The 56,823-nt window shown below is 63.3% G+C and carries 56 protein-coding genes (2 of these 56 running past the window's edge); 32 read left to right on the forward strand and 24 right to left on the reverse strand.

Annotation, left to right across the window (positions count from 1 at the left end; all coding sequences use genetic code 11):
- On the reverse strand, positions 1-12 hold the beginning of the coding sequence (locus tag WCY17_RS00230) for an FGGY-family carbohydrate kinase (protein WP_372700151.1). The gene continues 1,383 nt to the left of window position 1, outside the view; only the first 12 of its 1,395 coding nucleotides appear in the window; its start codon is at positions 10-12; the stop codon falls past the left edge of the window.
- Between the two features lie 41 nt (positions 13-53).
- Positions 54-485 (reverse strand): hypothetical protein, encoded by a 432-nt coding sequence (locus WCY17_RS00235; protein WP_372700152.1) that lies wholly within the window; start codon positions 483-485, stop codon positions 54-56.
- A 186-nt stretch (positions 486-671) separates the two neighbouring features.
- Here WCY17_RS00235 and WCY17_RS00240 point away from each other — a divergent pair, with 186 nt between their 5' ends.
- Entirely contained in the window at positions 672-1,541 is an 870-nt protein-coding gene (locus WCY17_RS00240; RefSeq protein ID WP_372700153.1) for a DMT family transporter, read from the forward strand.
- On the opposite strand, the gene WCY17_RS00245 is transcribed toward WCY17_RS00240, so the two are convergent.
- The gene (locus WCY17_RS00245; RefSeq protein ID WP_372700154.1) at positions 1,538-2,977 is read right to left on the reverse strand and encodes a dihydrolipoyl dehydrogenase; all 1,440 of its coding nucleotides are present in this window, start codon (positions 2,975-2,977) and stop codon (positions 1,538-1,540) included. The genes WCY17_RS00240 and WCY17_RS00245 overlap by 4 nt on opposite strands.
- A gap of 247 nt (positions 2,978-3,224) precedes the next feature.
- On the opposite strand from WCY17_RS00245, the gene WCY17_RS00250 reads away from it, so the two are divergent.
- Complete coding sequence (locus WCY17_RS00250) at positions 3,225-4,679, forward strand: glutamate-cysteine ligase family protein (RefSeq protein ID WP_372700303.1); 1,455 nt, start codon at positions 3,225-3,227, stop codon at positions 4,677-4,679.
- A 5-nt stretch (positions 4,680-4,684) separates the two neighbouring features.
- Here WCY17_RS00250 and WCY17_RS00255 read toward each other — a convergent pair whose 3' ends face one another.
- Positions 4,685-5,902 (reverse strand): ABC transporter substrate binding protein, encoded by a 1,218-nt coding sequence (locus WCY17_RS00255; protein WP_372700155.1) that lies wholly within the window; start codon positions 5,900-5,902, stop codon positions 4,685-4,687.
- Positions 5,899-7,932: a SpoIIE family protein phosphatase gene (locus tag WCY17_RS00260; RefSeq protein WP_372700156.1), complete on the reverse strand. Its 2,034-nt coding sequence runs from the start codon at positions 7,930-7,932 to the stop codon at positions 5,899-5,901. Before WCY17_RS00260 ends, WCY17_RS00255 begins: the two co-directional genes overlap by 4 nt.
- Before the next feature lie 164 nt (positions 7,933-8,096).
- On the opposite strand from WCY17_RS00260, the gene WCY17_RS00265 reads away from it, so the two are divergent.
- Positions 8,097-10,619: an MFS transporter gene (locus WCY17_RS00265; RefSeq protein ID WP_372700157.1), complete on the forward strand. Its 2,523-nt coding sequence runs from the start codon at positions 8,097-8,099 to the stop codon at positions 10,617-10,619.
- Here WCY17_RS00265 and alr read toward each other — a convergent pair.
- From alr to WCY17_RS00280, 3 genes are read right to left on the reverse strand one after another with little or no spacing between them, the layout of a single operon-like run.
- Complete coding sequence (alr, locus tag WCY17_RS00270) at positions 10,585-11,742, reverse strand: alanine racemase (RefSeq protein ID WP_372700158.1); 1,158 nt, start codon at positions 11,740-11,742, stop codon at positions 10,585-10,587. The genes WCY17_RS00265 and alr overlap by 35 nt on opposite strands.
- A gap of 3 nt (positions 11,743-11,745) precedes the next feature.
- Positions 11,746-12,204 carry an ATP-binding protein gene (locus WCY17_RS00275; protein ID WP_372700159.1) on the reverse strand — a complete coding sequence of 153 codons (459 nt, stop codon included), beginning with the start codon at positions 12,202-12,204 and terminating at the stop codon, positions 11,746-11,748.
- 5 nt (positions 12,205-12,209) lie between these two features.
- Positions 12,210-13,982 (reverse strand): solute carrier family 23 protein, encoded by a 1,773-nt coding sequence (locus tag WCY17_RS00280; protein ID WP_372700160.1) that lies wholly within the window; start codon positions 13,980-13,982, stop codon positions 12,210-12,212.
- 110 nt (positions 13,983-14,092) lie between these two features.
- Here WCY17_RS00280 and WCY17_RS00285 point away from each other — a divergent pair, with 110 nt between their 5' ends.
- Positions 14,093-14,446 carry an STAS domain-containing protein gene (locus tag WCY17_RS00285; RefSeq protein ID WP_372700161.1) on the forward strand — a complete coding sequence of 118 codons (354 nt, stop codon included), beginning with the start codon at positions 14,093-14,095 and terminating at the stop codon, positions 14,444-14,446.
- Between the two features lie 88 nt (positions 14,447-14,534).
- Here the strand turns inward: WCY17_RS00285 and WCY17_RS00290 are convergent, their stop codons facing one another.
- The 8 genes from WCY17_RS00290 to WCY17_RS00325 form a co-directional block, all read right to left on the reverse strand.
- Positions 14,535-16,985 carry an FAD-dependent oxidoreductase gene (locus WCY17_RS00290; protein ID WP_372700162.1) on the reverse strand — a complete coding sequence of 817 codons (2,451 nt, stop codon included), beginning with the start codon at positions 16,983-16,985 and terminating at the stop codon, positions 14,535-14,537.
- Entirely contained in the window at positions 16,936-17,622 is a 687-nt protein-coding gene (locus WCY17_RS00295) for an ABC transporter permease (RefSeq protein ID WP_372700163.1), read from the reverse strand. Before WCY17_RS00295 ends, WCY17_RS00290 begins: the two co-directional genes overlap by 50 nt.
- Entirely contained in the window at positions 17,619-18,335 is a 717-nt protein-coding gene (locus tag WCY17_RS00300; RefSeq protein ID WP_372700164.1) for an ABC transporter permease, read from the reverse strand. The genes WCY17_RS00295 and WCY17_RS00300 overlap by 4 nt, the downstream gene beginning before the upstream one ends.
- Positions 18,336-18,374: 39 nt before the next feature.
- Positions 18,375-19,190 (reverse strand): transporter substrate-binding domain-containing protein, encoded by an 816-nt coding sequence (locus WCY17_RS00305; protein WP_372700165.1) that lies wholly within the window; start codon positions 19,188-19,190, stop codon positions 18,375-18,377.
- Between the two features lie 137 nt (positions 19,191-19,327).
- Positions 19,328-20,692 carry a TrkH family potassium uptake protein gene (locus tag WCY17_RS00310; protein ID WP_372700166.1) on the reverse strand — a complete coding sequence of 455 codons (1,365 nt, stop codon included), beginning with the start codon at positions 20,690-20,692 and terminating at the stop codon, positions 19,328-19,330.
- Between the two features lie 63 nt (positions 20,693-20,755).
- Complete coding sequence (locus tag WCY17_RS00315; protein WP_372700167.1) at positions 20,756-21,412, reverse strand: TrkA family potassium uptake protein; 657 nt, start codon at positions 21,410-21,412, stop codon at positions 20,756-20,758.
- A gap of 12 nt (positions 21,413-21,424) precedes the next feature.
- On the reverse strand, positions 21,425-21,886 hold the full coding sequence (locus WCY17_RS00320; protein ID WP_372700168.1) for a GatB/YqeY domain-containing protein: 462 nt from the start codon (positions 21,884-21,886) through the stop codon (positions 21,425-21,427).
- Positions 21,887-21,917: 31 nt separating this feature from the next.
- Entirely contained in the window at positions 21,918-22,688 is a 771-nt protein-coding gene (locus WCY17_RS00325) for an NRDE family protein (protein WP_372700169.1), read from the reverse strand.
- Positions 22,689-22,958: 270 nt separating this feature from the next.
- Here WCY17_RS00325 and fabA point away from each other — a divergent pair, with 270 nt between their 5' ends.
- Together fabA and fabB are read left to right on the forward strand one after the other, a co-directional pair.
- Entirely contained in the window at positions 22,959-23,471 is a 513-nt protein-coding gene (fabA, locus tag WCY17_RS00330; RefSeq protein WP_372700170.1) for a 3-hydroxyacyl-[acyl-carrier-protein] dehydratase FabA, read from the forward strand.
- Positions 23,472-23,482: 11 nt separating this feature from the next.
- The gene (fabB, locus tag WCY17_RS00335; protein WP_372700171.1) at positions 23,483-24,700 is read left to right on the forward strand and encodes a beta-ketoacyl-ACP synthase I; all 1,218 of its coding nucleotides are present in this window, start codon (positions 23,483-23,485) and stop codon (positions 24,698-24,700) included.
- 172 nt (positions 24,701-24,872) lie between these two features.
- Here the strand turns inward: fabB and WCY17_RS00340 are convergent, their stop codons facing one another.
- The 6 genes from WCY17_RS00340 to WCY17_RS00365 all read right to left on the reverse strand — a co-directional run bounded on the left by WCY17_RS00340 (position 24,873) and on the right by WCY17_RS00365 (position 31,773).
- Complete coding sequence (locus WCY17_RS00340) at positions 24,873-26,105, reverse strand: CynX/NimT family MFS transporter (RefSeq protein ID WP_372700172.1); 1,233 nt, start codon at positions 26,103-26,105, stop codon at positions 24,873-24,875.
- 8 nt (positions 26,106-26,113) lie between these two features.
- A complete protein-coding gene (locus WCY17_RS00345; protein WP_372700173.1) occupies positions 26,114-27,358 on the reverse strand; it encodes an MFS transporter in 1,245 nt (414 codons plus the stop codon).
- Between the two features lie 163 nt (positions 27,359-27,521).
- Complete coding sequence (locus WCY17_RS00350; RefSeq protein WP_372700174.1) at positions 27,522-29,222, reverse strand: cbb3-type cytochrome c oxidase subunit I; 1,701 nt, start codon at positions 29,220-29,222, stop codon at positions 27,522-27,524.
- A gap of 12 nt (positions 29,223-29,234) precedes the next feature.
- Positions 29,235-30,200, reverse strand: coding sequence for a c-type cytochrome (locus tag WCY17_RS00355; RefSeq protein WP_372700175.1), 966 nt, complete (start codon positions 30,198-30,200; stop codon positions 29,235-29,237).
- Complete coding sequence (locus tag WCY17_RS00360) at positions 30,197-30,442, reverse strand: hypothetical protein (RefSeq protein ID WP_372700176.1); 246 nt, start codon at positions 30,440-30,442, stop codon at positions 30,197-30,199. Before WCY17_RS00360 ends, WCY17_RS00355 begins: the two co-directional genes overlap by 4 nt.
- A gap of 422 nt (positions 30,443-30,864) precedes the next feature.
- A complete protein-coding gene (locus WCY17_RS00365) occupies positions 30,865-31,773 on the reverse strand; it encodes a YicC/YloC family endoribonuclease (protein ID WP_372700177.1) in 909 nt (302 codons plus the stop codon).
- A gap of 66 nt (positions 31,774-31,839) precedes the next feature.
- On the opposite strand from WCY17_RS00365, the gene rph reads away from it, so the two are divergent.
- The 17 genes from rph (at position 31,840) to WCY17_RS00450 (ending at position 48,778) form a co-directional block, all read left to right on the forward strand.
- Positions 31,840-32,625 (forward strand): ribonuclease PH, encoded by a 786-nt coding sequence (rph, locus tag WCY17_RS00370; RefSeq protein ID WP_372700178.1) that lies wholly within the window; start codon positions 31,840-31,842, stop codon positions 32,623-32,625.
- Complete coding sequence (gene rdgB, locus WCY17_RS00375; RefSeq protein ID WP_372700179.1) at positions 32,601-33,254, forward strand: RdgB/HAM1 family non-canonical purine NTP pyrophosphatase; 654 nt, start codon at positions 32,601-32,603, stop codon at positions 33,252-33,254. The genes rph and rdgB overlap by 25 nt, the downstream gene beginning before the upstream one ends.
- Positions 33,255-33,312: 58 nt before the next feature.
- Positions 33,313-34,512 carry a radical SAM family heme chaperone HemW gene (hemW, locus tag WCY17_RS00380; RefSeq protein WP_372700304.1) on the forward strand — a complete coding sequence of 400 codons (1,200 nt, stop codon included), beginning with the start codon at positions 33,313-33,315 and terminating at the stop codon, positions 34,510-34,512.
- Positions 34,513-34,608: 96 nt separating this feature from the next.
- Positions 34,609-36,021: a type I glutamate--ammonia ligase gene (gene glnA, locus WCY17_RS00385; RefSeq protein WP_372700180.1), complete on the forward strand. Its 1,413-nt coding sequence runs from the start codon at positions 34,609-34,611 to the stop codon at positions 36,019-36,021.
- Between the two features lie 10 nt (positions 36,022-36,031).
- Positions 36,032-36,808, forward strand: coding sequence for a ferredoxin--NADP reductase (locus WCY17_RS00390; RefSeq protein ID WP_372700181.1), 777 nt, complete (start codon positions 36,032-36,034; stop codon positions 36,806-36,808).
- 68 nt (positions 36,809-36,876) lie between these two features.
- On the forward strand, positions 36,877-37,266 hold the full coding sequence (locus tag WCY17_RS00395; protein ID WP_372700182.1) for a Rid family detoxifying hydrolase: 390 nt from the start codon (positions 36,877-36,879) through the stop codon (positions 37,264-37,266).
- 83 nt (positions 37,267-37,349) lie between these two features.
- Positions 37,350-39,344 (forward strand): ATP-dependent DNA helicase RecG, encoded by a 1,995-nt coding sequence (recG, locus tag WCY17_RS00400; RefSeq protein ID WP_372700305.1) that lies wholly within the window; start codon positions 37,350-37,352, stop codon positions 39,342-39,344.
- Positions 39,345-39,400: 56 nt separating this feature from the next.
- A complete protein-coding gene (locus WCY17_RS00405; RefSeq protein ID WP_372700183.1) occupies positions 39,401-40,357 on the forward strand; it encodes a LysR substrate-binding domain-containing protein in 957 nt (318 codons plus the stop codon).
- Between the two features lie 90 nt (positions 40,358-40,447).
- Positions 40,448-40,963 (forward strand): Dps family protein, encoded by a 516-nt coding sequence (locus WCY17_RS00410; RefSeq protein WP_372700184.1) that lies wholly within the window; start codon positions 40,448-40,450, stop codon positions 40,961-40,963.
- Positions 40,964-41,075: 112 nt separating this feature from the next.
- The gene (locus tag WCY17_RS00415; RefSeq protein WP_372700185.1) at positions 41,076-42,197 is read left to right on the forward strand and encodes a branched-chain amino acid ABC transporter substrate-binding protein; all 1,122 of its coding nucleotides are present in this window, start codon (positions 41,076-41,078) and stop codon (positions 42,195-42,197) included.
- A 185-nt stretch (positions 42,198-42,382) separates the two neighbouring features.
- A complete protein-coding gene (gene proC, locus WCY17_RS00420; protein ID WP_372700186.1) occupies positions 42,383-43,216 on the forward strand; it encodes a pyrroline-5-carboxylate reductase in 834 nt (277 codons plus the stop codon).
- Positions 43,213-43,752 (forward strand): VUT family protein, encoded by a 540-nt coding sequence (locus tag WCY17_RS00425; RefSeq protein ID WP_372700187.1) that lies wholly within the window; start codon positions 43,213-43,215, stop codon positions 43,750-43,752. The genes proC and WCY17_RS00425 overlap by 4 nt, the downstream gene beginning before the upstream one ends.
- A gap of 199 nt (positions 43,753-43,951) precedes the next feature.
- A complete protein-coding gene (locus WCY17_RS00430) occupies positions 43,952-45,070 on the forward strand; it encodes a high-affinity branched-chain amino acid ABC transporter substrate-binding protein (protein ID WP_372700188.1) in 1,119 nt (372 codons plus the stop codon).
- 90 nt (positions 45,071-45,160) lie between these two features.
- A complete protein-coding gene (gene livH / locus WCY17_RS00435; RefSeq protein ID WP_372700189.1) occupies positions 45,161-46,090 on the forward strand; it encodes a high-affinity branched-chain amino acid ABC transporter permease LivH in 930 nt (309 codons plus the stop codon).
- Positions 46,090-47,313 (forward strand): high-affinity branched-chain amino acid ABC transporter permease LivM, encoded by a 1,224-nt coding sequence (gene livM, locus WCY17_RS00440; protein ID WP_372700190.1) that lies wholly within the window; start codon positions 46,090-46,092, stop codon positions 47,311-47,313. The genes livH and livM overlap by 1 nt, the downstream gene beginning before the upstream one ends.
- Positions 47,310-48,074, forward strand: a complete 765-nt coding sequence (gene livG, locus WCY17_RS00445) for a high-affinity branched-chain amino acid ABC transporter ATP-binding protein LivG (RefSeq protein ID WP_372700191.1) — start codon at positions 47,310-47,312, stop codon at positions 48,072-48,074. The genes livM and livG overlap by 4 nt, the downstream gene beginning before the upstream one ends.
- Positions 48,075-48,076: 2 nt before the next feature.
- Positions 48,077-48,778 (forward strand): ABC transporter ATP-binding protein, encoded by a 702-nt coding sequence (locus WCY17_RS00450; RefSeq protein WP_372700192.1) that lies wholly within the window; start codon positions 48,077-48,079, stop codon positions 48,776-48,778.
- Between the two features lie 13 nt (positions 48,779-48,791).
- On the opposite strand, the gene WCY17_RS00455 is transcribed toward WCY17_RS00450, so the two are convergent.
- A complete protein-coding gene (locus WCY17_RS00455) occupies positions 48,792-49,403 on the reverse strand; it encodes a glutathione S-transferase family protein (RefSeq protein WP_372700193.1) in 612 nt (203 codons plus the stop codon).
- 151 nt (positions 49,404-49,554) lie between these two features.
- Here WCY17_RS00455 and WCY17_RS00460 point away from each other — a divergent pair, with 151 nt between their 5' ends.
- The 5 genes from WCY17_RS00460 to WCY17_RS00480 all read left to right on the forward strand — a co-directional run bounded on the left by WCY17_RS00460 (position 49,555) and on the right by WCY17_RS00480 (position 53,850).
- The gene (locus tag WCY17_RS00460; protein WP_372700194.1) at positions 49,555-50,595 is read left to right on the forward strand and encodes a type I glyceraldehyde-3-phosphate dehydrogenase; all 1,041 of its coding nucleotides are present in this window, start codon (positions 49,555-49,557) and stop codon (positions 50,593-50,595) included.
- A gap of 69 nt (positions 50,596-50,664) precedes the next feature.
- Positions 50,665-52,068, forward strand: a complete 1,404-nt coding sequence (fumC, locus tag WCY17_RS00465) for a class II fumarate hydratase (protein ID WP_372700195.1) — start codon at positions 50,665-50,667, stop codon at positions 52,066-52,068.
- Between the two features lie 120 nt (positions 52,069-52,188).
- Entirely contained in the window at positions 52,189-52,554 is a 366-nt protein-coding gene (locus WCY17_RS00470) for a DUF488 domain-containing protein (RefSeq protein ID WP_372700196.1), read from the forward strand.
- A gap of 106 nt (positions 52,555-52,660) precedes the next feature.
- Entirely contained in the window at positions 52,661-52,990 is a 330-nt protein-coding gene (locus tag WCY17_RS00475) for an NfeD family protein (protein ID WP_372700197.1), read from the forward strand.
- A complete protein-coding gene (locus WCY17_RS00480) occupies positions 52,990-53,850 on the forward strand; it encodes a slipin family protein (RefSeq protein ID WP_372700306.1) in 861 nt (286 codons plus the stop codon). Before WCY17_RS00475 ends, WCY17_RS00480 begins: the two co-directional genes overlap by 1 nt.
- Here the strand turns inward: WCY17_RS00480 and WCY17_RS00485 are convergent.
- Positions 53,732-54,232: a TlpA disulfide reductase family protein gene (locus WCY17_RS00485; RefSeq protein ID WP_372700198.1), complete on the reverse strand. Its 501-nt coding sequence runs from the start codon at positions 54,230-54,232 to the stop codon at positions 53,732-53,734. The two genes, WCY17_RS00480 and WCY17_RS00485, sit on opposite strands and share 119 nt — an antisense overlap.
- Positions 54,233-54,532: 300 nt before the next feature.
- Here WCY17_RS00485 and WCY17_RS00490 point away from each other — a divergent pair, with 300 nt between their 5' ends.
- The 4 genes from WCY17_RS00490 to WCY17_RS00505 form a co-directional block, all read left to right on the forward strand.
- Entirely contained in the window at positions 54,533-54,865 is a 333-nt protein-coding gene (locus WCY17_RS00490; protein WP_372700199.1) for a c-type cytochrome, read from the forward strand.
- A 128-nt stretch (positions 54,866-54,993) separates the two neighbouring features.
- On the forward strand, positions 54,994-55,563 hold the full coding sequence (locus tag WCY17_RS00495; protein ID WP_372700200.1) for a TMEM165/GDT1 family protein: 570 nt from the start codon (positions 54,994-54,996) through the stop codon (positions 55,561-55,563).
- A gap of 143 nt (positions 55,564-55,706) precedes the next feature.
- Positions 55,707-56,453 (forward strand): SDR family NAD(P)-dependent oxidoreductase, encoded by a 747-nt coding sequence (locus WCY17_RS00500; RefSeq protein ID WP_372700307.1) that lies wholly within the window; start codon positions 55,707-55,709, stop codon positions 56,451-56,453.
- Positions 56,454-56,476: 23 nt separating this feature from the next.
- On the forward strand, positions 56,477-56,823 hold the start of the coding sequence (locus WCY17_RS00505) for an RsiV family protein (RefSeq protein ID WP_372700201.1). 448 nt of this gene lie beyond the right edge of the window; only the first 347 of its 795 coding nucleotides appear in the window; it begins with the start codon at positions 56,477-56,479; its stop codon lies beyond the right edge, outside the window.

Raw genomic sequence — 56,823 nt, forward strand, 5'->3', positions numbered from 1 at the left:
GATGGCCAGCACGGCGGCGCTTGAATTGGAAATGGACCGTGCGGGTTCGGTTTTCAATGCGGCGCGCCACCACGGCCGCCAGACCGCTCCAGGCAACGCCGGAATGCAGGCAGGTGGCGTTGTTGCGAGGCATCGCGCAGACGTTCGAACACCATGAGGATGTCACTTCGCCGGGTGGCCGCCATGAGCCGCTGATAGAGGCCGGCATTGGCGATTTCGGCGGCCACTGCCGCCTCGCAGGCTGCGCGTATGCTGTCATGGCGCGGTGCCCGGCCAATCCAGGTGTTTTCCGGGAGGTCGATGGCATAGGTACGAAACAGCACGCTCAGGGCCTCGATATGGCGCGCTTCCGCAGCCCGGATATTCATGAAGGGGTTGATTTCGCCAAAATCCTGAATGACTTGATCGTAGCTTGCCCAGGATTGGTATTCGTCATCCAGCGCATCGTGCAAGGCAGAAACTTCGGCGGCGGAAAGTGCAGTCATGGTCATCTCCTGATCATGCGGCCGGTCAAGTCGGCCTCTTCTCCCTATTGTCGCCCGGATTGACGCCGTTGTTGCCGCTTCTTTTCCACGTGTTGCAGTGTGGTTTGCCCTGCGCCTGCCGGTTCGGTTCTGCGGGATTCGGCATGCTAACATCCAGAACCGTATGCTTTCACTCTGGGGCTCGCCTTGACCCGTCGCCAATTGATTGGCCTGATCCTGCTGACGCTGATTTGGGGGCTGAACTGGCCCGTCATGAAGGTGGGGCTGCGCGAGATGAGTCCACTGTGGTTTCGTGGCATCACCATGGCCGGCGGCGCGCTGGCCCTGGCGGCGTATTATTCCCGCCATGCAATTCCGCTGCTGCCGCGGGGGGCGGGCCAGTGGCGCAGCGTGATGGTGCTTGGCCTGCCGAATGTGGCGGGCTGGCATGGCCTGTCCATTATCGGGGTGTCGTTCCTGCCCGCCGGGCGGGCAGCGATTCTGGGCTTTACCATGCCGGTGTTCACCGTGTTGCTGACGGTGGTGTTCTATGGCGAGCGCTTCACGCGTCGTCTGGCTGTGGCGGTTTCGGCGGTTCTGCTGGCGATTGTGCTGTTGCTCTGGAACGAACTCAGCACTCTCGCAGGCAGCCCGGTGGGCATCGCCTGGATGCAGGGCGCCGCTTTTTTCTGGGCGCTCGGTACAGTATGGATGCAACGCGCGCGGCTGACCATCGGGCCCGAGACACTGGTCATCTGGATGCTGGGCACATCGTCGGTGGTTCTGATGCTGATGGCTGCAGCGATCGAGCCGCTGCCGCAATGGCACCTGAGTGCATTCATGTGGGCGGTGATGATCTGGTCGGTTTTCCTGAACTACGGCGCCTCGCAGGTGATCTGGTTTGCCCTGGCCCGCAACCTGCCGGCGTCCACCAGCGCCATGAGCGTGATGGCGGTGCCCATTGTCAGCGTACTCAGCAGCACGCTGATTGGCGAGTGGCCCAACTGGCAGGATGCGCTGGCCATGGTCTGCGTGGTGGTTGCAATCAGCGCGGTATTACTGCGACGCAACAACTAAGATGCTGCGCCCGCCGGGTCGATGGCCTGCAGCCCCCATGGCCATGCCTGGGCCTGCGGCATCTGGCGCACGATGTCCTGCAGCGCCGTCTGCAGCATTTCTTCGATCACCGGATGATAAAAAGGCATTTCCAGCAAGGATTGGGCTGTTTCGCCGCGCTGTATCGCCCAGGCCAACAGATGCGCCATGTGTTCGCCACCCGACGCAACCATGCTGGCCCCCAGCAGGCGGCCGCTGTCACGCTCGGCATACAGGCGCACCAGGCTGCTTTCCGCCGACAGGATACGGGCGCGCCCGTTGCTTTGGCCGGTGACCGTACCGATCAGGATGGCCTCGGGATCGAGCTGGTCGAAACGGGCGCCGACGCTGGCCAGATCGGGATCTGTAAAGGCAATGGCCAGGCTCACCTTGCGCTGGAAACGGGCCGGGCGCGCCGGGCGGGACGCATTGAATCCGGCAATGGCACCTTCGTCGGACGCTTCGTGCATGAGAGGGCGGTCGGCATTTGCATCGCCGGCAATGAAGACGGGCAGGTCACCGATCTGCAGGCTTTCCGGGTCGAACACCGGCAGGCCGCGCGCATCGGTGGGGAACCCGGCTTCGACGAGGTTCAGGCCATCGACGTTGGGACGGCGCCCCAGGGCTGCAAGCAGCAGGTCCACCTGCACGGACTGCCCGTGGGCCTGCATGAGCACGCCATTGGTCATCGCTTCGAGCCGTGTTTCAGTTTCGAGCCAGAGGGTCATTTCGTGGCGGGCCAGTTCGAGCGCGCGCGCGGCGACTTCAGGGTCGGCCGTGCCGGCCAGCGCTGGGGCGATATCGGCCCCAATGACGCGTACCCCCAGACGGGAAAGCGCCAGACCGAGCTCCAGCCCGATGGCCCCGAGGCCCAGGACACCCACTGAGGCCGGCAGGGTGTCGAGCTCGAACACCTCGTCGGTGGTCACGGTATGGCGACGCACCGGTTCGAGCCAGCCGGGCAGCACGGGGCGTGATCCGGTGGCGATCACCACACTATTGGCGCGGATGTGCTGCGTGCCGGCGGGCCCTTCGATTTCGACCCGATCGGGGGCCAGGAAGCGGGCCCGCGCCTGGATCAGCCGATCGCCTGCAGCGCTGCGCGCTTTGTCTGTTGCGCTGCCGGCGAACTGATCCCGCAAGCGACGCAGATTCTGCCAGGTGCGGGCGCGATCGAGCGCCAGGGCTTCGACCCCGGTGGTGCCGATCTCGCGCAGGGCAAGGCGTGAACGCCAGAGCGCGCCGGCGTGCAGGGCAACCTTGGAGGGCATGCAGCCGACCCGGGCACAGGTGGTGCCCAGCGGGCCGGGATCGACGAGCAGGAAATCACGCTGCGCGCGCCGCACTTCGCGCAAGGCATACAGGCCGGCGCTGCCTGCGCCCAGGATGAGTACATCAGTACGAATGTCTGTTTTCACCGGTTTCTGTCCTGTCAGTTGCGGGGCATCGCAGCGGGTTGCCGGCCGCGGCACCGATTTGAATGAGGCATTGGCGATTATGATAGCAAGTTCACACGTCGCAAGTTCACGCATCCGGGCCCCTGTGTGGCTGCATGTGCGTGCCGGCGCAAGAGGACCCATCACCATGGCAGGACATCACCCAGCCGCTTCGTCCGCGTGCAGGCTGGAACAGCCGGGATCACGGCTGTTCGGCCTCGAACTGGAAATGATTCCCGTACATCAGGCCTCTGGCACCAGCATGCCGGTGCGTCATTATTTCCGTGCCCTGCATGCGATCAAGCGCCGCCATGGGTGTGCCCCACGCTCCGAGCGGCTTGCCGGGCGGTGCGTGGGGCTGCACACGGCGGTGGCCGAGTGCGGTCTGGACAACGGCTTCAACCTGCTGGAAACCGCGTTGGCACCCGTACGGTCCGACCAGGGGGGGCTGCATGAACTGGCACGCAGGGCCCATGCCGAGCTGGCCGATGCCTTGCAGGCACTGCAGGCGGATCAGGCCTGCATCCTGAGTGCGTCACAGCACCCCGATTGTGCACGCGATGCGCAGTGGTATGCCCAGGTCTGCGTGCCGCGGGCGATCTATCGCGAACTGCGCGACTATCGCGGCTGGCATCACGCCGAAGGAATCGATGCCAAGGCGCAGAACGGGGCCAATACGTCAGTACCGGTGGCCCGTGCCGTGGATGCCCTGAACGTGAACATCGCCTTTGCCGCCGTTGGCCTGGCTTTGTTTGCCAACAGTCCGCTCGAGTCGGGCCGGATCACCGGGCTCAAGGAAACGCGCACGCTGCTGTGGCCACGTGCGCTCGCCGCGGCGCGCTTTCCGGGCGATCGCAAGCTGTGCACCCGGCCCGCCCGGCCATTTCGTGATCTGGCCGATTTCTTTGGCTGGATGTTCGGGCCCGGGACGGTTTCGCGCGGCCTGCCGGTGCATCCCTCCACGGATTACAAGGGCGTGCAGACCCTGTTGCTCGACGGGAACCCCTGTCTGATGACCGTACTGTGGGCGGGTCGCTGGCGCGGTCGCAGTCTGGATGGCCAAACGGCACTTGATCTCGAGATCGGCGCGCATCATTTCGAGTATTCGCAAATCGGTCAATTCCTGGATGCCCGGCTGCGCTACCGCTTCCAGACCTTGCCGTCCCTGCCTGACTTGCGGGCTGCATGGCGGGCGCCCGGCGGGCTCGAGGCATTGTTCACGGCCTGTGGTGCGCACATGTACATCGAGGGGCGCATACCGGGAGCCGGTTTTGCCGATGCGTGTCTGCTGGAAGAGGCGGGGGCCGGGGTCGCCCGCAGCATGCTCATGGCTCCCATGGCCGTGCAGGCCGGCCTGCTCGCCAATCTGGATCAGGCGGTGGCCCTGATGCACGACTGGGGCTGGCAGCGTCTGGGGGCGCTGCGCCAGGCTGCGTTGATGTCCGGTCTCGAGGACGGGCAGGTACGGGCCCTGTGCGCAGACGTTCTGGCCGTCGCGCGCGCAGGGCTGGACCCGGCGGATCGAAGCTGGCTGGCCTATGCGGACTTCGTCCTGCACACGCAGCACAACGCGGCCGATCGGCTGCTCGAGACCTGGCGCGCTGCATCGGGTGACCGGTCACGGAAACTGGCGGCGGTGGTGGCGCGCCACGCAGCGCTGGATCCGGTGCAGTATGGTGCCTGATCGGATCACCGGTTGCCCTGCTGCCAGGCAGGGGATTCATAGACTTCGTCGGCGGCCAGCAGGATGTCGACCGGCGGGTTGAAGCCAATCTTGCGCGCCGTACCCAGATTGAGCGCGATCTTCGGGGGGTCCACCCATAATTGGATCAAGCGTCGGGGTGAGGCGCCGTTCAGGATACGCGCCACGGTTTCGGCGTGGAATTGCCCCACGTACGACATATCGGCCTTGGCGAGGCTCAGCAGCAGACCGGCCGCCACCTCTTCGGAACCGGCCATGGAAAATGTGGGGATGCGGGCCTTGTTCAGAATGTCAGCGATGGCATGGATGGATTCTTTTGTCACGCCCCGATGGGTGGTCACGTACACGGCATCCACGCCCTGGTTCGCAAGATCTGCGTAGCAGCCTGTGGCGTTGGTGATGGCTGTGGCGGTCGGCACGCTGCTCGATACGGCATGACACGGGATGATCCTGAAGCCCAGTTCCTTGCTGACCTGTTCGACGGCATCCAGAGCGGCATAGGTTCGGCCCGCCGGGCTGTCTTCGTATACGATGCCCAGGGTCTGAAATGGCACGATGTCATGGAACAGCCGCAACTGACGCTGATAGCGTTGTGGCTCGACACGCGCATGCAGGTTGTCGCGCCCGCTGTCCTCTACGCTGTCGATGATGCCCGCTGCGATCGGATTGCTGGTGGAGCCCACCACAGTGGGCACCGGCGGGCCGATGGCGCGCATGTCCTGGCCGGCCCAGGTGCCCATGGCGAGGATCAGGTCGATGTCCCCCCGTGTGGCAATGCGCTGTGCAATGGCATCGCGGGTGGGTTCGCGCTGCGCCGCGTCGAAGTCGCCTGGTTGCCACCAGGCGTCGGCGACGAATGTCAGGTCATCGCCTTTGGCGTGTTCACCCAACCAGAGCCACAAGGCCTTGCCGTTCATGTCGGTGGGGATGTCGTCATCCAGAGCCAGCCAGCCCAGGCGTTGCAGCCCCTGGACGATGACGCGCAAGGTGCGCGGATATTCGGCGTATTCACCACTTTCCAGATAACCGATGCGCCAGGGGCTGCCATCGGGCTTGCGCACGGGGGTGGTAGGGTAGAGGCGTGGGGCCGCGGCGGATGGCGTGGCGGCCACGGGGGGCGCGGCATCGGCAGCCTGCGCCGTGGGCGCGAGCCCGGAAAACAGGCTCACAGCCATGAGCAAGGCAATCAGGGTGCGTCCAATCATGAACATGTTCTCTTTGCAGCAATGACGGTAATGTCGTCTGATTGTTCCAGACCCCGTGCGAATCCGTGGATGTCATCCAGCAGGGCATCGGTCAGGGCCCGGGCGCCCACCCCGGATGACCGGGCAAGAATGCCGTGCAACCGCGCCTCGCCATAAAGGGTGTGGTCGGGCGCCCAGGCTTCGGTGACCCCATCGGTGTAGCCGAACAGGAGCTCCCCACAGCCCAGTATCGTGTTGAAGGCCTGATAGGGCAAATTGCCCTGTACGCCACAGGCCGGCCCGCTGCGCCCTTCCAGCAAGCGTACGTGGCCATCGGTGGCCACGATGCCCGGTGGCAGATGACCGGCGTTGGCCCAGGCCAGCTGACCGGTGGCCCGGTCCAGGACACAGACAAGCAGGGTGACGAACATCATGTTGGGGTTGTGTTCGGCCAGGCGGTTGTTGATCCGCGCCACCATCTGCCCGGGGTCGCTTTCATCTTCGGCCGATGCGCGCAGCAGGGTTCGGGTGACGGCCATGAACAGGGCTGCGGGTATGCCCTTGTCGGATACATCGCCAATGGCCAGGCACAGGCGGCCATCGGGCAGGACAAAGTAATCGTACAGGTCGCCGCCCACTTCGCGTGCGGGCTGCATGGTGGCGTGCAGATCGATGTTTCCGAGTGTTCCGCTGGCAGGTTCCTGTGGCAGCAGGCCCATCTGTATCTGGCGCGCAATGGCCAGTTCGCTCTCGAAGCGTTCGCGTCGGGACGTCTCGTCGAGCAGACTGGCGATCTTTTCACGCAGTTGCTGGTCCATGTACATGAAAGTGGCCGCCAGGCGGCCGACCTCGTCGGGTTGTCTGTGTGGCAATTGCGCGATGTAGGGCGGAATGTGGCCCGCCTGCTGCAGGTCCTGTTCGGGCAGTGCTCGCGCGAAATCGCTCAGCTGCCGCAAGGGGCGGCTGATGCGTGCGGACAGCACCCATGCGACCGCGAGCGAGACGAGCAGCACCAGCAGAAAGGCCAGACCCAGGCGATCGCGCAGAGCCCGCGCTGGCGCAGTCAGGTCATTTTGCGGCACGGCGGCCACGATGGTCCAGCCGAGCGGCTTGAACCAGGCCGTGCTGATCTGCCAGGGGTTGCCGCGACCTGATTCGTCGAATGTGAAATTCTCGATGTGGCCCGACTCGCGATGCCGCATGATATGTTCGCGCAACGTCGCGCTGCCGTCGATGTCGTGCGCAACCAGGAACGCGTCGTGACCCGATGGTGGGGCAGAGACCAGTTGGCCTTCATCATCGAGGATGAACACAAATCCCGATTGGGCCAGCCTGAGTGAGGCCAGGGCGGCGCGCACGGACTGTTCCATTTCCTTGCGCCGCTCGTCGAACTTCTGCTCGACCTGGCGCGCATTGCCGGTGATGGAAAACACCCAGTCCCAGGGCTCGAAATAGCCAAAATAAGCGTACATCAGGTCACCCTCGATCGGGTCGCCCCCGATCGGGCTGGCCACCGGCCAGCGGTAAATGGCAAAACCGTGACCGGTGATTCTGGCTTCGTCATGCATCGATGCCGCGAGCGCACGGCCTTTGTAGTCCTGCAGGCGCGACAGGTCGGCACCGACCCAGTCCGCCCGGCCGCTGGCGATGATGGTGAAGGTGTCGTCAAACGCGAAGCCGAAGCGCCCGTCGGCCATGTCCAGTGTATTGATCCAGGCCCGCGCCTGGGCCTGGGCCGCGGGCGTGCCGATCACGCCAGTACGGGCCTGCTCGGCGTACACGGCCAGCACCGACTGTACGGTGGCGCCGAGTTGCAGCAACTGGGCGCGGCCGCTGCGCACCGTGGTGATCTTGTCGGTCAGCAGGGCCCCCCAGCGGGCTTCGCTGTCGTGCAGCAGCAGATCGAGGATATTGCGCACGGCATGCTTTTCGCTGGCCACCACGGTGTGGGTCACGCTGCGTTGGGTGATCAGCAGGACCGCCATGGCGCCCAGCAGTGTGGTCAGGCCCACCAGAAGAAAGATTTTGCTGCGCAGTGAGCGTGGCCGCATGAGCAGACCCCGGAAGGAAGAGAAGCGCTGGAAGCAGCGAATCATGCCGAAGGGCAGTGGGGCCGTGGCCCCGGTGTGCCCAGCACGCATTGTAAATTATCATGGAGGCCGCTACCTGTTGCTGCCGGCATTCCGCCGGCCCCGGTGTGCCCAGCGAGCTGAGCATGTTGCAGCCCCATTCCTCGCCCTACGGACGCGGCCGGTTTCGAGCCGTCCTCGTGGCCTGTGTGCTCGTGCTGCTGTTGTCCCAGGCATTGATCGGGGCATTGAGCCTTTCGGCGCTCAGGCAGCTGTCACGCGAGAACACGGCCGAGCGCGTCGGGCTGTCCGTGGACCAGACAGCAGGCGAAATCCGGATCGGCATGTCGCTGGGCAAGCCGCTGGAGCAGTATTTCGGTCTGCCTTTGCTGTTGGCGGGCCTGCACGACAGCCTGCCGGACCTGCAAGGCGCGGATGTGGTCCTGGCCAACGGCGATCGTCTGGCAGCCACCGGCGACTCGTTGGCGGGCACTGGGGTGCTGAAGGCCCTGCAGGGGGCAGGGCAGGGCGATCCGTCAGCGGCAGTCCGCATGCTGGGGTCCGGGGCGGCCTGGCAGGAACAGGAGGGTCGGCTGGTGGTCGCCGCAGCATTGCGTGATGCCGCCGGTGCCTTGTTGGGGGCGGTACGCGTGCAGGTGCCGGCCGCAGTTCCCGACCGGGGCACACTGATCGCCGACAACCTTCGGGCATTGGCCCTGTCCACCCTGGTCGCCTTCCTGTTGCTGCTGTGGTTGTTCCGTCCTGCCGTGATACGGCAACAGGAGGCCGATGCGCGCCGGTTCCGGCTGCTGCTGCCGCTGCTCGTGCTGCTGCTGGCCCAGGGGCTCTATATTGCGCATACCGTGCATGCATTTCGATCGAGCTGGCTCGATGTCGCACATCAAAATACGCATGTTGTGGGCAGCCGCCTGCAGGCCGACCTGAATCGCGTGCTGTCCCATGGCATCGCGGCCAATGCGATGCGCGATGTCGAACGACCCATGGCACGGCTGGCCGCAGCCTTCCCCCTGATCGATGAAATCGGGTTGATCGATGCGCACGGCAACTGGCTGAATCGGGCCAATGCACAGGGTGCCCTGCCGGTCGGGCCAGATGATCGGGCTCATCCGGTCGATTTGTCTGCGCACGCCACCCGCCATGGCAACACCTTGTTGTTTGCACTTCATGGCCGTTCGCAGGCACCCGTTGCCTACCTGCGCATTGTCCTGAACGACCAGCGCATGGCAAAGGACACCTGGGCACGGGTGCTGGACGCAGGTACGGTCGTGGTCGTGGCCCTGGTGGCCGTGTTCGAGCTGCTGCTCCTTCTGGCCATGTTGATGGATCGCGCGCTGCGGGCACGCGAACACGCCGCGGCGACCGACGGTGCGGGTCACGGGGATCCAGTGCATGCGGGGCGTACCGCCCGGCCGGTCATGTTCGGCTTTCTGTTTGCCATGGCCATGCCCGTGAGTTTCCTGCCGCTGTATGCACGTTCCCTGTTGCCGTCCGCCGCACGGATTCCCGGTCTCGAGATCCTGTTGGGCCTGCCCATCGCGGCCGAAATGGGCTGTGGATTCGTTGCGGCCTTGCTGGCCGGGCGCCTCGCCGATCGCCGCGGCTGGGTCCAGCCCGTGCTGGCTGGCCTGCTGATCGCCATGGCGGGCAGTGTGGCCAGCAGTCTCGCGCCTTCATTGCCCTGGCTGGTGGTCGCGCGGGCACTGGCCGGACTCGGCTATGGCCTGACGTGGATGGGGCTGCAGGCCTTCATCGTGCTGCTCAGCCCGGCTGCGCACCGGGGCCGCAATATGGCCATCGTGGTGGCGGGGCTGTTTGCCGGCTATTTGTCCGGCGCGGCTGCGGGCGCCATGCTGGCGCAGCAACTGGGCGCACTGGCCGTGTTCCTGCTGAGTGCCGGCCTGCTGGCGCTGCCATTGTTCGGCGTGTTCTGGCTGATGTGGCCCGATCGTGACACGATGCCGGCGCGGCGATCCCGCCTGCATCGGCCCGGCGCTGCCGAGGCGGCGGGTGCAGCAGCCGAGGGGGCGTGGCGTGCCCTGTCCCGGCTGTTGCTCAGTCGTGATTATGGTCTCGTGCTGCTGGGCTCTGTCATTCCATTCTCCGTCGCCCAGACAGGCCTGCTCAGCTACGCCCTGCCTCTGTACGTGGAAGCTATGGGGGGGACGACGGTGAGCGTCGGTCGCATCATCATGCTATACGGCCTTTGCGTCATTTACCTGGGGCCACCGATGGCGCGAATCACCGATGGCAGTGCGCACCGGAAAACCTGGATCGTAGCCGGTGGCGTGCTGGGCAGCGCGGGCCTGCTGAGCCTGTACTGGATCGGTGGCATGGCCATGGTCACGCTGGCCGTTTTACTGCTGGCCATGGCCAGTTGCCTGGCCGGGAGCGCCCAGGTGGCCTACATGCTGCAATTGCAGCGTGTCCAGCGTCATGGGCTTGGCCGGGCCACCAGCGTGATGCGGGCGGCCGACAAGCTGGGGCAGATGCTGGGGCCCTTGCTGATGGGCCTGCTGCTGATGCAGGTCAGCATGGCCGTGGGTCTGGCCGCGACAGGCCTCATCTATCTGCTGGCGACGCTGGCATTCTGGCTGCTGGCACCACAGCAGGACGTCAGGCCACCTGACGATGCAGCACGCGTGCAGTGAGGCCAGTGCACAGTTGTGCCGGGATCATGCCGGCCCGATGGGCGACGTGCTCGATGGGCAGGCGCGCATCGCCCCAGAGCGTGACCGGGGCATGCCGTGGCGGACGCGCCTGGCCGGTGACGTCGATCGCCAGGGTATCCATGGTGACCCGTCCAATGATGCGCCTGAGCTGCCCACCGACCAGTACGCGGGCATCGGGCCCGGGCTGGCGTGGATAGCCGTACGCATAGCCGCAGCCGACCAGGCCCACCTGCATGTCATGCGGGGCCAGGAAATCCCCTCCGTAGCCCAATCGGGCCCCGGCCGCGAGCGCAAGAACATCGCGCAGCGGCGCCTGCAGGCGCATGGCGGGCTGCAGGCCCAGGGTCAGGCCACTCTGGTCGGGCAGCGGACTGATGCCATACAGCGCGATGCCGCTGCGCGCCCAGTGGGTGTGCCCGGCGGCCTCGGGTTCGAGCAGCAGCGCGGCAGAGTTCTCGGTGCAGACAGGGCCGGGCAGCCCACGTCGATGGACAGCGAAATATTGCCTTTCTTCGCGCAGCCGGGCCGGGTCTTCCGCACAGGCATAGTGGCACAGATGGCCGGCACCACGCACATGCCCGGTGCGGACCAGTTCGGCCAGAAGCCGATAAGCCGGGCGGTAGTCTGCCGGCCCGAAACCGCCGTGATTCAATTGCCCTCGAAAACGCAGCCAGGCGTACAGAGGCCGGCCTGGCGGGCAGCGACCGAGTTCACGCAGCGCGCGCCAGTCGTCAATGATCCAGTGTACGGGAAACAGGCCTGGATCATGGTCGCCGTCGGCCTCGAAGGGCGTACCCATGATGAGCAGTGGCTTTGTCCAACCCAGCCGTCGACACGCCAGTGCTTCCTGCAGGGAAAACACGGCGAGCCCATCGGCCTCCCGCAGCCCCGGATAAACCATGTGCAGGCCGTGGCCGTAGGCGTCAGCCTTGACGACAGCCCAGATCTGCGTGCCCGGTGCTGGCCGCTGGGCATGCGTGCCAGCCAGAAGATCATGCAGGTGCCGCAGGTTGGCGGCGATGGCCTTGGGATCGATCAGCGCCTGAACGGCATGCACATGGGGGCCGTGTTTCGGGGCGGTCGGTTCAGTGAGTCGGGACACGCTTCAAGGCCTTGGTACGCTGGCATGAACCACCAGTCGCAAGTGATTGTGGCGGTCGCGATGTTCGTAATGGATCTCATCCAGATAATGACGCATGAGCCGCAAGCCGTGCCCGCCCTGGCGGGCGTCATCGACGGAGCCCGCCAGCGGTGGCAACGCGATGCGGCTTGGGTCGAATGGCATGCCATTGTCGATGATATCGACCGCCGTACGGTCGGCGCCCTGAAGAATGCGCAGGTGGATGCGCCGCGATTCAGTGGCCGCATGGGTCTTGAAGCCATGCATCAGGATATTGCTCAGCGCTTCATCCAGGCACAGGGTCAGACGCCGCGTCAGCGATGCGCTCCAGCGGCCTTGCTCGGCGGTATCAGCCAGCCAGGACAACGCCTGGGCCACGACACCAGGCCTCGCATCGAGCGACAGCGTGGCCCTGACGCACAGGGTGGATTCGCTGCCATCCATGCCCGTCAGTGCGCAAAATGCAGCTGGAGATAGGCTGTGTCTCCGCGCTGGCCGCTTTTCAGGTTGTCGGCCAGGCGCCTGAGCAGTACGCCCGATACACCCGACAGTGTGCGCGCCATGGCGGCCTCGAAGGCGTCATCGTCGAGTTCCAGCAAACCGGCATCCACCGTGGTCTCGGGGCGGCTGACCGGCAGCGGGGCACCATCGTGCGTGAACTCGAAATCGAGATTGAATTCATCGAAAGAGCCCTTGATTTCGAGCAGGCGCCGGTTGTTCCCCGCGGCAACAATGGCTTCGGCCGCCTCGAGTGCAGCCTGCGCTGCCCGCCTGACGACATCGCGCCGGGCATTCCAGGCCGCCCCCTGGCCTTCGACGAAATCGGTGATCGCGCGTGCCATTTGTGCATGATCGATGTCGGCGAGGGCCAGGCGCGCGTGCTGTGAAATGCCCAGCCTGAAAATCAGATTCAGGATGATGGCCGTGAGGCCTGCCACGATGATGCCATTGCTGGCGATGAAGCGCACGGGCTCGGGCGCCTGTTCGGCCAGGCCTGGGTCGAACATGACGCCCAGGCCGGCCACGAAGGACAGGCCCACCATGAAAATGCCCCGGGCGTCCAGTGCGCGCGAGGCGATCAGTTCGATGCCGGAGACGATCAGGTATGCTGCTGCATACAGCCCGACCGCGCCAATGATGGAGCGCGGGATCAAGGTGAGCGCCAGGGTGAATTGTGGCAGGAATGCGGCGAGGGCCAGCAGGGCGGCGATCATCAGACCTACCCAGCGCGAGGTGGTCCGGCTGATGTGTGCAAGGGCGATGTTGGCGGAAGACACCGCACTGGGGTAGGCGCCCAGCCCGCCGGCCAGCAGGTTGCCCAGCCCATTGGCGCGCATTCCGGCACCGATCATCTGCATGTCGGGCCGGCGCCAGTCGCTGTCGTTCATCTTGTGCAACAGCACCACGCAGCCGAATACGTCGAGCTGGGTCATGAGGGACAGCACTGCAATGGCGATCAGCACGGTCGGATCGACAGCGAAGTTTGGTGCGGGCACGGACGGCAGATCGAATACCGGCGCCGCGGCCAGCTGCTCGAAACCCTGCAGATGCCCCAGCAGCCCGGCGAGCACGACCCCGACGAAAAGCCCGGCAAGCAAGGCGAACAGCTTGCTGCGCCGGTTGCCCCAGATGGACAGCACCATGATGACGGCCAGGGTGACCAGACCGACGAGCACATCGGTGCTGTTGAACTGGCCATGGCCGTCCATGCCGCCGATCTGCTCCAGGCCTGGCGTGATGAGCGACAGGCCGGCCACGCAAACGGCAACCCCCGCCACAGTGGGGGGCAGCAAGGCGCGCAGATAGGGCATCAGGTAGCCGGCGCAGATCGACACCAGGCCATTGACCAGGCCCACCAGCACCAGCCCGCCCAGACCGTACCTGGCCGTGACCAGCCCGATCACCAGGACCAGTATGGGATCGGGTATATGGACCAGCAGCAGCCCGGCGCCCAGCTTGCCGCCCCAGGATTGCAGAAAGGTCGCCAGCGCCATGCTCAGGATCGTGGCAGTGACCAGGCTGCGGGTGGCCTCGCCGTCGAGTTCGCCGATCTGGGCCGCGGCCAGAACATAGGCGATCAGGGCCAGGGCCGTGGCCATGTGCTGCACACCGAGCCCGAACAGGGTGGCGGTGGGCGGGCATTCAGCGTCGGCGTAGACGAGATCATGGGGGCGCCGGAAAGGCGGGGACGCGGGCAAACGGAGGCGAGACAGAAGTGTCATCCGGGGGCCTTGTTTTCGTGCTTGATGTTCGGACTGCACGGCCGCTGCCGACGCATGTTGATTATTATATGGTCTTCGATCGTGTTTCATTTCAATCAGGTTGGCCACGCATGAACATACTCAGTGAAAGAAACGGTGCGGTGCGCATCATCTCCGTGATTGGGCAGATCAATGGTGGCAATGCGGTCGAAGCCGAAACCCGGATGCTGGCCCAGTTGCAACACGATGACGCAGACTGCGTACTCGATCTCGCCGAAGTCGACTACATCTCCAGCGCCGGCCTGCGGGTCGTGCTGATGCTCGCCAAACACCAGAAGCAGCATGCCAGCCGCCTGGTGCTGTGCCGTCTGCAGCCCCATGTGCACGAAGTATTCGACATCAGCGGCTTTCTGTCCATTCTTTCGGTGGTGCCAGACCGCACGGCGGCCCTGGCATGGATCGCCGGGGCCGCTGACCAGCCCTGACGCGCGCCGCCGGGCCAGCCACTGGCCTCTGCCCCTGGGGTGGCCCGTCAGGCCGGCCGCTGGCCTGATTCTGGGGTGGCCCGTCAGGTCAGCCGCCGGCCTGACCCTGGGCGGCCAGCCGCCGCAGGGCCGTCAGGTAACCGGCGCGCCGCTGGCGCTGGATGGCCTGCATCGAAAAATCATAATGAGCGGCCAGGGGCTCTTTGGTGGAGCCGTCGCGCACGATGCGGGTGATGGTACTGGCCCCCCCTGCGCCCATCAGCTGAATATAGCGCGGGTGTTGCTTCAGGCGGGCAGCAGCGTCGGGCTCGACCGCGCTCATGACCTCATCGACCAGGTCCTTGAATTCATGCACCAGCTCGCGCACATGGGCATCGTTGCGGATCCGTTCGCCATAGATGATTTCGTCGCGTCTGGACAGGACTTCAGCCAGATTCGAGGGCAGCGGCCGTTCGCCCGGGAACAGGTCGACGATGAATACCTGCTTGTTGTCCGGGCCGCTGCGCAGCAGGACCTGCTCGAGTGGAGAATTGCTGATGATGCCGCCGTCCCAGTAGTGGCGCCCGTCTATCGTGGTCCAGGGAAAGATCGGCGGCAGGCTGCAACTGGCCAGGATGTGATCCGGGGTCAGGGTATCGACCCGGCTGTCGAAATAGACGAGCTCGCCCCGGTCGACCTCGACGGCCGAGACGATCAGCCGGATCGGGCTGTCGGCCAGTTTTGCGAAATCGACATGCCTGGCCAGCAGCTCGCGCAGGGGGGCCGGGTCGTAGAGGCTGGTCCAGCTGGCGGGCCACCACTCACCCTGCACGCCCGGAGACAGCCAGCGTGGCTTGAAGAATTCGGGGATCCCCCACAGGATGGTCGCACCCACCGCCATGGCACCGCCCAGCGCATCGGATGCGGGCACCGGGGCCAGAACGCCGATTTCATCCCAGAATGCTGCCACGGCTTCCGCGGCCCGGCCCGGGTTGCCCGCCACGATGACCCCGTTGATGGCCCCGATGGATACCCCGCCGACCACATCCGGCATGATGCCGGCCTCGTCCATGGCACGGATGACACCGCATTCGAAAGCCCCCAGAGCCGCGCCGCCCTGCAGGATGAGGATGGTTTCACGCGCCAGGCTGTCAAGCGCAGCACCTGGATCGGCCAGTTGCCGTTCCGCGCCGCGCACCGGCATGCGATCGCGAATCAGGCGCTTCAGGAGCTGGGTTTCTTCAGGTGGGCGCCCAGTGGAGAACAGCCCTACGATCACGCCGTCTTCGAGATAGAGCTCGGCGAACGAGCGCTCGGCCAGATCACCGCGGGTGATGCGCTGCCCGGCCTGGTCGCTGCGCCCCAGGAAGGTGAAACTGAAATCCAGGAAATCGCAATAGTAGTGCAGCACGCTGGCATAGGGGATGCGCTGGCCGAGCATGTTCTTTGCGGCGATCTGCCCCTGCCGGCGTGCGTTCTGCCAGTGCATGGAACGCTGGCGCTGGCCATCGGCCGCTGGATAGTTGGCGACATCCCCGGCAGCGAATATGCCCGCCTGGTTCGTTTGCAGGAACTCGTCGACGACCACGCCATCATCAACGGCAATGCCGGACGCTTCGAGGTAGTCGGTCTGTGCGGCCGTTCCAATGGCCATGACGACGGTGCTGCACTCGATGCTCTGCCCGCTCGTGGTTTCTATCGCCGCGACCTTGCCGCGACCATGAAACCGGCTGATGTTCTGGTTCAGCAGGACGTCGATGCCGTGATTTTCGCAACGCTGCAGGAAATACGCCGACAGCAGGTCTGAATGGATGCGCGGGAAGACCCGATCGGCCCGATCTAACAATGTAACCTTCAGGCCCATTCGGGTCAGGGTGGTGGCCAGTTCCATGGCAATGAAGCTGGTGCCGACGATGCCCACCGGCCCCGGGTTTTTTGCGATCCATTGCTGCACGGCGCGCGCATGGGCGAGGGTCCGATAGACGAACACGCCGTGCAGGCCGGCCCCCGGGACATCGAGACGGCAGGCGTGCGCACCGCTGGCAAGCAGCAATTGACCGTAATGGTAGCGGCGCCCGGATGCATCGATGACCTGGCGTGTATCCGGGCAGATGCGCTGGGCGCGGCAGCCAACCCGTACATCGATCCCCGCGTTCCGGTAAGCGTCAGGCTCGCCGAGCCACATCTGCTCGATGGTGGTTTCGCCGGCCAGAAAGGCCTTGGTCAGGGGCGGGCGGTTATAGGGATATTCGGCTTCTGCGCCCAGCATCAGGATGGAACCCTGTTCGCCTTCGTTGCGCAGGGTCTGGGCTGCGGTCACGGCCGCAATGCCACCCCCGATCAGGAGAAAATCAGCGTGTTCGGGTTGTTGTGGTTCAGTCGGTGGAAGTTCGGGCTTCAGGGCGTTCGCTCCAGGGTATGGACAGATCGGGATATGGTAGCACCGGCCTGCGGCATGCCGCTCGGGCACCGGCCGTGGCGGCTCTCTGCGGTCTGGTGGAATCGGGGTATCAGCGGGCCTGCGAACGCATGCCCAGTGACAGTTCAACCAGCCAGGCACAGCCGAGCAGGGTCATGTTGATGGCCAGATACAGCAGGCCGGCGATGATGAAGGTTTCGACGATCAAGTAGCTTTGGCTCATCAGCTGGCGGGCCAGGCCGGTCAGTTCCATGACCGCGATCGTCGAAGCCAGGCTGGTGCCCTTGATGGCCAGCACGAGCTCGTTGCTGTAGGCCGGGAACGCCTGGCGCAAGGCCAGGGGGAAACGGATGCGCCTGAAGACTTGCACGGCCGTCATTCCGAATGCAGTTGCTGCGTCTGTCTGGCCGCGGGGCACGGACTGCAGCCCCCCGCGTATGGCTTCGCTCATGTAGGCCCCGCTGTTGAGCGAGATGGCCAGGATGGCGCAGCGCGCGCCGTCACTGAACAGCCACCACAGCCCGGGCTGCTCGCGCACGTATGGCAGGGCGCCGATGCCGTAATAGAGCAGGAACAATTGGATCAGCAGGGGCGTACCCCTGAAGACCGTGCTGTACAGGAACGCCGGCCACGCCAGCAGTTTGCGTCCGGATTCACGCATCAGGGCGGCGACCAGCCCCAGCAGGGACGCGAACAGAATGGCACTCAGGCCGATTTCAAGAGTGACCCGGAACCCCTGCAACAGGACCGGTATGGCCTTCTGAAAGAGCTCGATCATGCGCGCACCACCCGCATGCCGCGACCATAATGACGTTCAGCCCAGACGAATGCCGCCTGGCTGAAGGCGCCTATGATGAAGTACAGAACCCCGGCCAGCAGATACATGGCAAGCGGCGCACGGGTGGCTGCCGACCCCAGCACCGCGGCGCGCATGAGTTCGACCAGACCCACCAGAGAGATCAGGGCGGTGTCCTTGAGGGCGTTCTGCCAGACATTGTTCGCCCCCGGCAGCGCATACCAGAACAGCTGCGGCAGCATGATACGCCACAGGCATTGCCCACGGCTCATGCCGATCGCCCGGGCCGCTTCGAGCTGACCGGGGGCGATCGCCTTGAACGCGCCGCGAAAGACTTCGACGCTGTATGAGCCCGAGATGAGGCCAATGGCGACGATACCGACCAGCATGGGGAAGAAGGCGCTCATCAGGTCGTCGAGGTCCAGCCAGTCTGCCAGATCGGCCGCGGGCTGCACCGTGGCGAAGAACAGCAGGTAGATGATGAGCAGTTCGGGCACGCTGCGCACGATCAGCGTATAGAGATTGACCAGGCCGCGCCAGAGCGGATTGCCGCCCGTTTTGAGCGCGGCGCCGCCGACGCCGATGATCAGCCCCAGGAGGATGCCGCACAGGCTGATGAAGAGGGTCATCAGTGCTCCGCGCAGCAACATGAGGCCCCAGCCGGAAGCCAGTATGTCGTGCAGGGACGCCATCATGAGGCCATACCCCATCGCCGTGATGAGGTACGCAGGCCCTTACTTGCAGGCTTCGTAGTTGGACAGATCGACACCGAACCACTTGATGCTCGAGGCCTTGATCATGCCTTCGCTCATGAGCTCGCACAGTGCCTTGTCGACCCTGGCCTTGAGTTCGGTATTCTTCTGGTTGATGCCCGCGCCGATTCCCAGGCCGAGGATTTCGGGGTCGGCGCTGCTCTTGACGATGTAATCGCCCATGGCAAACTTGCCCTTGCCCGAGGTATCGAGAAACTGGCTCTGCGGGGTGACTTCCGAAAATGTGGCATCCAGGCGCCCGGCCACCAGATCCATCTGCATCTGATCCTGGGTTTCATAGGTCTTGAGTTTGAGTGCCGGAGCGTATTTCTGCAGATAGGCCCCCTGGGTTGTGCCGCCCTGCACCCCCACCGACTTGCCGGCCAGGCCGTCGAACAAGGCCTGCTGTGCGTCCGCCTTGATCAGCGGGCTGCCGGAAGGCAGCACGAAGGCGGAATCTTCAGAGGCATAGGGGATGCTGAAACTGATCACCTTGCCGCGTTCGGGCGTGACCGACATGCCGGAGATGACCAGATCGAAGCGTTCAGCCTGCAAGGCCGGGATCAGGCTGTCGAACGCCTGCACCACGAAGCGGCATTTCATTTCGAGTTTCGAGCACAGGGCCTGCCCCATGTCGGCATCGAACCCGGTGACCTGGCCGCTGGCATCCACCATGCTCCAGGGCGGATAGCCGCCCTCGGTGCCGATTTTCAAAGTGGCGGCCGAGGCCGCAGTGGCCACCCCAGCCAGACCAAGCAGGGTGAGTACGGTTGCCTTGCGTACGATGGAAGTCGCCATGGCTGGGTTCCTTTTCGAGGTTGGGTGTCTGGAACGACACAATTTCAGAATAACGCAATAGTAGTCCATCGGCTGCCCGCACCACAGTGGCTGGCATCCTCCTGTGCCTCTGGCTGGCTGCTCGGCAGCACGGCGGTTCAACCCACCTGGATGGGGATTTCTGCATGGCGCACGCGGCTGTGCCGCTGGGTGCCCAGGTTGTAGACCAGCGTAAGCGGGCCCAGACGCCCGACGAGCATCAGCATCATGAGCAGGATCTGGCTGGGCCGGCTCAGGGCTGGCGTCAGTTCGGGGCTCAGCCCGGTGGTGCTGAACGCCGACATGACTTCCATGACGATGCTGATGAATGGCAGGTTCTCAAGCAGGCTGACGGCAAAGATGCCGATGCACACGAGCAGCGCGGAGACCATCAGCAGGGCCAGGGCCTTGTGTATGGATTCCGGTGAAATCGTGCGGTTCATCAGCACGACCTCTTTGCGCTGGCGAATGTACGAACGCACCACGGCCATCAGGATGATGAAGGTGCCCAGCTTGATGCCACTGGCCGTGGACAATGATCCGCCGCCGATGAACATCAGGCCCACCAGCAGGAAACGGCTGCTGTCGCGCAACTGGTCGATGTCGACACTCGCAAAGCCGGCCGTGCGGGCCGATATGATCTGCGTCCAGGCCGCCAGCCCCTGATTCGCAACCGGCAACGGGCCCAGAGTGAAGGGGTTGCCGGCTTCGATCAGCCAGAACAGCACCAGCCCGCACAGGTTGAGCAACAAGGTGCCCAGGATCATCAGGCGCGTATAGTACGACAGCGTGGTCCAGGCGCGCTTGTTGTAGATGTCGGCCAGCACACTGAAGCCCAGGCCACCCAGAATCACGCAGAAGGTCAGCACAAACGTGGTGACCGGATCACCCGAGAAACTGGCCAGGCTGTCGGGAAACAGGGTCAGCCCCGCATTGTTGAAGGCTGACACCACATGAAAACCAGCCATCAGGAAGGCGTGCTCGAGGCGGTCGTGGCGCCACCACCAGAGCGTGAGTACCAGCATCGCAGCCCCTTCGATCGCCAGCGAGAACTTGAGCACCGTGAACGCCGTGCTTCGCACCCGTTGCATGCTGGTCTGATTGAAGGCCTCGAGTGCCAGGGCCTGGTACTTGAGGCTGACCCGTTTGCCCAGCGTCACGGCTGCAATGATGGCAAAGGTGACAAAACCAATGCCACCGATCTGCACCAGCCCCAGCATCACGGCCTGGCCGAAGAAGCTCAGATCGTGGATTGGATCGATGATCGTCAGGCCGGTGACGGTGACCGATGATGTCGCCGTGAAAAATGCCTCGAAAAGCCCGAATGGCTTGCGCTGGGAAATGGGCAGGGCGAGCAGTATCGTGCCAAGCAGGATCAGAATCCCAAAGCTGCTGGCCAGGATGGCGGGCGGGCTGGCCTGCAGCTGCCCGGTGCGGCGTGCGCGCCGGTAGATCTTGATGGGGCGTATGGGAAATCTGGCCATGGGGCATATCCGCACAGACTGATCGTGCCAGGCGCACGGCAGCGGGCTGGAGGCGTGGCGGATTCAACGCAGCTTGGGCGCTGCCATCTTGAGGTATTGTAAATGGCCAAAGAGGATCAGGGTATCCTTGGCCCGGACCACGAACTGTTCGGTGGGGTGCACTGTGGTATCGCCGCGGCGCTTGACGGCCAGCGCCTGGATATTGCCCGGAGGCTCGGTCATCAGGGCATCGCCCAGGGTACGGCCGTCGAGCTTGTCGCTGGCTTCGATTTCGACCACGAATTCGCCATTGCCCAGGGCAATGTAGTCATTGACCATGGGGTAGCTGAGCACCTGGGCAATGCGTATGCCCATTTCTTCTTCGGGGTGGATGATGCGGTTGACGCCCAGTTTGTTGAGAATCAGGTGATGGGCCCGCGATGAGGCCTTGACCCACACGGTCTTGACGCCCAGGGCCTTCAGATGCACCGTGCATACCAGGCTGGACTGCACATCTTCACCGATGGCCACCAGAACCATGTCGTAGTCGGCCAGTGCGAGATCGGCGAGCGAATCGCTGTCGGTGACATCGACGATCATGGCCTGGGTCAGCCGGTCGGCATACTGGGTCACGATTCTTTCATCGCCATCCACACCCAGCACGGAATGCCCGAGGCGCATGAGTTCAAGCGCTGCGGCCCCGCCGAAGCGCCCCAAGCCAATGATGGCAAACTGCCCCATGACCGACCCCCGTCAGTTTGCCAGTTGCTGCCGCACCAGGCTGGATACGTGCGCCATGTCGGCCCGCCCGGCCAGGGCGGCCTTCAGTTGCCCCATGGCGGCGCCCATGGCGGCGCCACCGTGCAGGCCCTGGCCCTGGACCTGGGCAATTGCAGCGGCGACCGCGGTGGCGATTTCTTCGGGACCGGCTTGCTGCGGCAGGAATTCGAGGAGGATGTCGAGTTCGGCCTGTTCCTGGGCGGCACTATCGGGCCGGTTGGCTGCGCTGTAGGCGGCGATGGATTCACGCCGCTGTTTGGCCTGCTTCTCGATGATGGCCAGGATGGCCGCATCATCCGGGGTGATGCGTTCATCGATGGCCTTCTGCTTGATGGCGGCCTGCAGCAGCCGCAGAGTTTGCAGGCGGGTACTGTCGCGGGCCCGCATCGCCGCCTTGACGGCGTCGGTAATCCGGGCGGCGAGTGCTGCGCTCATGGTGATGATCCTGTACGGGTAAATGCCTATTCTAACGGTTGATGCGCCAATCGTGTCGCTCGACGGCCCGGCCGGCCGGATCGTGGCTCTGTTCGCAAAACAGGATCGTCCCATCCTTGCCCAGTGCCAGTACGCTCGAGCTGCGTGTGCCGTACTCCGGGCTCACAATGAACGGGCTGCTGAGCAGCCGCTCGAAATCGGGTGACAGACCAGTATCCGGCAATTCGGCGTCCTGCGCAGGCGTGCCGTCATGCAGGCGCTCGAGCACCTGCTCCGGCTGCCGTATCCAGGCGCTGGCCGCGAGCGCTTCCAGCGCCGTGCGCAAGCGCCTGGCCTTTGGCCACGGGGTATCGAGCAGGTGATTGGAGACGACGTAGTGGCCGGGTGCCAGTGCGCGTGGCCCGGGCCGTGGATCGCGGTTGCTGTAATACCACCATTGGGCCCGGGTGCCGACGATCAGGTTATAGCCAGCATGAGCCTGGGCAGCATGTGCCAGGCGCAGCATCCAGGCATCCGGGGCCTCCTCGCTGAACAGATAGTCGCGTACCAGGGCCCCTCTGGAGGGTGCGCCGGCTGGCGCCTGGACACCCGGCTCACGGAAATTGGTCAGCAATGCAAACCGGCCGCTGCGGGTACAGCCCATCCAGGTGCCGCCTGCCTGCAGGTCGCGCCCGGCCAGCACTTCGGGATGCCCGGGCCAGGGGCCCAGAGGGGCGGTCGGGCGATCGTGGAATTCATCCCGGTTGGCGGCAACCAGGACGGGCCAGCGCGACTGGCCAAGAGCGAGAAAGGCGATACACATGATGGGTCGTGGGCACGGGAGTGCAGAAGGAGATCTTCCAGGCGGGCGTCTGCGTGATTTTGGCACGCCTGTGCCGATATTGCAGTGCACACAGCGCGTTCAGGGCTGCACGGGCTCGCCAAGCATATACATGGGCTTGCCGTGCATGCCGTTCGTTCCGGAGCTGTGCCACAAGGTATACTTGATGGTTTGGTACGCCCGCGAGGGGGCGGCCAGCTTCGGTTCCTGCCTTTTCGGGCGCTGTCCCACGTCACGACAACCAACGACATCATGCAGAAAAACAGTTACAGCTACGAAGAGCTATTGTCTTGCGGCCGCGGTGAGCTTTTTGGCCCGGGCAATGCCCAGTTGCCTCTGCCCCCCATGCTGATGTTCGACCGCATCGTGCACATCGATGATCGTGGCGGGCCGCATGGCAAGGGCGAAATCATCGCCGAACTCGATATCCAGCCTGATCTCTGGTTTTTCGGCTGCCATTTTCAGGGCGATCCGGTCATGCCGGGCTGCCTCGGGCTCGATGCCATGTGGCAACTGGTTGGCTTCTTTCTGGGCTGCTGTGGCGGCCAGGGCCGGGGGCGTGCACTGGGCGTGGGTGATGTGAAATTCACCGGGCAGGTCTTGCCAACGGCACGAAAAATACGTTATCACATCGACATGAAACGTGTCATGATGCGTAAACTGGTCATGGGCATTGCAGATGCCCGCATGGAGGTCGATGGCCACGAGATCTATGTGGCGCACGACCTGCGCGTGGGTCTGTTCACCCGTACCGACAATTTCTAGGAGCTCCGATCATGCGTCGAGTGGTCGTCACTGGCATGGGCATCGTATCCAGCCTCGGTAACAACCAGGCCGAAGTCCTCGAAAGTCTGCGCGCGGGGCGCTCCGGTATCCGCCACCAGCCCGACTACGCCGAACACGGCCTCAGGTCGCAGGTGGCCGGCACCATACAGCTCGATGCGCTTTCGCTCATCGACCGCAAGCTGGGCCGTTTCATGGCATCGGGCCATGCCTATGCCTGGCTGGCCATGCAGGAAGCCATCCAGGACGCGAGCCTCGCGCCCGAGCAGGTTTCCCATCCGCGCACCGGCCTGATTGTCGGTGCCGGCGGGGCTTCGCATTCATCGATCCACGAGGGCATCCAGATCCTGCAGGAAAAAGGCGTGCGGCGCGTCGGGCCCTATATGGTCACCAAGGCCATGGCCAGCGGCGTATCGGCCTGTCTGGCCACCGGGGCACAGATCAAGGGGGTCAACTATTCAATCAGTTCGGCCTGTTCCACCAGTGCGCATTGCATCGGCAATGCGTACGAACAGATCCAGCTGGGCAAGCAGGACATCGTATTCGCCGGCGGGGCCGAAGAAGAACACTGGTCGCTCTCCTTCATGTTCGATGCCATGGGGGCCTTGTCGACGCGCTACAACGACACCCCTGAAGCCGCATCGCGTACCTATGACGCCAATCGCGATGGCTTCGTGATTTCCGGCGGCGGCGGCATCGTCGTGCTCGAAGACTATGAACACGCCCGTGCCCGGGGTGCGCAGATTCTGGCCGAAATCGTGGGGTATGGGGCCAATTCCGATGGCTACGATATGGTGGCACCGTCGGGTGAAGGCGCCGAACGCTGCATGCGGCTGGCGCTGCAGGGGGTCGACATGCCGGTGGATTACATCAATACGCATGGTACGAGCACGCCCGTGGGCGACATCAAGGAACTCGAAGCCATTCGCAGTGTATTCGAGGCCAACCAGCCCTTGATTGCATCCACCAAATCCCTTTCGGGCCATGCATTGGGCGCGGCTGGCGTCAATGAAGCCGTATATACCCTGTTGATGATGAAGCACGGCTTCCTGGCGGCATCAGCCAATATCGAAACCCTCGACCCGGCGGCGCACGACATGAACATCCTGCTCGAAACACGGCCTCGGGCCGATGTGCAGACCGCCCTGTCCAACAGCTTCGGCTTTGGTGGTACCAACGCCACCCTGGTGTTCTCGCGCGCGCGCCTTTGACGGCGTGCAAGGCGGCCAGCCCGCCGTGGTTCAGTGGCCGCGCACAGAGGCCAGCCCACTGTGGTTCACGGGCGGCGCACGGCGGCCCCAAGTCCACTATGGTTCAGGAGCGGTACACAGCAGGGGGCAGCACACAGGGGGACTGGCCCGCTGTGCGGTTCAGGGGCTTTCATCAGCCCTGTGGGCGCACGACACGGGCCCTGACCAGCCGGTTGCTGCCGGCCAGCCAGCCGGCTGCACTCGCCAGCAGGCCAAGAGCCAGAAGCAATATCCACACAGAATCAAAATTGCCTGAAAGATCATGCAGGAAACCGATCAGCAGGGGGCCGCTGCAGGCGAGCACATAGCCGATGGTCTGTGACATGCTCGACAAATAGGCCGCCACATGCGAATCGTTCGAGCGCATCACGATCAGCATCAGAGCCAGTGCAAACAGCCCGCCCTGGCCTACGCCCTGTGAAACAGCCAGAAACCACGCCAGCCACGGCGGGCCCGACACCAGGCCGATGAGCGACAGCGTGGCCAGGGCAGTCAGGACCACCGCCAGCAGACGCTGGTCTCGGCTGCGTGCGGCCAGCATGGGGACCAGCAGGCAGGCAAGCACCTGCACCAGAATGGATACGGACGTGATCAGGCCGGCTTCGGTGCCATCCAGGCCGCGCGCCCGCAACATGGGCGCCATCCAGCCCAGCACGCAGTATGCGAGCGCCGACTGCAGGCCCATGAACACCGTCACCGCCCAGGCCAGTGGATCGCGCCGCAGGCCCTGCACCTGCAACAGACGGTGTTGTGGACGGTCGGATCGCTGCCCGCTCTTGCGGAAGATCAGGGGCAGCCACGCCAGCAAGGCGACCGCGGCAGGAATGGCCCACACCGACAGACCGAAACGCCAGTTCTGATCAAAGTGGCCAATCAGCGGCAGGGTCACGGCCGATGCCAGTGCAGCGCCCCCGCACAGGCTCATGGTGTACAGCCCTGTCATCAGGGCGGCATGAGCGGAGAAGTCGCGTTTGACCAGGCTGGGCAACAGGACATTGCCCAGGGCAATTCCGGCGCCCGCCAGTGCAGTGCCCGCAAACAGGATCCCTGTGCCCCATTGCGCGCGCAGCAGCGTGCCCATGAAAATCAGGACCAGAACCAGAACCAGGCTGCGCTCCATGCCGATGCGCGCCGCACAACGTGGTGCAAGCGGCGCAAACAACCCCATGCACAGCACAGGCAGCGTGGTCAGGTAGCCCGCCTGTGCGCCTGTGATGCCCAGGCCATCCGTGACTTCCGGAAGCAGTACCGACAGACTGGCGAACAGCGCACGCAAGTTGGCCGCCAGCAGCAGCAGGGCAATCGCCGTGATCCAGAGGCCCCAGGATCCGTGTCGAGGCGTGCCGGACGCCATGCGTGTGGCCATCGATCAGTTCAGCGCGCAGTGGTTCTGGCCACGGTGCGCGATCGCATGTCGGGCAGGAAGAAAGCCACCACCCCCAGCACCGGCAGCCAGGCACACAGGTGATAGACGAAGGCAATGCTGGTGGCATCCGCCAGCCAGCCCAGCACCGCCGCGCCGATGCCGCCCATGCCGAATGCCAGACCGAAGAACAGGCCGGATACCGTGCCCGTCTTGCCCGGCATGAGTTCCTGTGCATACACGATGATGGCCGGGAATGCCGAAGCGATCATGGCCCCCGCACAGAACACCAGGATCAGGGTCCACTCGAGATTGACATAGGGGAGGGCGAGGGAAAACGGCGCGGTACCCAGAATGGAGCCCCAGATCACCCGTTTGCGGCCGATACGATCGCCCACAGGGCCGCCGACGAGGGTACCCGTGGCCACACCCGCCAGAAAGACGAACAGGGCGTACTGGGCCTGCTGGACTTCCACATGGAAGCGGTCGATCAGAAAGAAGGTGAAGTAGCTGTTCAGGCCGGCCAGATAGAAGTATTTACTGAAGATCAGCAGCAGCAGGATCGACAGTGCCCAAAGGACCTGCCTGTGATCAAGCCCGTTATCTGCCTTGCGCAAGGATTGACGACCGCGGCTGCTGGTCAGGTTGGCGGCATACCAGCGGCTGACCCCGTACAGGATGAGTATGCCCAACAGGGCGGCTGCAGACACCCAGATGACGCTGCGCTGGCCATGGGGCACGATCAGCAGCGCGGCCAGCAGCGGCCCTATGGATGAACCGATGTTGCCACCCACTTGAAAAATGGATTGTGCCAGGCCGTGCTGGCCTGCCGAGGCCATGCGCGCGACCCGCGATGATTCGGGGTGAAAGACCGAAGAGCCGGCACCGACCAGCATGGCCGCCAGCACGACCATGGGAAAGTTCCACGCAAAGGACAACAGTATCAGGCCACAGAACGTGAACCCCATGCCGATCGGCAGTGAATAGGGCATGGGGTGCCGGTCGGTGAAGCGACCCACCATGGGCTGCAGCAGGGAGGCCGAAAACTGGAACGCCAGCGTGATGACCCCGACCTGCGCAAAACTGAGGTCGAAATTGCCCTGCAGTATCGGGTACATGGCCAGCAGCACCGACTGCATCATGTCGTTGAGCAGGTGCGTGAGGCTGATGGCCCCGAGCACGGGGTAGGCCATGCCCGCCGGCTTGCGCGATGTGTCTGGGCGTATTTCGGAGTTGGGAGCGAGAGCTGATTTCATGCAACGGGCCGATGCAGGTACGGGTGGGTGGACGCCGAGCCGCAATGGATATCGGGGTTTTCGGTCGTTCAGGTCATTGTACGATGATCCCATGAGCCATTCTGGACATCCAGAAAAAACCCCGACGCGAAGGTCGGGGTCAGAGTGCGGGCAGGGTATCGCGTCAGGTGCCTTGGCCCACTGCGGCAGGCGCCATCGACGGCTGGGCCTGTGCGGCCGGTGCCGGGCGTGCTTCGAGTGAGGCCAGGAAGCGCCACACGAAGAGCAGCGTGATCAGCAGCAGGCCAGGGTAGCCGATCCCCCCCAGGACATACGGGATGGTGGGGTCCCCCTTGGCTACGACCTCGAGGTTGAAACTCAGCAGCCCCAGCGTGATGATGGCACCGAAAATCCACATGCCCATGAGCCACAGGCCCGCCTCGACGCCGCGCAACTGCGCCGACCAGCGGCCGCGGACTGGCCGCACCGCGGCTGCAGGTTCTTCGACGGGCGCCTGGCGCGAGCGGTAGCCGATGGTCAGCAGGTCGTAGATCAGCAGCCCTGCGCCGGTCGTGAACACCAGCCCGAAGATCGGCACCAGTATCTTGTAGAACTGCATGGCCGGGAAGATCTCGCCGCCGAACCAGGACAGCCCCATCGAGCGGTACAGGAACACCTGGATCGTGCCGCCTATGGCAAAGCCAAAGGCGATGCCCAGCATGCCTGTGAACACGAGCCAGAATGCAATGCGTCCGAGACGCTGGTCGAAGTTCTTGACCCCGCGCAGCAAGGGCACCGCGTAGTACGCGGCGGCAATCCCCAGCATGCCGAAGGTGCCGAACAGGGCCAGGTGGGCATGGCTGGGTGTCACCCATGTGCCATGCGACCAGACGTTGGTGAGGGCGAACGTCATGGTGAAGCCGAGGATGCCTGCGCCCACCTGTTCGAGTACCACCGAGCCCAGGATGAAGTAGAACGCCGGTGCATTTTCGAGCGGCTTGCGATCCTGGTGGGCATCCAGATAGATGTGCCAGAAGCAGAATACCAGCGGCAGGGGCTCGAGCGCGCTGAAGAGCGAGCCCCAGAACTGCCAGAATTCGGGCGTACCGATCCAGAAGTAGTGGTGCGCGTTGCCGATGAGGCCAGACAGCCACACCATGGCGACGCCCCAGAATACCGCGTATCCGACCGCCTTGACATCCGCCTTGAACATGAGCACCAGCAGGAAGCCGACCAGGCTGATGTGGATGACTTCCCAGACGCCTTCGACCCAGTAATGGACCACATACCAGCGGAAGTACTCTTGCAGGTCGATGCGCTCGACGAAGAAGACGCCAAACAGCCAGACGAAGGTCAGTGCCACCACCCCGATGGCCAGCCCCCAGTGGATCTCGTTCCATTCGCGGCGCGGCGGGAAGGTGCGCAACAGGATGTAGGCCAGAATGGCGAAGCCCACGAAGATCACAACGTCGGCTGCACGGCCGGCTTCGAGGTATTCGAGACCTTCCTGCAGCCATGGCTGGCCGGCCCACCAGCCTGCAATGCCTTCGGCGGCCAGCGACTGCGTCCAGACGTTCCAGATCGTGACGGCGAGCAAGGCCCAGAACAGGAACTTGATCAGGCCGGTTGCAGCGAGCTCACGATGTGACAGCAGAGGCCCGACAAACAGGATCGTGCCGATGAAGCCGGACAGGATCCACAGGATGCCGAGATTGGTGTGTTCGGCACGCAGGATGTTGAAATTGGCCACCCCGGCGAGCAGGGTGGGGTCGACGTGCTGCGTGGCGATCACCAGCCCGAAGGCGACCTGAAAGGCGAACAGCACCAGCATCAGCATGAAGAAGCGCAGACTCAGGCGCTGTGTGACGTATTCAATCTTGAGCATGATGATTTCCCCTTACAGGCTGCGAAGATAGGCAACGATGGCTTGCATGTCGGCTTCGTTGACCAGTGCGTCATAGGACGGCATGACGTGTGGCGGATAGCCTTCGACCACCTGCGCATCGGGTTCACGGATCGAACGTACGATGTATTCTTCGTCAGCGACGACTGTGCTGCCGTCGGCGAGCTTGACATCATGGCCAAACAGGCCACCCCAGCCCGGCCCCACCATGCGGGTCTGGTCGGTGGCATGACAGGCCACGCAGCCCAGATCGCCCACCAGTTTCTGCCCTGCAGCCACCAGATCGACCGCGCCACCGGCATCGGACGGGCTGCTGCCGGCCGCCGCGACGGGCGCTGCCTGCGCACTGGCTGCAGCGGCGACAGAGGCCGCCTGGATCGGCAGGCGCCGGTCTGGATCGGGTTTTGGCGGCCAGCCTTCGTTGTTCATGGCCGAGGTATATTTGAAGAAGGCCATGAGTGCCTGGATTTCGCCCGCGTCCAGTGGCAGATTGGGCATCAGGCTGTGTTGCCCGCCACGGTGATCCATGCGTTCGGCCGCCCCTGGATATTGCTTGCGATAGGCGTCGATGTCGGCCACGCCCGCTTCTTTTTGCACCAGAGGATTCTGCAGCTGGACCTGGACGGCCGCCGTGGTGGGCCAGCCACCAGCAGAGGGCAGGAAGGCGGCGAGCCACGCAGGGCCCGTGTCATGATAGATTTTTGTCAGGTCGGGGCCGAAATAGGCACCATTGCCCACGATGGTGTGACAGCCCATGCAGTTGTAGGCCTGGAAGACGCGCTTGCCAGCCACGGCATCGACATCACCATACTGAACGACCGAAGGGATCGTCTGGTTGCGTGACGGCAGAAACGACCATGCCGACAGCAGGAGGAAAATGACCAGCATCAGCGCCAGCACAGCCAGGGCCGTGTGACGCTTGATGTGTTCGCGACAGTCGGTTCCGTTCAGACAGCTCATTTCGAACCCCCGGCATTTTCTTGTTGACGAGCCTGTTCATCGTGCTGGAACAAGGTTCTGAGGCTGCCCAGGAAGGCATAGAACACATAGATCGCCAGCACATAGCCGATGATGATGTAGATCCACCACATCGTTGGAGATTCGGCCCAATATTCAAAATCTCGCCAGTAAGGCCATGAGAGCAGGACACTGAGCAGGGCGGCCAGTGCGGACAACACAAAGTCAATCATTCGCTGAGCCATTTCATTCCCTCCTTTCAGGCAGAATGGCTCATGCAGTCTAGAAATCGAATGGCTTCAAGGCAAGAATGCCATCATTTTGAAAATGGGAAACAAATGATTCATTTCAATTCATGTGCAATACAAATGAATCAAGTGATTGAAGTTTGATGAATTGCGCGTCGGATCATATGCCCGGAAAAAAGCAGTCGATATTTTTTTCAATTACAGAATTATCATTATCAATCAATTGCTTATATCGATTCATTGCCGCTCTTCATGTGTGTGGATCCTACCTGTTGAATATCGACGGCAGCATCATGGTTTTTATGATGGGATGGTCCGTGCTGTCTGCAATGATGCAGATCAATTTTCGCTTCAAATAGGGAATACCCTGAAGTTCGACCAATGGGGCCCATCCGGCGTGTACCCACGGCCCGGCAGGCTCATTCGATATTTTGAGCCTGCTCGCGCATCTGCTCGATCAGCAGTTTCAGATCGATTGCGGCCTGGGTGACACTCAGCGCGGCCGCCTTCGAACCCAGGGTGTTGGCTTCGCGATTCATTTCCTGAAACAGGAAATCCAGCCGCTTTCCGTGCCCGCGCCCCGTTGAAGGCGCCTGCTGATCGAGCAGGCTGCGGAGTTCCTGCACATGAGATTCGAGGCGTGTCAATTCTTCGGCGACATCGCTGCGCAGCCCGAAGAGGCTGGCTTCCTGCGCGATGCGTGCCGAAAGTTCACTGCCACTGATCTGGTGCAGCCCTTCCGGGCTGGCCTGTTCGAGGGCCTCGCGCAGGCGCCCGGCGACCTTGTCCTGATACTGTTGCAGCAGCACGGGCATGTGCGCCTGAACCCTGCTGACCAGCGTTTGCATCTGAGCGGCCATCTGCAGCATGGCGGTGGCCAGACGGGCGCCTTCACGCTCACGTTGCTGACCGAGTTGCTGCAGGGCCTGTATACAGGCCTGCTCGGACAAGGCCAGCAGCTGTTCGGCCCGTTCGCCACGCTGTGGACCCGCAAGCCGGGGCAGTTCGTTGAATGTGGGCGTCGGCAGATCGGGCAGGATCTGGCGGGCCTGCGCCAGTTGCCCGGCCAGAGCCTGCAGCGCCGGCAGGTCGAGCGGCTGACGCAGCATGTCTTCCGAGCGCTCGAGTTGCATGCGCAGTTCGACCTTGCCACGCAGAATCTGCCCGGCCATCAATTCGCGCAAGCGTGCTTCGGCAAAGCGCAGGTCTTCGGGCAGGCGCAGGGACACATCCAGAAAGCGGTTGTTCACGCTGCGAATTTCCACCGACAGAGTGGCCTGGCCCGTGCCGATTTGCGCACTGCCGAACGCCGTCATGCTGCGTATCATGAAATGGTCCCGTCCTGATTCTCTACAATGTGCATTATTGTAGTGTGTCAGAAGAGTGGTTTTCCCATGTCGTCCCAACCCCTGTGTCCATCCACCACCCTGTATCAGGCCCGTCATGGCGGGCGCGGCCCTGATCAGTTGCGCGTGGTCGAATTCACGACCGGTTTCACCCGCCATGCCGAAGGGTCGGTTCTCGTGCGCATGGGTGACACCCACGTACTGTGCAACGCCAGCGTCCTCGCGCGGGTGCCCGCATTTCTCAAGGGTCGGGGCCGGGGTTGGGTCACGGCCGAATACGGCATGCTGCCCAGGGCCACCCAGGAACGCAGCGACCGCGAGGCCGCACGCGGCAGGCAGGGCGGGCGCACACAGGAAATCCAGCGGCTGATCGGCCGCAGTCTGCGCGCGGTGTTCGATCTGCACGCGCTGGGCGAGCGCACCCTGCATCTGGACTGCGATGTCCTGCAGGCCGATGGCGGCACCCGTTGTGCCAGCATCACAGGGGCATGGCTTGCAGCAGTGCTGGCAGTCAGAGAGCTGCAGGCCCGGGGCCTGCTGGCCGATCAGCCAGTGCGCGGCCAGGTGGCCGCCGTGTCCGTTGGCCTGGTGCGTGATCGGGTCTTGCTGGATCTCGATTACGCCGAAGACTCCGGTTGCCACACCGACATGAACGTGGTCATGGCCCGGCCCTGGGGCAGCGATTCCACGGCCGGTGCCGATTTTGTCGAAGTGCAGGGCACCGGCGAAGGTGGCAGTTTCACGCGCGCCCAACTGGATGCGCTGCTCGACAGCGCCGAAAGCGGTATGCGGGATCTTTTTTCGGCCCAATGCCGGGCACTGGAGCTGGCGTGAGCATCCACAACGAGAGCCCGCGCCGCGTGGTACTGGCCTCGGCCAATCCAGGCAAGCTGGCTGAATTTTCGGCCATATTGTCCACGGCGGGCTTGAACATCGTCAGTCAATCCAGCCTGGGGGTAGACGAAGCGCCCGAGCCTCACAGTACATTTCTCGAAAATGCCCTGGCCAAGGCCCGCCATGCCAGCCGCCAAACGGGCCTGCCGGCGCTGGCCGATGATTCCGGGCTGTGCGTGGCGGCCCTCGGGGGCGCGCCCGGGGTCCATTCGGCACGTTATGCGGCGCTGCAGGGCGGCTCGCGTGGCGATGCCGCCAACAACGCACAGTTGCTGCGCGCGCTGCAACACGTACGCGACCGACGGGGATTCTACGTGGCCGTACTGATCTATCTGCGCAGCGCAGACGACCCCCTGCCGCTGGTGGCGCAGGGCCTCTGGCACGGCGAAGTGCTGGACGCACCCCGTGGCCAGCACGGTTTCGGCTATGACCCGCTGTTTCATGTGCCTGCACTGGGCAAAACCGTCGCGCAACTGCCGGCCGAACTGAAGAATCGTCACAGTCATCGTGCGCTTGCACTGGCGAACCTGCTGCAGCAGTTGCGCACCGACGCGGTGCGCCGGACCTGAAGCGTATTCATGAACCCTGTATGGCCTGCCTGAAATGAAGCGCCTGATTCCTGTTCCAATGCCGGGCGATGACCAACCGACGGGTCGGCCCGGGGTGCGTGGCCGCCCGGGCCTGGTCGCCTTGCCCCCCCTGTCGGTGTATATCCACGTGCCCTGGTGCGTGCACAAGTGTCCCTACTGCGATTTCAACTCGCATGAATTCAAGGGCACCCTGCCGGAAGCCCGCTATCTGCAGGCGCTTGCTGCCGATCTCGAGCAGGCGGTACCTGATGTCTGGGGGCGCCAGGTGTCCACCGTGTTTTTCGGTGGCGGCACGCCCAGCCTGCTGTCGGCCGAAGCGATCGATCACGTGCTCAGCCTGCTGCGCGCCTACCTGAATCTGCCGCCGGATTGCGAAATCACCCTGGAAGCCAACCCGGGTACCGCTGAATCCAGCCGCTTCCAGGGCTACGCCCAGGCCGGTGTGAACCGGATTTCCCTGGGCATCCAGTCGTTCGACGATACGATGCTGCGCCGGTTGGGCCGCATCCACGATGGCGCCCAGGCCCGGGCAGCGATTGCCATGGCCTGTGACGCCGTGCCCAGGGTCAATCTCGACCTGATGTTCGCCCTGCCGCAGCAGACCATGGCACAGTGCGAGGCCGACGTGCGCGAAGCGCTGTCGTTCGGCACGGGCCACCTGTCTCTCTACCATCTGACGCTCGAACCCAATACCGTATTCGGCAAGTATCCACCCCCGGTGCCTGCCGATGATCTGGCTGCCGGCATGCAGGATCGTGTGGCCGAACTGGCCTGCGCGGCAGGCTACGAGCGCTACGAAGTCTCGGCCTATGCCCGTCCGCATCAGGAATGCCAGCACAACCTCAACTATTGGCGTTTTGGCGATTATCTGGGGCTGGGCCCGGGCGCACACTCCAAGCTGTCGTTCCAGAACCGGATCACCCGCCAGGCGCGAGCGCGGATGCCCGAAGCCTGGATGCAGCGGGCGGCGCGCGGCAATGGATCCCACGTGGTCGAGCGGCGCGAACTGAGCGCGGCAGATCTGGGGTTCGAATTCATGCTGAATGCCCTGCGGCTCAGGCAGGGCGTCGATGGCGGCCTGTTCATCGAGCGTACGGGCCTGTCGCTGATGTCGATTCTGCCCGCCATGCAAAAGGCGGTCGAGCAAGGCCTGCTCGAACCCGGTCTGGGCCGGATCCAGGCCACCGAACGCGGCTGGCAATTTCTCAATGAACTGCAGATGGTGTTCCTGCCCTGAGAATTGTTTGCCCACTGACGATAAAATAACAAGCTTTGCGGTATTGGCTTTTCCATGTTTCGCCGCCCGCCGCATGTCCCGCCGGAGCCCGCCAGCATGTCCACACCCGAAGAAATCATCCACCTGATTGCCGAGCGCGAGGTGCGTTTCGTCGACCTGCGCTTCACCGATACGCTGGGCCGCGAGCATCATCTGACCCTACCGGCCAGCCAGATGGATGAAGATCGCATGGAATCGGGCATTGCCTTCGATGGCTCGTCGCTGCCCGGCTGGAAGGGCATCGAGGCCTCCGACATGAACCTCATGCCCGATCCGGCCACCGCCCGGCTGGATCCCTTCCGCGATGAAATCACGCTCATTCTCACATGCGATGTGGTCGAGCCCGCCGACCTTAAGGGGTACGATCGCGATCCGCGCTCGCTCGCGCGGCGCGCCGAAGCGTACCTGAAGTCCAGTGGGCTCGGGGATACGGCCTATTTCGGCCCGGAACCCGAGTTTTTCGTGTTCGATGGCATCAGCTGGCATGCCGACATGGCGGGCTGCTTCGTGCGCATCCAGTCGGATGAGGCCGCATGGTCCAACGCGCATGAAGCCAACGGCGGCAACCCGGGCTACCGGCCCGCCGTCAAGGGGGGGTATGTTCCGGTGCCGCCCATTGATTCATTTGCCGACATGCGTGCCGAAATGTGCCTGCTGATGGAGCAGATGGGGGTACCCGTCGAGATTCATCATCATGAAGTCGGCCATGCCGGGCAACTCGAGATCGGTACACGGTTTGCCACCCTGGTGCAGCGCGCCGACTGGACGCAGACCATGAAGTACGTGATCCGCAACGTGGCCCATTCATATGGCAAGACAGCCACCTTCATGCCCAAGCCGATCGAGGGCGACAACGGCTCGGGCATGCATGTGCACCAATCCATCTGGAAAGACGGGCAGAACCTGTTTTCCGGCAATGGCTACGGCGGTTTGTCCGAGTTTGCGCTGTACTACATTGGCGGCATCATCCACCACGCGCGCGCCCTGAATGCCATCACCAACCCGGGTACCAATTCGTACAAACGGCTGGTGCCGCACTACGAGGCACCGGTGAAACTGGCGTATTCAGCACGCAACCGTTCGGCGTCGATACGCATTCCCTATGTGTCCAACCCCAAGGCGCGCCGCGTCGAAGCCCGTTTTCCCGACCCGCTGGCCAACCCCTACCTGGCCTTCTCGGCCTTGATGATGGCCGGGCTCGATGGGGTCCAGAACAAGATTTACCCCGGCGATCCCGCCGACAAGAACCTGTACGACCTGCCGCCCGAAGAAGATGTCAGAATCCCCACGGTCTGTGCCTCACTCGAGCAGGCGCTCGATGCACTGGATCAGGATCGCGAGTTCCTGGTGCGTGGCGGGGTGTTCAGCAATGACCTGATCGACACCTGGCTGGACCTCAAGGAGCGCGAACTCGACCGGTTGCGCATGACCCCCCATCCGGTCGAATTCGATTTGTACTATACCCTTTGAGGATACAGCCATGGCTGCATTTCGTACCGAAGAAGTGCTCAGTGTGCATCACTGGAATGACACGCTGTTTTCGTTCACCACCACGCGCGACCCGGGCCTGCGTTTCAGCAACGGGCACTTCGTGATGCTCGGTCTCGAGGTCGAGGGCAAGCCCCTGCTCAGGGCCTACAGCATTGCGAGCGCCAATCACCAGGAAAACCTTGAATTCTTCAGCATCAAGGTGCCCAACGGGCCGCTGACCTCGCGTCTGCAGCATCTGCAGCCGGGCGATCGGGTGCTCATCAGCCGCAAGCCCGTCGGCACGCTGGTGGTCGATGATCTCAAGCCGGGGCGCAACCTGTACCTGTTCGCGACCGGCACCGGGCTCGCCCCCTTCCTGAGCATCATCCAGGATCCGGATGTCTACGACCGGTTCGAGCACGTGGTACTGATGCATGGGGTCCGTTTTGCCAGCGAACTGGCCTATACCGATCTGATCCAGAAACAGTTGCCCGAAGATGAATATCTGGGTGAAATGGTGCGCCAGAAGCTGATCTACTATCCCACGGTCACGCGTGAGCCCTACAGGAATCAGGGTCGGCTCACCACGCTGGTCGAGAGCGGAAAACTCTTCGAAGACATTGGTCTGCCGCCGCTCGATCCAGCCCAGGACCGGGCCATGATCTGCGGCAGTCCGGCCATGCTGACCGATATCCGGGCGATGCTGGATGCACGTGGTTTCGTCGTTTCGGCCGGGGTAGGCGAACCGGGCGACTACGTGTTCGAACGTGCATTTGCCGAGCGCTGAACCCCCGGCTTTTATTCTTTGCCCCGGCTCGTTAAACTCTGGTTGTCAAACAATTCTGCGGATCATTCATGAGCAAGCACATCATTCATACCGACAGCGCACCTGCGGCCGTGGGCCCCTACTCACAAGGGGTTGCGGCGCCCGCTGGCAGCCGCCTGGTATTTCTGTCCGGCCAGATCGGCCTCGAACCAGGCACGGGCGAACTGGTCTCGGAAAATTTCGAAGGCCAGGTGCGGCAGTCCTTCACCAATCTGAAGGCGGTGGTCGAAGCGGCGGGCGGATCCCTCGAAAACATTGTCAAGCTCACCCTGTTTCTCACTGACCTGAGCAAATTCGCCAGCGCCAATGCCATCATGGCCGAACTCATCCCCGAACCTTATCCGGCCCGTTCCACCCTCGGGGTGGCCAGTCTCCCCAAAGGGGCGCAGTTCGAGGTCGAGGCGGTCCTGGCGCTCTGAACAACCCGGTCGTCTTGGTCCAGGCTGGCCGCCAGCGCCCCGGGGGACGGGCAACAGGGTCTTCGGGCAGTCGTCAGGCCCGGCTGTTCGAACGGCTGGGCCTGTGCAATCCGGTCGATTTCATCACGCACCTGCCGCTGCGTTACGAAGACGATACCCGGATCACCCCGATCGCGCAGGCTGAAATTGGCGCCTATGGCGTCTTCGAGGGCGAAATTCTCTCCTGTGCCGTCCAGGTGGGCCCGCGTCGCGAACTGCAGGCCCAGCTTGCTGACAAAACAGGGCGTCTGAGCCTGCGCTGGATTTATGTCTATCCCGGCTTGCAGACCCGGGTCGCACAGGGCAAACGGCTGCGGGTACGCGGCGATGTCAGGCAGGGTTTCAATGGGCCCGAGCTCATGCACCCGCGGATTTCCGAGCCCGATGTCCAGCTGCCCGAGACCTTGACGCCGGTCTACCCCACGACCCAGGGGCTGTCGCAGGCCAGTCTGCGCAAGGCCATCAGTCAGGCGCTCGACAACACCGATCTGTCCGATACCCTGCCCGAAGCGCTTCTCGATGCCCACCACCTGGCGGCTTTCGAGCCCAGCCTGCGGTTGTTGCACCATCCAGACCGGGATGTCGACGCGACGGCCTTGCAGGAACGCAGCCATCCCGCGTGGGTGCGCATCAAGTTCGATGAACTGCTGGCCCAGCAACTGGCATTGGCGGATGCGCGCGCCGCCCGGCAGGCCTTGTGTGCCCGGCCCTTGACCAGCCCCGGCGCGCTGGGCCGTCGCCTGCTCGGGCGCTTGCCCTTCGAACCCACACAGGCCCAGCGTCAGGCCGCCGGGCAGATCTGCCAGGATCTGCAGCGTGCCCACCCCATGCATCGCCTGCTGCAGGGCGATGTCGGCAGTGGCAAGACCCTGGTGGCTGCCCTCGCGTGTGCTCACGCCATCGAGGCCGGGGTCCAGGTGGCGGTCATGGCGCCCACCGAGATCCTTGCCGAACAGCTGCATCGCAAGTTGCACGAATGGCTGCAGCCGCTCGGGGTCACACTGGCGTGGCTCGGCGGCAGCATGCCGGCAGCCGAGCGGCGGCGCAGCCTCGCTGCCCTGGCATCCGGCGAGGCGCGCCTGCTCGTGGGGACCCAGGCCTTGATCCAGGACAAGGTCGACTACGACAACCTGGGCCTGGTGATCAGCGACGAGCAACATCGCTTCGGCGTCGGGCAGCGTCTCGCCCTGAGCACCAAGGGGGCAGTCGCGGGCGTGCTGCCCCATCAGCTGAGCATGAGCGCCACACCCATCCCGCGCACACTGGCCATGGCGTTCTTTGCCGACATGGATGTCTCGGTGCTGGATGAAATGCCGCCCGGCCGCAGTCCCGTGCGCACGCGTCTGTTCGATGACCGGCGCCGCGAACAGGTCATGGATCATGTCGCGGCTGCGCTGCACAACGGGGCCCAGGCCTACTGGGTATGCCCGCTGGTCGAAGAGAGCGAAGCCCTGCAGCTGCAGACCGCCGTCGACACGCACGCACGGCTGGACGCCGCGCTGCCCGATCTGCGCGTGGGCCTGATGCATGGCCGCCTGCCGGCCGCCGAAAAGACGCGGGTCATGGACGCCTTTCGGGCCGGGCAGCTCGACTTGCTGGTCAGCACGACCGTGATCGAAGTCGGGGTCGATGTCCCGAATGCCACGCTGATGGTCATCGAGCAGGCCGAGCGTTTCGGGTTGGCGCAGCTGCACCAGCTGCGCGGGCGGGTCGGACGGGGGGCCGGGGCATCCACATGTATTCTGTTGTATCACCCGCCGCTGTCGCTGATTGCCCGCGAGCGCCTGCGTGCGCTGTACGAAACCACCGATGGCTTCGAAATCGCACGCCGTGACCTGGCCTTGCGCGGGCCCGGCGAATTGCTGGGGATGCGTCAATCGGGGCAGGCCCTGCTGCGCTTTGCCGATCTCGAGCTTGACGAGCAGCTGCTCGAACTGGCCAGAGACCTGGCCAGGTGTCTGCGCACGCGGTATCCGCAGCATGCACAGGCCCACCAGGTGCGCTGGATGCCTGCCATGATGCAGTATTTGCGCGGCTGAGCCGCCAGGGCGGGCTCGTTCTGCCCGGCCCGGTCTTTCAGAATGGATGTACGAACATGACCCTGACCGAACTGAAATACATTGTCGCGGTGGCGCGAGAGCGCCATTTCGGGCGGGCCGCGGAAGCCTGTTTCGTCAGTCAGCCGACCCTCTCGGTGGCCATACGCAAGCTCGAAGACGAACTCGAAGTGACCCTGTTCGAACGGGGCGGGGCCGAGGTCACGATTACCCCGATCGGCCTGCGGGTGGTGGCCCAGGCCCAGAAAATACTCGAGGAAAGCGCCAACCTGCGCGAAATTGCCCGCCAGGGGCATGACCCGCTCGAGGGCCCCTTGCGCGTCGGCGTAATCTACACCATTGGCCCCTATCTGCTGCCCTGGCTGGTGCCCGAGCAGATCCGCAGCACCCCCCGGATGCCGCTGCTGCTGCAGGAGAACTATACCGCGCGCCTGCTCGAACTGTTGCGCCAGGGGGAAATCGATTGCGCCATTGTGGCGCTGCCCATTCCCGAGAACGGGCTGGCGCAGTGTGATCTGTATGACGAGCCGTTTTTCGTGGCGCTGCCGCACGAACATCCCTGGGCGCAAAGGCCACGCATTGCCGCGCGGCAGTTGAAGGAAGAAACCATGCTGCTGCTCGGCACCGGCCACTGTTTCCGCGACCAGGTGCTCGAAGTCTGCCCCGAACTGTCCCGGTTCTCGGCAACCAGCGAAGGCATACAGCGGACCTTCGAAGGCTCTTCGCTGGAAACCATACGCCACATGGTGGCGGCCGGCATCGGCATTACGGTGATGCCGGCCAGCGCGCTCGGGGTGCAGGGCGCCGAGAGCAGCCTGCTGCGCTTCGTGCCGTTCGAGCCGCCGGTACCGGACCGGCGCGTGGTGCTGGTATGGCGCAGGAGCTATCCGCGCCTGGCGGCCATTGCGGCTTTGGTGCACGCCATACGGCACTGCGGCATGCCAGGTGTCCAGCAATTGGAAGACAGCCCTGCCATGCTGGCTGTGGGCGCCTGAAAAGAGATGGCGCGGCGCACCCGGAGAGCACCTGCTTCATGCGCAGCGTGCTATTCTGGCATCGTTCGTCATTCCCAAAAGGAGCCCTCGATGGCCAAAGCAAAGAATCCTTCCGCCCAGATTGCACCGCCCAGTGGCCTGCCGATCGACATCGGGATTTCCGATCAGGATCGCGCGGCCGTGGTCACCGAACTCTCCAGGACGCTGGCCGATACCTACACCCTGTATCTGATGACACACAATTTCCACTGGAATGTCACCGGGCCCATGTTCAGCGCACTGCACAACCTGTTCATGACGCAGTACACCGAAATCTGGCAGGCACTCGATGAGATCGCCGAGCGCATCCGTGCCCTGGGGCACTATGCACCCGGCACATACGCCGAATACGCCCGGCTCAGTTCCATTGCCGAACCGACCTCCGTACCCAGCGCCGAGGGCATGCTGCAGATGCTGGTCGATGGCAATGAAGCCGTGGCCCGTACTGCGCGCGCTGCGTTTCGGGTCGCCGACGAAGTCAACGACCAGCCCACGGCCGATTTGCTCACGCAGCGGCTCGACATCCACGAGAAAAATGCCTGGATGCTGCGCAGCATGCTTGCCTGAGGCTTGCATGGTGTCCTGAAGCCCTGGCTTTCGGGGGAAAACCCTCATCCTGGGTGCTACCCGAGATGCAAGGCCTTCGTGTATTCTTTTCGGGTCATTCACAGGAGGTCTTATGAACGTACGCTTTACGCCGATGGCAGCCGCACTGGGCCTGGCCGCAGGCATGATGCTTTCTTCCGCAGCGCATGCCGACACAATCCGCATCGCGATCGCGGGGCCCTACACCGGGGCGTTGACGCAATACGGCGATATGGTCAAGGAAGGGGTGGACACCGCCATTGAAACCATCAACGCATCAGGTGGCGTACTGGGCAACCAGCTCGAGGCCGTGGTCATCGATGATGCCTGCGAACCCAAGCAAGGGCCTGTCGTGGCCAACCGTGTGGTCAACGAAAAAATCCACTACGTCGTGGGGCATGTGTGCTCCGGCGCGACCATTGCGGCCACGCCGGTGTACAACAACGAAGGCGTGGTCATGGTCACGCCATCGGCCACGTCGCCGGCGGTCACCGATGGCAAGGGTTACGACACCATCTTTCGCACCATAGGGCGCGATGACCAGCAAGGCCCTGCGGCAGCCGATTTCATCAAGAACAAGGTCAAGCCCAAGGCGGTGGCCGTGCTGCATGACAAGCAGTCGTATGGTCAGGGCATCGCGCAGGCCGTCAAGAACGATCTCGAAAAATCCGGTATCGATGTCGTGCTGTTCGAAGGCATCAACGCGGGCGATAGCGATTATTCAGCGGTCATCACCAAACTGAAATCCTCCGGGGCCGATTTCGTGTATTACGGCGGCTATCATCCAGAAATGGGCCTGTTGTTGCGCCAGGGGGCCGAACAGGGCCTGCAGGCGAAATTCATGGGCCCCGAGGGCGTGGGCAACCCCGACATCAACGCCATTGCCGGTCCGGCGGTCGAAGGCATGCTGGTCACGTTGCCGGCTGATTTCACCACGGATCCCGCCAATGCGGCCGTCGTCAAGGCGTTCAAGGACAAGAACCGTGACCCGGGCGGCGCCTTCCAGCTCACGGCCTACGCCGCGGTCGAGGCCATTGCCGATGGCATCAAGGGGGCAGGCAAGGACGACCCGGCCCAGGTGGCCGAATGGCTGCATGCCAATTCGGTCAAGACGCCCATCGGCGAGATCTCCTGGAACGATCAGGGCGATCTCGAGTCCTTCAAGTTCGACGTCTTCACCTGGCACGCCGACGGCAGCAAGTCGGTCTTCGACTGACCCTCGCTTCGGGGCGAACGCGCATTCACGTCAAAGCGTTTGCGCGTTCGCAGCAGGGCGTTCGCACTTGCACCGCCCCGAATTTGCGGTGCCGCTTGCGGCACCGCTTTTGAATTCTCGAAAATTCGCTTCAGACATCGAAGATTCGATTCACCAAGGCGCGACTTCTTTCATACAATACGCCCATGAAAGAAGAATTCACTCTGGCCCTCATTGGCGGGGGCAACATGGCCGGGGCACTCGCCAGCGGCCTCATCGGCCGGCGCTGCGCGGCTGATCATGTACACGTCATCGATCCGGTCGAGGCTACGCGAGCACACTGGCAAGGCATGGGCACCACGGTGGCCGCCACCCCCGATGCGCAGTTGGCCGCATGCCGGGTCTGGTTCTTTGCGGTCAAGCCGCAGGTCATGGCTCAGGTCGTACAGCAGTGCCGGCCCTGGCTGCAAGCCGATACGCTGGTGGTCAGCATCGCGGCGGGCATCCCTGCGCAGGCACTGGCCCAGTGGCTGGGCACGCCCGGGCAGCCGTTTTCCCGCGTGGTACGCTGCATGCCCAATACGCCAGCCCTGATCGCCGCCGGCATTACCGGCATGATGGCACTCGGCGGGGTCGATCAGGCAGATCGCGAACTGGCGCAAGATCTGCTGTCGGCGGTGGGCGAGGTCCTGTGGGTCGCCGATGACGCCGCGATCGACGCCGTCACCGCGGTATCCGGCAGTGGCCCGGCCTACGTGTTCCTGTTTCTCGAAGCCCTGATCCAGGCTGGCATGCAGCAGGGCCTGTCGGCCGATCAGGCGCGCAAGCTGGCGCTGGCCACGTTCAACGGCGCCACGCAACTGGCCGGCCTGTCACCCGACTCACCGGCCATTCTGCGCGAGCGCGTGACCTCGAAGGGCGGCACCACGGCGGCGGCCCTCGAAGTCTTCATGGCGCATGATCAGGCAAAGATCATTCATCAGGCGGTGGCTGCGGCCACGCGCCGGGCCCGTGAACTTGCCGGCCAGTACGCGCCATGAGCCATTTCCACGCCATGTCGCTGCGCCAGTTCGCGATCGCATTCGCCTGTATGGTCGCCATTGTCGTGGGCTCCAATATCCTGGTGCAATACCCGATCAATCCGTGGCTCACCTGGGGCGCCATCACCTATCCGGTGTCGTTCCTGGTGACCGATGTGCTCAACAGGCGCTTTGGGCCGCGGGCGGCCCGCAGGGTGGTGTATGGCGGCTTTGTGGCGGCACTGGTCGTGTCGATCTGGCTGGCCAGCCCACGCATTGCGCTGGCCTCGGGCAGCGCCTTTCTGATCGCCCAACTGACCGACATCACGATCTTCAACCGCCTGCGCCATCAACGCTGGTGGCGCGCGCCGTTCATCGGCGGTGCGATCGCAGCCGTATTCGATACGGTGGCCTTCTTCGCCATCGCCTTTGCCGGTACCGATGTTCCGTGGCCTACGCTGCTGGTCGGTGACCTGGCCGTCAAATTGCTGGTGAATCTGCTCATGCTGGCACCATTCAGGGCCCTGATGTGGAACCTGGCCCGTCCTGCTGCCTGAAGAAGCACACGCCCCGCCGCCGAAGGGCCCAGGAGACCGGCAAGAATTAGGGATTAACCGTAGTGACAGGACGCTACCGCAGCCCTCAGAATACGCCTGCCGCTCAGGGCGGAAAGCAATCACACAGGCTTGGTGCCCCTGGCCATGTCCCTAAAAGGGTTCTCGTTCAGCCAGCGGCGCCTCTACCGGAGACTACCGAATGAAGCTTACGTTGCGCATCACTCCCATACTGCTTGCTTTTGGCGCCATGGCGCTGGCTGCGGGCACCCAGGCCGAAACCCTCAAGATCGGCATCCCGCAGCCCATGACGGGTCCCAACACCCAATATGGCGACCAGATCCAGGCCGGCGCACTGACTGCCATCGATGCCATGAACGAGGCCGGCGGCATCAAGGGCATGCAGATCGAAGCGCTGCTCATCGATGACGGCTGCGAACCCAAGCAGGCCGTGCCAGCGGCCAATCGGGTGGTCAACTCCGGGGCACAGTTCGCTGTGGCCCATGCCTGCTCCGGCACCACAGTGCCGGCCGTGAACGTGTATGAGCAGGAAGGCATCGTAGCCATCACACCGGGTGCCACATCACCCCTGGTCACCGACACGATCAAGCCGCATTATTTCTTCCGCACCATCGGGCGTGATGATCAGCAAGGGCCATTCGCCGGCCGGTACATCATCGAGCAGCTCAAGCCGCAGAAAGTGGCCATCCTGCACGACAAGCAGACCTACGGCTCCGGGGTCGCCACGCAGGTGCAGAAAACCCTCGAACAAGGCGGCATCAACATTGCCATGTTCGAAGGCATCAACGTGGGTGACAGCGATTATTCGGCCGTCATCTCCAAGCTCAAGGCACTGGGCCCCGATCTGGTCTATTTCGGCGGCTACCACCCCGAACTCGGCCTGCTGCTGCGCCAGGCGCGCGAGCAGGGGCTGGCGGTCCAGTTCATGGGCCCCGAAGGGGTGGCCAACAAGGATCTCGCGGCCATCGCCGGGCCGGCCATCGACAGGCTCCTCACCACGCTGCCGGCCGATTTCACCAAGCGTGAAGGCAACGAAGCGGTCCTCGAGCAGTTCAAGAAGTACAACCGCAGCCCGGATGGGGCCTTCACCATGACCGCCTACGCGGCCATGCAGATCCTGGCCGACGCCATCAACGCGGTCGGCACCGATCCCGCCAAGGTGGCCGACTACATGCACGAGAACAGCTTCGACACCGTGATCGGCAAGGTCGACTACGATGCCAAGGGTGATCTCAAACAGTTCGAATTTGCCGTGTTCCAATGGGACGCCGACGGCAACATGACCCAGATCCAGCCCTGACGGGCCCGGACAGCCCCGGTGCATGCCGGGGCATCTACCACCCGGGCCCGTGCAAGGGCCGGGTGTCTTCCCGTTCAACCCCGAGCCATCATGTCCGACCTGCTCCCCCTATTGACGCAACAGTTGTTCAACGGCCTGTCGCTGGGTGCCATCTATGCCTTGATCGCCATTGGCTACACCATGGTGTATGGCATCATTGGCATGATCAATTTCGCTCACGGCGAAATCTACATGATCGGGGCCTACGTGGGGCTGGTCACGCTCTCGGCCATTGGCATCGGCAGTGGCGTTCCCATCCCCCTGATGATTCTGGCCATGCTGGTGGTGGCCGTGCTGGTCACTGCGGTCTATGGCTTCGCGGTTGAAAAAATCGCCTATGCGCCGTTGCGCAACAGCCCGCGCCTGGTGCCCCTGATCTCGGCCATCGGGATGTCGATTTTCCTGCAGAACTGGGTGGCCACAGGGCAGGGGGCCCGCGACATGGCCGTACCGTCGCTGGTCACCGGGTCACTCGAATTCACCATGGGTGCCAGCGACTTCACCGTGACGGCGCCTTATTCGCGCATCATGATCATTCTCGTCACCATCGTGATGATGATCGGCCTGTCCCTGTTCATCAAGTATTCCCGCACAGGCCAGGCCTCGCGGGCCTGCTCGCAGGATCTCAGGATGGCCAATCTGCTGGGCATCGATACCAGCCGAATCATTTCCATCACCTTCGTCATCGGGGCCATGCTGGCTGCCGTCGGTGGCGTACTGATCGCACTGGCCATCGGCAAGCTCAATCCTTTCATCGGCTTCATCGCTGGCATCAAGGCCTTCACGGCAGCCGTGCTGGGTGGCATCGGCAGCATCCCCGGCGCCATGTTGGGCGGGGTGCTGCTGGGTCTGGCAGAAACCTTTGCGGCGGCGTTCATTTCCTCACAGTACAAGGACATCGTCGCGTTCATGTTGCTCGTGCTGATTCTGCTGTTCCGTCCCACAGGGCTGCTGGGCAAACCCGAGGTCGAGAAAGTCTGATGAGTCAAACGATCAAAAACGCCCTGGTTGCGGCCCTGATGGCCGGGGTCATCATTGCACCGGTGTTTGGCCTGCAAATCCTGCGCCGGGGCCAGGAAACCTACCTGCAGCCCGACTGGAAGATGATCATTGGCGGCATGCTGATCATCTTTGTGGTCCAGATGCTGCGTCCGCTGTGGAAGCGCCGAAAGACGGGCACGAAGCGTCTGCAGATCCCGGCGATCACGGATTCCATACGGCGCAAGGTGATACTGGTATTGGTGCTGTTCGCATTGGTCTGGCCATTTTTCACTGGCCGGGCACAGGTGGACATCGCCACGCTGGTGCTGATCTACGTCATGCTCGGCCTGGGCCTGAACATCGTGGTGGGCTATGCCGGGCTGCTCGACCTGGGTTTTGTGGGTTTCTATGCCGTCGGGGCCTACACCTACGCCTTGCTCTACCATTGGCTGGGCTGGTCATTCTGGGAAGCACTGCCTTTTTCCGGGATGGTATCGGCCTTTTTCGGCTATATCCTGGGCTTCCCCGTATTGCGCCTGCGGGGCGATTACCTCGCCATCGTCACCCTGGGCTTTGGCGAGATCATCCGCCTGCTGCTCATCAACCTGTATGACTTCACGGGGGGGCCCGATGGGGTCTCGGGGATTCCCAAGCCGTCATTCCTGGGCTACCAGCTCACACGCCGCTCGCTCGATGGCACGCCCACGTTCCATGAGGCGTTCGGGATCCCGTTCAATAGCGAACACGTGGTCATCTACCTCTATCTGCTGGCGCTCATTCTGGTGCTCATTACCTTGTTCGTCACCAGCCGGCTCATCCGCATGCCGATCGGGCGCGCCTGGGAGGCGCTGCGCGAAGACGAGATCGCCTGTCGCTCCCTGGGCCTGAACCCGCGCAACATCAAGCTGTCGGCCTTCACCATGGGCGCAATGTTTGCAGGGTTTGGCGGCGCCTTTTTCGCGGCGCGCCAGGGCCTGGTCAATCCGGAATCATTCACCTTCATCGAATCCGCCCTGATTCTGGCGATCGTGGTGCTCGGGGGCATGGGCTCGCAGGTCGGTGTGATCCTGGCCGCGGTGCTGCTCACTGTGGTGCCGGAACTCGCGCGCGAATTTGCCGAATACCGGATGCTGATCTTCGGTCTGGTCATGGTGGTCATGATGGTCTGGCGGCCGCAGGGTCTGTTGCCCATGAAACGCCCGCAAGTGGAACTGGAATCATGAGCGATACACTGCTGAGCGTGAGTGCGCTGACCATGCGTTTTGGTGGCCTGCTGGCCGTCGATCAGGTCGGATTCGATGTACGTCGTGACGAGGTCTTTGCCATCATCGGGCCCAATGGCGCCGGGAAAACAACGGTGTTCAACTGCGTGGGTGGATTCTACAAACCCACCACCGGCGCCATCACCATGGATGGGCAGCCGATCACGGGCCTGCCCAGTCACAGGGTGGCACGCCATGGCCTGGTGCGGACGTTCCAGAATGTGCGTCTGTTCAAGAGCCTCACCGTACTCGAAAACCTGCTGGTGGCGCAGCATACGCACATGGAAACCGGCTTGTTGCAAGGCCTTCTGAAACTGCCTTCTTTTCGCCATTCCGAAACCGAGGCCAAGCAGCGCGCTGTTCAATGGCTCGATTTCATGGGCATACGGCAGTATGCCAACCGCGAGGCGGGCAACCTGGCCTATGGCCACCAGAGACGGCTGGAAATCGCACGCTGCATGATCACCAGGCCGCGCCTGCTGATGCTCGACGAACCGGCCGCCGGTCTGAACCCCCAGGAAAAGCGCGACCTCCAGGTACTGATCGATCAGTTGCGCCACGAATACAACGTCGCCGTGCTGCTCATCGAGCACGACATGAGCCTGGTCATGGGGGTATCGGACCGCATTCTGGTGATGGAGCACGGCAAGCCGATCATGACCGGCCTGCCTGATGACGTGCGTCGCGACCCACGGGTCATCAAGGCTTACCTGGGGGAATGACCGTGCTCAAGCTTGAAAATGTCAGTACGTTCTATGGCGCCATCCAGGCACTCAATGACGTGTCGGTCGAGGTCAATCAGGGCGAGATCGTCACGCTGATCGGCGCCAATGGTGCAGGCAAGACCACCTTGCTCATGTCCGTCTGCGGCAACCCCAGGGTGAGTTCAGGCCGGATCACCTTCCTGGGTGAAGACATCACCCACCTGCCCACGCATGTCATCATGCAGATGGGCATGGCCATATCCCCCGAAGGGCGGCGCGTGTTTCCCGATCTCACCGTCCACGAGAACCTGAACATGGGGGCGTTTTTCCTGAATCGCAGCCAGACCGAAGACAGCATGGCCCATGTGTTCGAGCTGTTTCCACGCCTGGAAGAACGCGCCAGCCAGCGCGCAGGGACCATGTCGGGTGGCGAACAGCAGATGCTGGCCATTGGGCGGGCCCTCATGACGCGCCCGAAACTGCTGCTGCTGGATGAACCCACGCTGGGTCTGGCGCCCCTGATCATTGCACAGATCTTCGACATCATACGCACCATTCGCGATGAAGGCGTGACCGTGTTTCTGGTTGAGCAAAATGCCAACAAGGCCCTGCAGGTCGCCGATCGGGGCTACGTCCTCGAGACGGGTCAGGTCGTGATGGCCGACACGGGGGCCAATCTGCTGGTGAACGACGATGTGCGCAAGGCCTACCTGGGGGCCTGATCGAGCACCCAACTCAGGCCAGATCCTGCGCGGCAAGCGCGGCCTGTACGCCGGGGTCGCGCTCCATGCGGGCATGGAAGCGGGTGAGCTCGGCGAAGTCGTCCACGGGGACCCCTTTGGCGTGCGCCCAGCGCAACAGGACATACAGGTAAGGATCGGCCACCGAGCGTTTGCCGGTGAGCCAATCACGCCCGCGCAGCTGGTCATTGGCGATGGCAAAGAAGCTGCGCAGCATTTCGGTGGCCTTGGCCGATACCGCCCGGGCGGCCGCCTCATCGCCAGCGGTGAACAGGGGGGCCTTGAAGACCAGGCCGAATGTCCGGTGTATGTCGGAATTGCAGAAACTGAGCCAGCGCCGGGTTTCCGCGCGGCCGATGGGATCATTGCCAAGCAGATCGGCTTCGGGGTTCAGTTCGGCCAGGTATTCGAGTATGGCGGCGCTTTGCGTGAGGACGAAATCGCCATCGACCAGCGTGGGGACCAGCCCTTCGGGGTTGAGTGCGAGATAGGCGGGTTCTTTGGTTTCTTCGCGGGTAAGCCGTTGGGTATCATAGGGCTTGCCTATCCATTCGAGCACGATGTGGGTGACCAGGGGACAGGCACCGGGAAAATAATAAAGCTTCATCTGGGTTCCAATTGGGGCGTGAGCAACAGGATATGTTATACCACTGGCCAGCTGTCACTGGCATGTCGCCTGGGCGCATCAAACTGACAGGCGGGTCGCGCGTCGGTTAGACTACAGGCCATCGCTGCATTCCACGACTTTTGTTTCTGCCATGTCTGACGCTTTGCGCATTGCCATCAATGGCTACGGAAGAATAGGGCGCTGCGTTCTGCGTGCGCTGTTCGAATCATCCTACCGGCAGAACATGCAGATCGTGGCCATCAACGAGCCGGCCGATCTCGATGCGATGGTGCATCTGACCCGTTTCGATTCCACGCATGGCCCCTTTCCCGGTACGGTCGAGACCCAGGGCGATGCCATGGTGATCAACGGCCAGCGCATCGCCATCAACCATGCGCTGGCGCCCGAAGGGGTACCCTGGGATGACCTGGGGCTCGACGTGCTGCTCGAATGCTCGGGGCATTATTCGACTCGCCCGCAACTCGAGCGGTTCGTCACGGCCGGTTGCCCCAGGGTGCTGGTGTCGCATCCCGCACAGGGTGCCGACGACGTGGACCACACCGTGGTCTACGGCATCAACGAAAATGGCCTGGGCAGCCACCAGAAGATTGTCTCGGCCGCATCCTGCACCACCAATGCCAGTGTGCCGGTGCTCGACATCCTCGAGCGGCATCTTGGGGTGCACAGCGTGATGCTCAGTACGCTGCACTCGGTCATGAACGACCAACCCATGATCGATGGCTATCACCATACCGACCTGCGCCGCACGCGCTCGGCCATGCAATCCATCATTCCGGTGGCCACCGGTCTGGCTGCCGGCGTAGAACGGCTCCTGCCCCATCTGGCGGGCCGGATCCAGGCGAAGGCCATACGCGTACCGATCCACAATGTATCCGCGATCGATCTGGTGGCGCACCTGAAGCAGCACACGACAGCCCGGGCGCTGAACGCTCTGTTCGAAGAGGCCGCCCACGTACAGCCCGATCTGTTCGCGTGCACGCGCCAGCCGCATGCATCCGTGGATTTCGTGCACGATCCGCATTCCGTGATCATCGACCTGGGCCAGACCAGCGTCAACCAGGGGCATTTTGCGAACCTGCTGCTCTGGTTCGACAATGAATGGGGTTTTGCCCGTCGCATGCTCGATGTCGCCAGCGCATGGGCGCGCTGTTTCAAGGCCGGGCCATCATGACGGCAGTGGCCTGTCCCTGGTCCCGATTTTCATTGCCTGAATCATTTTTTTCTCCAGGAGTTCTCCATCATGGCTGACTGCCGCACTGAAACAGATTCGATGGGCGCCGTCGAGGTCCCCGCGACGCATTACTGGGGGGCGCAAACCCAGCGCTCCATCGAGAACTTTCCCATTGGCGTCGATCGATTTCGCTGGCAGTCACCGATGATCCGTGCGCTGGGGATCCTGAAGAAGGCGGCCGCCCTGGCCAACGCAGAGCTCGGCGAATTGCCGGAAGAGATCGCCGCGCTGATCGTCCAGGCCGCAGATGAGGTCATCGACGGCCGGCATGATGGCGAATTCCCGCTGGTGGTGTTCCAGACCGGATCGGGTACGCAATCCAACATGAATGCCAACGAGGTGATTTCCAACCGGGGGATCGAACTGGCAGGCGGCAAAATGGGCTCCAAGGCACCGGTCCACCCGAATGATCATGTGAATCGTGGCCAGTCATCCAATGACACGTTTCCCACGGCCATGCACATCGCTGTGGCCAGTGAGCTTCAAAGCCGATTCTTTCCGGCCATCCGCACCCTGCGCGATACACTGGCTGCCAAGGCTCACGAAACCGGGCAGATCGTGAAGACCGGCCGTACGCATTTGCAGGATGCCACGCCCATCACCGTAGGCCAGGAAATCAGCGCCTGGGTGGCGCAGATCGATTTTGCGCTCGAATGCGTGCAACTTGCCTTGCCAGGCATCCATAGCCTGGCGATCGGCGGTACCGCCGTTGGCACCGGCCTGAACGCACACCCCGAGTTCGGCGCGCGTGCGGCCGCCCATATCGCCGCACTCACGGGCCAGCCCTTTGTGAGCGCAGAGAACAAGTTCTTTGCACTTTCGGCCCATGACGCCCTGGTGAATCTGTCGGCGGCCTTGCGTACGCTGGCCGGCGCGCTCATGAAGATCGCCAATGACGTGCGCTGGCTGGCAAGTGGCCCACGCTGTGGTATTGGCGAACTGGACATTCCCGAGAATGAACCCGGTTCGTCCATCATGCCGGGCAAGGTCAATCCCACCCAGTGCGAAGCCCTCACCATGGTCTGTGTTCAGGTCTACGGCAACGATGCGGCGGTGGCATTTGCCGGCTCGCAGGGCAATTTCCAGCTCAATGTGTACAAGCCGGTCATGGTGCACAATGTGCTCGAGAGCATCGAATTGCTGGCCGATGCCTGCCTTTCGTTCAATGCGCATTGTGCCGTGGGCATCGAACCCAATCTCCGGCGCATCGAGAGCAACCTCGAAAAGAATCTGATGCTGGTCACGGCCCTGAATCGTCACATTGGCTACGACAAGGCCGCGGCCATCGCCAAAAAGGCCCACAAAGAGTCCAGCACCTTGCGCGAGGCTGCCCTGGCGCTGGGTTTTCTGACCGATGCGCAGTACGATGAATGGATAGTGCCCCTGGACATGACCCATCCCAGCACGGCCTGAGGCCGATGATCCGATGCAGATCGTCCCGATCCTTGCGCCAGGCTGGGCCCGGCAGCGCGTCAGGCGCTTCGGGCATTGCGGGTCGAACCGGTTCTTCATCCCGGGGCAGGGGATACGGACATGGCAAACACGATACACATCAAACGGGCCTATGAAGCGCCCGACGATACCGACGGCCTGCGCGTGCTGGTCGACCGCCTGTGGCCACGCGGGCTTTCCAAGGCTACATTCAGATACGACCTCTGGTGCAAGGATCTGGCCCCCAGCACGGCGCTGCGCACGTGGTTTGGCCACAAGCCCCAACGCTGGGACGGCTTTCGGCAGGATTATCTCAAGGAACTGCAGACACCCGAAGTCCAGCAGCGCCTGAAGATGCTGCTGGATCAGGCTGGGGATCGATCCCTGACCTTGCTGTATGCTGCCCGTGACACGGAGCACAATCAGGCAGTGGTCCTGGCCGATGTCCTGCGAACCTTGCAGGCATGATCCAGCTGGAAGCGCAGACAGAAACAAAGACGGCAAGGGCAGGGGGCGCAGGGCGGCGGCCGGTTTCGCAGGCCCATGGTTCGGGCACTCATGGTTCAGGTGATACATGCTGCTGATCTATTTTGGTTCACAATCCGCATGGGCACTGGGCCTGATGCTGCTGATCTTCGTGCTGGCGGCGGTGATCGCGATCCAGGCCCAGCGCCAGAGGGCTCAGGCCGGTAACGAAGAACTGCCCGGCATGATGGGCGAGGTCACCCAGGACACCGATCTGCGTGGTCGCGGCTGGGCCCTGGTGCGCGGTGAGGTCTGGCAGATCCGGGCCCGCGTGCCACTGAAAACCGGGCAGGCGATCCAGGTGCGCAGTGTGCAGGGCCTGGTACTGCAGGTCGAGCCGTCAGGCGATTCCAACGAGATCACAGAGGTACTGTCATGATGTTCCTGAATATGGGCTCCTTCATCAGCCTGATCGTACTGGTTTTCCTTTTTACCGTGCTGCTCCGGCTGTTCAGGATTTTGCGCGAATACGAGCGGGGGGTCATTTTTACGCTCGGCCGGTATGGGGGCACCAAGGGGCCCGGGCTGATCATCGTGATTCCTTTCCTGCAGCAGCTGGTGCGGGTGGATACCCGCGTGGTCACCATGGACGTGCAGCCGCAAGACGTGATCTCGCGCGACAACGTGTCGGTGCGAGTCAATGCCGTGGTGTATTTCAGGGTGGTGGACCCGGCCAAGGCCATCATCCAGGTCGAGCAATACTACGAAGCCACCAGTCAACTGGCGCAGACGACCTTGCGTGCGGTGCTGGGCAAGCACGAACTCGACGAGATGCTGACCGAACGCGAAAAGCTGAATACCGATGTGCAGACCATTCTCGATGCCCAGACCGATGGCTGGGGCATCAAGGTCACCAATGTGGAAATCAAGCACATCGACCTGAACGAGACCATGATCCGTGCCATGGCGCGCCAGGCCGAAGCCGAGCGCGAGCGGCGCGCCAAGGTCATCCATGCCGAGGGCGAACTGCAGGCCTCCAGGGCGCTGGCTCAAGCCGCCACCATCCTGGCCAGTGAACCGTCTGCCATGCAGCTGCGCTACCTCGATACCCTGACCCAGGTGGCAGGCGACAAGTCATCGACCCTGGTGTTTCCCATCCCCATCGATCTGCTGGCCGGCTTCATGCCGCAGCACGGTGCTGCGCCTCGGCCAGGAGCTGGCCCAGTATCGCGCCCACGCGCAAATCTTCAGCCTGCCCCAGATGGTTCAGACGAACCCGCCCCAGATCATCCAGAATGAGCAGAGTAGGGGTGCCTTCGAGCCGCCAGGCCTGCATGGTCTGCGGGATGGGCTGACCCTGCAGGCCCGGCATGTCCATCCCTACCGGAAAGTGGATGCGGTACTCGTGGATGAACGCCCTGAGTGCGACTTCGGTCATGGCGTCATGGTGCTCGAACACGGTGTGCAGGCCCACGACCTGCAGCCGGTCGGGCGGAAATGCCTGGTGAATGGCCTTGGCCTGGGGAATGCCGTGCGCCACGCAGCCCGGGCACAGCATCTGGAACGTATGGATCACCACCACCTTGCCACGCAGGCCATCGAGAGAGGGCGCAGCAGCGTCGCCAGGCCAGTTGAGCCAGGTCTGCACAGACCACTCTGGCAGCGCATGCCCTGATGTCATCGTCGTGTTCCCAACAGCATATTCAATCACCATCATAAACCAGCAGCGTCCCGGACGCTTCCACTTGGCAGAAAACCGGACATTTCCATTCAGCCTTGACAGTCGGCGCCTTGCGTTCGATCGAGACCGATCCGGCGCAGTTCGCGCACACCGGTGGCATCCGGCAGGATCCGTGCCCGGCAGTGCGGGATTGCAATACCAATACGGCGCGCATGCCTATCTTTCAATACCCGGGTCAGTCGTGGTGTAATGGAGCCTGTTCAATCCGTTCATAATCTGGATACTTTGGAGACCCTGCCCATGAAATTTTCCGTTGTTGCACTGAGCCTGTCCTTGATGGCTGCCGGATCTGCCGCCCAGGCAGCACCTGATTTTGCGCAGGTCAACACCATCCTGACCAACAATGCCTGCCTGGCGTGCCATGCCGTCGACAAGAAAGTCATCGGCCCCGCTTACGAAGAAGTGGCTGCCAAGCACAAGGGGCAGGCCGATGCAGCGGCCGTGCTCACCAAGCACATCAAGGAAGGCAGCTCCGGGGTCTATGGGCCGATTCCCATGCCCCCCAACGTGGGCATCTCCGATGCCGACATTGCAGTCGTGGTCGAATGGCTGGTCGCGGGTGCACCGCACTGATATCCGGCAGACCACTGTTTGCTAAAATGCAGCGCCAGCCATCAGGGCTGGCGCTTTTTTTGGCATGATCGCGTTCTGCGGCCAGCCGTCCGGATGCGAGCTCTGTGCGATCGGTGGACTGAATCGAAATGGATGCATTCTGGGTGTGCGTCGGTGTAGTGGCGCTGGGCGAAATGGGCGACAAGACCCAACTGCTGGCCATGGTGCTGGCAGCGCGATTCCACCGGTCAGGCCTGATCTGCTTCGGCATCTTTCTGGCTACGCTGCTGAACCATCTTCTCGCCGGTCTGGTCGGCCAGACCATCGCCCACTGGTTCGATCCCGACATACTCACGTGGGTGCTTGGCCTGTCCTTCCTGGTGATGGCGGGCTGGCTGCTGTTTCCGGATCGCATTCAGACACTCGGGCCGCTGCGCGGCACAGGGATCCTGTGGACCACCATCCTGATGTTCTTCCTGGCCGAAATGGGCGACAAGACCCAGATCGCCACGGTGGCGCTCGCGGCGCGCTTCGACAGTCTTGCGCTCGTGGTGGCAGGCAGTACGCTGGGCATGATGCTGGCCAACGTGCCCGCAGTCTATCTGGGCGCACGCCTGACGAACCGCCTGCCGCTGGCCTGGGTCAGGGCGGGCGCCGCCTTGCTGTTTGCAGGGCTGGGCGTGGCGACCTTGCTGGCGGGCACCTCGTGGCTTCAATAGCAAGCGGATCCATTACTTGACATAATATACATTATGCGCATTTCAGCCCAACGCTCGGATCCTGATATCATCGGCAAAAGACATTCTGGATCACGGGCCTGTCGTCCCCGGCAGGCTCGGCAATACAAGGGGTTGATATGGCATTGATTGCGTTGGTCACCGGCGCCTCGGCCGGCTTTGGGGCGGCGATTTCCGAAGGGCTGATCGCACAGGGGCATGTTGTGATCGGTGCCGCTCGCCGCCTCGAGCGGCTCGAGCAATTGCGCGCGAAACTGGGTACCGATTTTCACCCTCTGGTCATGGATGTCACCGACCCAAGCGCTGTCGAGCAAGGGGTTGCCAGGGTTCATGCCGATTTCGGGGGCATCGATGTACTCGTCAACAACGCCGGGCTGGCGCTGGGTATCGCACCGGCACAAGACTCGAAACTGGCCGACTGGGAACAGATGATCGCCACCAACGTGCTCGGGCTGACGCGGCTCGTGCATGCCGTGCTGCCAGACATGGTGCAGCGCAACCGAGGCCACATCATCAATCTGGGCTCGACGGCGGGTACGCACCCCTATCCTGGCGGCAATGTCTACGGGGCCAGCAAGGCCTTCGTGCACCAGCTGAGCCAGAACCTGCGGGCCGATCTCTGGGGCACGCGCGTCCGGGTCACCACCATTGCACCCGGGCTGTGCAGCGGCACCGAGTTCTCGCAGGTCCGTCTGGGCGATGCCGCCCTCGCCGACGCCGTCTACCAGGGCGCTGATGCGCTGACCGCCGAAGATGTGGCCGATGCCGTCATCTGGGCGGCCACACGGCCGGGCCGGGTCAACATCAATGCCATCGAACTGATGCCGGTGACACAGGCCTTTGCGGGTCTGAAGATCCACCGGGAAGGCTGATGACCATGCAGAACTGCTTTTCCATGCGTTTGCCGCAGCGCGCAATCCCCCTGTTGCTTGCTGGCCTGGTCCTGGCAGGTTGCGCGAGCGGCCCGCGCGATGATCTCTCGCTGGTGCCCGCGGCCCTGGATCAGGAAACCAGCAGCCAGGGCTATTTCACACAACCCCTGCGTTATACGCGGGTACCCGAAGGCTGCAAGGGTACGTGCCCGAAGCTGGTGGTGGATTCACTCACGTTTCCCGGCCACCCCAGGCTGGGCACCCTGGTCGATTATGCGCTGGCCAGCATGACGTGGCTCGATCAGGACCGGCCGGCCCCCTACGAAACGATAGCCGAATTCGAAACGTACTACCTGAAGACGGCAGCCGC

The organism is Castellaniella sp., assembly GCF_041677825.1.
Lineage (GTDB): Bacteria > Pseudomonadota > Gammaproteobacteria > Burkholderiales > Burkholderiaceae_B > Castellaniella.

Coding starts and splice junctions, on each gene's coding strand:
- WCY17_RS00405 (WP_372700183.1), top strand. CDS start 39,401: ATGACCCTGACCGAACTGAAATACATTGTCGCGGTGGCGCGAGAGCGC.
- WCY17_RS00365 (WP_372700177.1), bottom strand. CDS start 31,773: ATGATACGCAGCATGACGGCGTTCGGCAGTGCGCAAATCGGCACGGGC.
- WCY17_RS00260 (WP_372700156.1), bottom strand. CDS start 7,932: ATGCGGCCACGCTCACTGCGCAGCAAAATCTTTCTTCTGGTGGGCCTG.
- WCY17_RS00410 (WP_372700184.1), top strand. CDS start 40,448: ATGGCCAAAGCAAAGAATCCTTCCGCCCAGATTGCACCGCCCAGTGGC.
- fabA (WP_372700170.1), top strand. CDS start 22,959: ATGCAGAAAAACAGTTACAGCTACGAAGAGCTATTGTCTTGCGGCCGC.
- WCY17_RS00390 (WP_372700181.1), top strand. CDS start 36,032: ATGGCTGCATTTCGTACCGAAGAAGTGCTCAGTGTGCATCACTGGAAT.
- WCY17_RS00475 (WP_372700197.1), top strand. CDS start 52,661: ATGCTGCTGATCTATTTTGGTTCACAATCCGCATGGGCACTGGGCCTG.
- WCY17_RS00485 (WP_372700198.1), bottom strand. CDS start 54,232: ATGACATCAGGGCATGCGCTGCCAGAGTGGTCTGTGCAGACCTGGCTC.
- WCY17_RS00430 (WP_372700188.1), top strand. CDS start 43,952: ATGAAGCTTACGTTGCGCATCACTCCCATACTGCTTGCTTTTGGCGCC.
- WCY17_RS00300 (WP_372700164.1), bottom strand. CDS start 18,335: ATGATGGCGTCCCTGCACGACATACTGGCTTCCGGCTGGGGCCTCATG.
- WCY17_RS00275 (WP_372700159.1), bottom strand. CDS start 12,204: ATGGATGGCAGCGAATCCACCCTGTGCGTCAGGGCCACGCTGTCGCTC.
- rph (WP_372700178.1), top strand. CDS start 31,840: ATGTCGTCCCAACCCCTGTGTCCATCCACCACCCTGTATCAGGCCCGT.
- WCY17_RS00315 (WP_372700167.1), bottom strand. CDS start 21,412: ATGGGGCAGTTTGCCATCATTGGCTTGGGGCGCTTCGGCGGGGCCGCA.
- WCY17_RS00395 (WP_372700182.1), top strand. CDS start 36,877: ATGAGCAAGCACATCATTCATACCGACAGCGCACCTGCGGCCGTGGGC.
- proC (WP_372700186.1), top strand. CDS start 42,383: ATGAAAGAAGAATTCACTCTGGCCCTCATTGGCGGGGGCAACATGGCC.
- WCY17_RS00345 (WP_372700173.1), bottom strand. CDS start 27,358: ATGAAATCAGCTCTCGCTCCCAACTCCGAAATACGCCCAGACACATCG.
- WCY17_RS00470 (WP_372700196.1), top strand. CDS start 52,189: ATGGCAAACACGATACACATCAAACGGGCCTATGAAGCGCCCGACGAT.
- WCY17_RS00305 (WP_372700165.1), bottom strand. CDS start 19,190: ATGGCGACTTCCATCGTACGCAAGGCAACCGTACTCACCCTGCTTGGT.
- WCY17_RS00350 (WP_372700174.1), bottom strand. CDS start 29,222: ATGCTCAAGATTGAATACGTCACACAGCGCCTGAGTCTGCGCTTCTTC.
- WCY17_RS00320 (WP_372700168.1), bottom strand. CDS start 21,886: ATGAGCGCAGCACTCGCCGCCCGGATTACCGACGCCGTCAAGGCGGCG.
- WCY17_RS00495 (WP_372700200.1), top strand. CDS start 54,994: ATGGATGCATTCTGGGTGTGCGTCGGTGTAGTGGCGCTGGGCGAAATG.
- WCY17_RS00425 (WP_372700187.1), top strand. CDS start 43,213: ATGAGCCATTTCCACGCCATGTCGCTGCGCCAGTTCGCGATCGCATTC.
- WCY17_RS00415 (WP_372700185.1), top strand. CDS start 41,076: ATGAACGTACGCTTTACGCCGATGGCAGCCGCACTGGGCCTGGCCGCA.
- WCY17_RS00250 (WP_372700303.1), top strand. CDS start 3,225: ATGATTCCCGTACATCAGGCCTCTGGCACCAGCATGCCGGTGCGTCAT.
- WCY17_RS00360 (WP_372700176.1), bottom strand. CDS start 30,442: ATGGCTCAGCGAATGATTGACTTTGTGTTGTCCGCACTGGCCGCCCTG.
- WCY17_RS00455 (WP_372700193.1), bottom strand. CDS start 49,403: ATGAAGCTTTATTATTTTCCCGGTGCCTGTCCCCTGGTCACCCACATC.
- WCY17_RS00285 (WP_372700161.1), top strand. CDS start 14,093: ATGAACATACTCAGTGAAAGAAACGGTGCGGTGCGCATCATCTCCGTG.
- fabB (WP_372700171.1), top strand. CDS start 23,483: ATGCGTCGAGTGGTCGTCACTGGCATGGGCATCGTATCCAGCCTCGGT.
- livG (WP_372700191.1), top strand. CDS start 47,310: ATGAGCGATACACTGCTGAGCGTGAGTGCGCTGACCATGCGTTTTGGT.
- WCY17_RS00480 (WP_372700306.1), top strand. CDS start 52,990: ATGTTCCTGAATATGGGCTCCTTCATCAGCCTGATCGTACTGGTTTTC.
- WCY17_RS00295 (WP_372700163.1), bottom strand. CDS start 17,622: ATGATCGAGCTCTTTCAGAAGGCCATACCGGTCCTGTTGCAGGGGTTC.
- fumC (WP_372700195.1), top strand. CDS start 50,665: ATGGCTGACTGCCGCACTGAAACAGATTCGATGGGCGCCGTCGAGGTC.
- WCY17_RS00340 (WP_372700172.1), bottom strand. CDS start 26,105: ATGGCCACACGCATGGCGTCCGGCACGCCTCGACACGGATCCTGGGGC.
- livH (WP_372700189.1), top strand. CDS start 45,161: ATGTCCGACCTGCTCCCCCTATTGACGCAACAGTTGTTCAACGGCCTG.
- glnA (WP_372700180.1), top strand. CDS start 34,609: ATGTCCACACCCGAAGAAATCATCCACCTGATTGCCGAGCGCGAGGTG.
- hemW (WP_372700304.1), top strand. CDS start 33,313: ATGCCGGGCGATGACCAACCGACGGGTCGGCCCGGGGTGCGTGGCCGC.
- WCY17_RS00255 (WP_372700155.1), bottom strand. CDS start 5,902: ATGATTGGACGCACCCTGATTGCCTTGCTCATGGCTGTGAGCCTGTTT.
- livM (WP_372700190.1), top strand. CDS start 46,090: ATGAGTCAAACGATCAAAAACGCCCTGGTTGCGGCCCTGATGGCCGGG.
- WCY17_RS00325 (WP_372700169.1), bottom strand. CDS start 22,688: ATGTGTATCGCCTTTCTCGCTCTTGGCCAGTCGCGCTGGCCCGTCCTG.
- WCY17_RS00265 (WP_372700157.1), top strand. CDS start 8,097: ATGTTGCAGCCCCATTCCTCGCCCTACGGACGCGGCCGGTTTCGAGCC.
- WCY17_RS00490 (WP_372700199.1), top strand. CDS start 54,533: ATGAAATTTTCCGTTGTTGCACTGAGCCTGTCCTTGATGGCTGCCGGA.
- rdgB (WP_372700179.1), top strand. CDS start 32,601: ATGCCGGGCACTGGAGCTGGCGTGAGCATCCACAACGAGAGCCCGCGC.
- WCY17_RS00355 (WP_372700175.1), bottom strand. CDS start 30,200: ATGAGCTGTCTGAACGGAACCGACTGTCGCGAACACATCAAGCGTCAC.
- WCY17_RS00460 (WP_372700194.1), top strand. CDS start 49,555: ATGTCTGACGCTTTGCGCATTGCCATCAATGGCTACGGAAGAATAGGG.
- WCY17_RS00235 (WP_372700152.1), bottom strand. CDS start 485: ATGACTGCACTTTCCGCCGCCGAAGTTTCTGCCTTGCACGATGCGCTG.
- WCY17_RS00310 (WP_372700166.1), bottom strand. CDS start 20,692: ATGGCCAGATTTCCCATACGCCCCATCAAGATCTACCGGCGCGCACGC.
- WCY17_RS00280 (WP_372700160.1), bottom strand. CDS start 13,982: ATGACACTTCTGTCTCGCCTCCGTTTGCCCGCGTCCCCGCCTTTCCGG.